Genomic DNA, 56,467 nt, shown 5'->3' with positions numbered 1-56,467 from the left:
TGGCCGTGCCTGTTCAAGCGTACGAACGTGCCGCTGAGGGCCTCGCCCCGCGCCAGGTCGCGCCAGAGCTTGGCGTAGGCGTCGGTATGGGTGTAGGCCTCGTCACAAAAGATCCGATGATGCTGGCCGCGAATTTCCTCGGCGCTGTAGCCCATGGTTTTGCAGAAGTTGTCGTTGGCATCGAGTATCACCCCATCGCGATCAAATTCGATCATGGCCATGGAACGGCTGATAGCGGCGAGTTTGGCGTTGGATTCGGTGAGTGCACAGGAGAAACGCTGGATTTCAAGCAGGTCAGACTTGTGATGGAGGTTGAACATGTCGGACACCCTTAAGTAACCCGCGCCTGGCTAGGCGCATTCCATTCATCAGTTGGATAGTGCTGGCAGACCTTTATGGGATAACCATCCGAAACGCTTTACACGCCGAGCGTCATCAACGGTTCTGGGTGAGCATAGACAGGGCTTGGCGCTATGCAAGGCCACCAGTCAGCCATTAGTTATGGCAAGGCGGGGCAGGAAGGGAGGTTGAGCGCGGGGCAGGGAACGGCCAACAGAGCGGGTTGCGTTGGCCGCTTAAAATCCTTCAGTTGAACGGTGATCAGTGACCGAACAGGCCGCTCTCGGATTTCTTGGTTTTTTTGTCGGCGCGTTTTTCATCGGCGGTCTTTGCCGGTTTCTTCTTCGCTGCTTTCTTTGAATCCATACCTTTGGCCATGATGCGTGCTCCACTGAAAGGGGATGTAACACTGGGTATAACACCGATCACCCGCCAGAAGGGGTTTATAATCCGCGCCCCTTTATAAAGCCTGTCTGAACACCATGACTGAGTTGTCCATTGATCTGCTGGCAGAGCCTCTGTGGCCGCTGCTGAACAAGTTCTACCGCAGCCACGACTCGTCGATGAAGGCTCTTAAAGGTGGGCGTTTATGGGTGGCGCGCGATGGTGAAATTGTCGCCGGGCTGTGCCTGTCGCCGGTGGTAGGCGGGCAATGGCTGACCGGAGTGTTTGTGGCTCCGGCGTATCGCCGCCAAGGGTTGGCGGCGCGCTTGATTCTTCAGGCAATAGCTGATGTGCAAGGCACGGTATGGCTGCTGTGCCATCCAGACCTGGAAAGCCTGTATCAGCGCATTGGATTCACCCAGGATACGATCCTGCCCCAATCCCTCAGCGAACGGCTGGTGCGTTACAAGCGCAACAAACCGATGATCGCCATGGGCTTAGAACCGTTGGTGAGGTCGACCTCAGATAATGTGTGATCGGCCGGTAAAGCGCCCATGCTAGCCTCGGCAGCACAGTGGCCTTTACCAGGATGATCATGAAACCGACGCTTGCAGCCCTCGCCCTCACCGCCCTCCTCGCCCCGGCCTTGAGCCAGGCAGCCGACGCCCCCATCAGTGCCCAGCAATACGCCAGCGTGCTCGCCGGCAGTTGGCGCGACCCAGCAAACAGCGCCCGCGATGGGTATCGGCATCCACAGCAGACCTTGGAATTCTTTGGCCTGGGCGCCAAACAGAGCGTGATCGAAATCACCCCCGGCGGCGGCTGGTACAGCGAGGTACTGGCGCCGTTGCTCAAGGACCAAGGGCACTACATCGCTGCGGTGCAGGCCGCGAGCAGCAGCGCTTACGCGCGTACGTCCGAAGAAAACCTCAAGAAAAAATTTGCCGCCGACCCTACGCGTTATGCCAAGGCTGAGGTGATCGAGTTCGACCCCAAGGCACCGGTATTCGGCAAACCGGCCTCGGTCGATACGGTGCTGACATTCCGCAATGTGCACAACTGGGTGCTGGCTGATACCGACAGGGCCACTTTCAACGCGTTCTACAAGGTGCTTAAACCCGGTGGCGTGCTAGGTGTTGTGGATCACCGCGCCAAAGACGGAGCGTCGCTGGAAGACATCAAGCACAGCGGCTATCTGACCACAGCGTATGTGGTGAAACTGGGCACCGACGCGGGCTTCAAACTGGAGGGGCAAAGCGAGGTGAATGCCAACCCTAAAGACACCAAAGACTACCCGGAGGGCGTGTGGACATTGCCGCCGGCATTGAAGCTGGGAGAGCAGGACAAGGCCAAGTATGTGGCGATTGGCGAATCGGATCGGATGACGTTGAAGTTCGTGAAGCCGACCCGATAACCCGATGTGAAGCGCGATTCAAATATGGGAGGCGCTTCGCCTCCCACATTTTTTCAGTGTGTCTGGGGGTTACTCGTCAGCCGTTGGGTCCATGTCGGGGAACATCACTTCGATAAACCCGAACTTGCTGAAGTCGGTGATTCGCGACGGATACAACCGGCCAATCAGGTGATCGCACTCGTGCTGCACCACCCGCGCATGAAAGCCGTCGGCAGTGCGGACGATCGGCTCACCCTTGGGGTCGAAACCTTCGTAGCGGATCTGCTGGTAACGGTCCACTGCGCCGCGCAGACCGGGTACCGACAGGCAACCTTCGTAGCCCTCTTCCAGCACTGGGCTGAGCGGCGTGATCAACGGATTGATCAGGATAGTCTGCGGCACCGGCGGCGCGTCCGGGTAGCGCTCGCTGGCTTCAAATCCAAAGATCACCAGTTGCAGGTCGACTCCAATCTGCGGCGCCGCCAGACCTACACCGCCGACGTGCTCCATGGTCTGGAACATGTCGTCGATCAATTGCCACAGCTCGGGGCTGTCGAACATCTCCGGCGGAACCGGTGGCGCGATACGCAGCAGGCGCTCATCGCCCATTTTCAGGATTTCACGAATCATTGATCAGGCTCAACGGGGGTGGGCTTGGAGTGGTCACGGCCTAGGCCTGAGACGTGCTGTTTTTCATCGGTGTGGCCGGGTTCATCGAACTCTTTTTCACCGGGATCTTTACCCTCGGCCGACATGTGTTCGATCACGGCATTCATCTCCGCGCCGAGCAGCAGCACGGCAGCGGAAATATAGAAGTACAAAAGCAGGACGATGATCGCACCGATACTGCCATACATGGCGTTGTAATCGGCGAAGGTTTTGACGTAGTAGCCAAACCCCAGGGAGGCCACGATCCACACCACCACTGCGAGCACCGAGCCTGGGGTGATAAAGCGGAATTTCTGCTCGACGTCAGGCATCACGTAGTACATCAACGCCACGGCAAACATCAGCAAAATCACGATCAGCGGCCAACGCAGGATGGTCCACAAGGTGACCACGAACTCCTGCATGCCGATCTGCCCCGCCACCCATTCCATCACTTGGGGGCCGAGCACCATCAACGCCGCAGCGGCCAGCAGCATGCCGGCGATACCAATGGTGTAGAAAATCGACAGCGGAAAACGCTTCCAAATCGGCCGCCCTTCCACCACGTCGTAGGCTGCGTTCATGGCGCTCATCATCAACCGTACACCAGCCGACGCGGTCCACAGCGCAATCACGATACCCACCGACAGCAGGCCACCCTTGGACTGCTGCAACTGGTCGATCACCGGGTTGACCTGCTCCAAAGCCTGGGGCGGCAACACCAGTTCCGACTGCAGGCGCAGCCAGGTAAAGAAGTCTGGCAGGTGCAGGAAACCGATCAGGGCAATCAGGAACAGCAGGAAGGGAAACAGCGAGAACAGCATCTGGTAGGCCAGTGCAGACGCGTAGGTGGACATCTCGTCGTCGACGAATTCCTTGACGGTGCGTACCAGCACCTTGTGCAGCTTGAGACCATCGAGAACCGGAAAGATCATAGCGTCTCCTTTCGCCGCAAAGAGGGTGAGATCGTGGGCGACTCAGGGGCCGTTTTCTACATCAAAGTAGCCCATATGGCGACTTTGAAACAATTTCGAAAGTTTAGTTGCAATAAGGGATACAAAAACGGCCATCCGTGGATGGCCGCCGGGCTGTACGAATACAGCCAGTGATACAGACTTACTTGGTCGCTTTTTTGACCGCATCTTTGGTATCGCCGACTGCTTTCTGCACTTCGCCTTTCTTTTCCTGAATCACACCTTCAGCTTGAAGCTTGTCGTTGCCGGTCACTTTGCCGACGCCTTGCTTGATGTTGCCGATCGCTTCGTTTGCCAAGCCTTTTGCCTTGTCCGATGTGCTGCTCATGGTATTTCTCCGAAAGAACAATCAAGGGTTTTGGTGATTACACAAAGATTGACCAGAGGCCGTTCGGCAGAGTTTCAATTATTTTCAGCGGGCATTTCGTCCAAAACGGCAGGTTTGGCTTTATGTTTGGCGGCCAACCCACGAGAATGCGCGGCACATTCAGGCTATAACGCTGAATAACAGATCCCGTAGGAAGGTTATGAAACTCAATAAAGCACAGGCCATCGCCCGTAGAAACCAGGAACTGGGCGGTGCCGTACTCGGCGTCAACAACTGCCATTTCACCGACCTGGACCGCAAGCGCAATATCTGGTGGTTCGACCTGCCGCTGGGCCGTATTGCGGTGGGCCATTACGAGTGGATTCACTTGTTGATGCACAACGCCGAGACGGACCAGTTGCTGCACCTGAAGGTGCCAACGGCGTTCCTGCGCGAGCATATCGAAGGTCTGGTGGTGCGCAATTCGGGCAAGCGCAAGCCCGAGATTACGTTGGAATTGAGCGCGGACAAGGATTCGTTCCTTAAAGACGTACGCCCAGCCGGCGCTAACGTGAGCTTCGCGCATTTCGCCCTGTAAGCACCGGATTTAAAGGTGGAAGGCGCGGTGCGACGATATGACTTGCTCTCGATAGCAGAGTGTCAGTCACTGACTCTGGTGACTGATCCCTCCCTATCGGAGGCAAGTCGAATCGTGGTACCGCCCATCCCACATTGGATTGCATTCCAATCCAGTCATAAAAAAACCCGCATCGGCGGGTTTTTTATCGGCTTACTTTTTCAGGCCCAGCTTCTTCAACTCTTCATCACGCAATTCACGACGCAGGATCTTACCCACGTTGGTGGTCGGCAATGCGTCGCGGAACTCGACAGCCTTGGGCACCTTGTAGGCGGTGACGTTGGCGCGCATATGCTCCATCACCTGATCCTTGGTGAGGGTGGCGCCCGGCTTGACCACGATGAAAAGCTTGATGATCTCCCCCGATTTCTCATCCGGCACGCCGATGGCCGCGCATTGCAGCACGCCCGGCAGCCCTGCCAGTACGTCTTCCAGCTCATTGGGGTACACGTTGAAACCTGAGACCAGGATCATGTCCTTCTTGCGGTCGACAATACGCATGTAGCCGTCCGGCTGGATGATCGCGATGTCGCCGGTCTTCAGCCAGCCTTCGCTGTCGAGCATCTCGTCGGTGGCGTCCTGGCGCTGCCAATAGCCCTTCATCACCTGCGGGCCCTTGACGCACAGCTCGCCAGTTTCGCCCAGCGCCAGCTCGGTGCCGTCATCGGCAATGACTTTGCACACCGTGGACGGCACCGGAATGCCGATGGTGCCGATCTGGATGTGCTGGATCGGGTTCACAGTGGCTACCGGGCTGGTTTCCGTCATGCCGTAACCTTCGCAGATGCCACACCCGGTCACGGCCTTCCAACGCTCGGCGGCCGCCAGTTGCAGGGCCATGCCGCCCGACAGGGTGACCTTGAGTGCAGAGAAGTCCAGCTTGCGGAAGCCTTCGTTATTGCACAGCGCCACGAACAAGGTGTTGAGACCGACAAAGCCGCTGAACTTCCACTTCGACAGTTCCTTGACCATTGCCGGCAAGTCACGCGGATTGCTGATCAGGATGTTGTGGTTGCCGATCAGCATCATCGCCATGCAATGAAAGGTGAACGCATAGATGTGGTACAGCGGCAGCGGCGTGATCAGGATCTCGCAGCCTTCATTGAGGTTGGAGCCCATCAGCGCCTTGCACTGCAACATATTGGCAACGAGGTTGCGATGGGTGAGCATCGCGCCCTTCGCTACGCCGGTGGTGCCGCCGGTGTATTGCAACACGGCCACGTCACTGCTCGCCGGGTTGACGTCGTTGACTGGTTGGCCGTTGCCCTTGGCGAGTACGTCGTTGAACTTGATCGCCTGTGGCAAGTGGTAGGCCGGGACCATTTTCTTAACGTACTTGATGACGCTGTTGATCAGCAGGCGCTTGAGCGGCGGCAACAGGTCGGCGACTTCGGTGACGATCACATGCTTGACGGCGGTCTTGGGCACGACCTTTTCCGCCAAGTGGGCCATGTTGGCCAGGCAGACCAGGGCCTTGGCACCGGAGTCGTTGAATTGGTGTTCCATTTCCCGCGCGGTGTACAGCGGGTTGGTGTTGACCACGATCAGGCCGGCACGGATGGCGCCGAATACCGCGACCGGGTATTGCAGGACGTTGGGCAGTTGCACGGCGATGCGATCGCCGGGTTTCAAGTCGGTATGTTGTTGCAGGTACGCGGCGAAGGCGCCGGACAATTCGTACAGTTCACCGTAGGTGATTGTCTTGCCCAGGTTGCTGAAAGCCGGTTTGTTAGCGAAGCGCTGGCAGGACTGTTTCAGTACCGCCTGAATATTTGGATACTCGTCTGGATTGATTTCTGCAGCAATCCCGGCGGGGTACTTATCCTTCCAAAAGTCTTCGTTCATGGAAGCCCACTCCTCAGCGACGCGAATTCATCATCGCATTTGATGCGATTATTATTGGTGTATGTTTTTTTAGGTGAATCTGGCGCTTTCAAGCAGGCCTAGACGTCACAAAGCGCGCCGAGAGTAGCAGCTTTGCCAAGGGCCGACTAGAGCCAAAAGCGGGCCTTACAGTCATAAACTCGACTGTAGGACAATATTTAGTCACAATTATTTTGGCGCTCGAATTACCCACTGAAAGGCTCTGGAATGGGGCCTTCAGAACAATCAAAACCAAATGAGGGAGGGGGCTTGCTTCCGATTGCCGTGGTTCAGTCAATACATTCAGTGACTGATACACCGCTATCGGGAGCAAGCCCCCTCCCTCATTTGATTGCATTTCAATTCATGGTCAGGCGATGTCGCGTAGCTCCCTGCGCAGAATCTTGCCCACTGGCGTCATCGGCAACGAGTCTCGTAACACAATCTGCTTGGGCACCTTGTACCCCGTGAAGTTGGCCTTGCAGTAGGTCTTCAACTCCTCAAGGCTCACGCCTTCGGCACGCGCCACCACAAACAACTTAACCGCCTCCCCCGTGCGCTCGTCCGGCACGCCGATCACCGCGCAGTTGGCCACGGCCGGGTGCGCCATCACCACGTCTTCGATCTCGTTGGGGTACACGTTGAAACCCGAGACGATGATCAGGTCTTTCTTGCGATCGACAATGCGTACAAAGCCATCCTCATCGATCACCGCGATGTCGCCGGTCTTGAGCCAACCCTCAGCGTCCAGGCTCTCGGCCGTGGCGGCCGGTTGCTGCCAGTAGCCCTTCATCACCTGCGGGCCCTTGATGCACAGCTCGCCGCGTTCGCCCAGAGGCAACTCCACGCCTTCGTCATCAATCACCTTCATCGCGGTAGCCGGCACGGGAATGCCCACGGTACCGAGGCGCGATTTGTTGCCGTAGGGGTTGGTGCACGCCACCGGTGAGGTTTCTGTCAGGCCGTAGCCCTCGCCAATCGTACAGCCGGTGACTTGCTGCCAGCGTTCGGCCGTGGCCTTGATCAGTGCCGTACCACCGGAGTTGGTGAGTTTGAGGTGGGAGAAATCCAGGGTCTTGAATTCCGGATGGTCCATCAACGCCACAAACAGCGTGTTAAGCCCCAGCAGCCCGGTAAAGCGCCACTTTTTCAGCTCCTTGATAAACCCGCCGATGTCCCGCGGGTTGGTGATCAGTACGTTGTGGTTACCCGTGACCATCATGCACATGCAGTTCGCGGTGAAGGCATAGATGTGGTAAAGCGGCAGCGGCGCGATCATCACCTCCTGCCCTTCCTTGATCAAAGGATGGCCGTCGTCGCCGACCTGAGACATGCACGCACGCGCCTGCTGCATGTTTGCCACCAGGTTGCCATGGGTGAGCATCGCGCCCTTGGCCAGGCCGGTCGTGCCGCCGGTGTATTGCAGCACGGCGATGTCATCCAGGGTCACGGGGTGACGGGTCACCGCCAGGCCCGAGCCCATGCGCAGGGCACGCTTGAATGACACCGCGCGCGGCAGGCTATAGGCCGGGACCATCTTCTTGACCTTGTCGACCACGGTATTGACCAGCCAGCCTTTGGCGGCGGGCAGGAAGTCGCCCATCTTGGCTTCGATCAGGTAGTCGATCTCGGTGTCGTTGCACACTTCCTGTACCCGCGAACCAAACAGGTTCAGGTAGACCAGCGCACGCACGCCGGCGTCCTTGAACTGGTGGCGCATCTCGCGCGGGGTGTACAGCGGGTTGGTGTTGACCACGATCAGCCCCGCGCGCAAGGCGCCGAACACGGCAATCGGATAATGCAGCACGTTGGGCATCTGCACTGCGATGCGCTCGCCGGGCTTGAGGTCGGTGTGCTGTTGCAGGTAACCGGCGAACGCCGCACTCTGGCGCTCAAGCTCGGCGTAGGTCAGGGTGATGCCCATGTTGCTGAATGCCGGACGGTCGGCAAAGGCCTTGCACGAGCGCTCGAAGACTTCGATCACCGACTTGTAGGCCGTGAGGTCGATATCGTTGGGAACGCCCGCCGCGCGTTTGTCATTCCAGAAACCAGGTTGCATTATTCTTGTCCCCTTACCTGAGTATGTCCGGCCGCTTATAACAAGCGGAGCTTTGGGGACGTTAGCAGCTATGACCAAACAGGCAAATACGCTAAATCGTGTCATTGATTGTATGAATCTTGCCGCTGATGCGTAGGCAGATACCCCGCCCCTCGGCAGATCAGCTATACACTGCAACGACCCATAGCAAAGGAAGCGCCATGAACCACAGCACCTTCTGGCTGACCGCGAATGACCGCAGCCGCCTGTACGTCAATCAATGGATGCCCGACGGCCCGGTTCACGCCGTAGTCATGCTGTCCCACGGCATGGCCGAGCACAGCGGGCGTTATGGACGCTTGGCCGAAGCGTTATGCAGCGCAGGCTATGGCGTGTATGCACCGGACCAGCGTGGCCATGGACGTACCGCCGACGAAGGTACGCTGGGGTTGTACGCCGAGAAGGATGGCTGGAACAAAGTGGTAGGCGACCTGGCAAGCCTCAATCAACACATCGGCCAGCAGCAACCAGGGCTGCCGATCATCCTGCTGGGCCACAGCATGGGCAGCTACATCGCCCAAGCCTACCTGCTGCACCACAGCGCCAGCCTGCACGGGGCAATTCTCAGTGGCTCGAATTTCCAACCGGTAGCGCTGTACCGCGCAGCGCGGGTGATCGCTCGGGCCGAACGTCTGCGCCAGGGTGTACGGGGGCGAAGTGCGCTGATCGAGTTCCTGTCGTTCGGCTCGTTCAACAAGGCCTTCAAGCCCAACCGCACGGCGTTCGACTGGCTCAGCCGTGACCCGGATGAAGTGGACAAATACATCAGCGATCCACTCTGCGGCTTCCGGTGTACCAACCAGCTGTGGATCGACCTGCTTGGCGGCTTGCAGCAAATCAGCAAAGCGTCCAATCTCGCCCAGATTGATCCGGGCCTGCCGATCCTCGTGATGGGCGGCGAATGTGATCCGGTGAGTGAGGGCAAGCGTCTCAAAAACCTGGCCCACGCCCTGCGTGAGGCCGGCTGCCAGCATCTGCAATTGAATGTGTACCCGCAGGCGCGTCACGAAGTGTTCAACGAAACCAACCGCGACGCCGTCACCGCGGATGTGCTGACGTGGCTCGACCAGGCCCTGACCTTGCGCAGGCCAGCCCGCTGCGAATAACTTTTCTTTTAAAATCAGCCGTTTAAAATCGGCCGATACTTACCGTTTAGCCACAGGATGCACCTTTAGATGACTCAGGTAACCAACACCCCGTACGAAGCCCTTGAAGTCGGCCAGACCGCCAGCTACAGCAAGACCGTCGAAGAGCGCGACATCCAGTTGTTCGCCGCCATGTCCGGCGACCACAACCCGGTGCACCTGGATGCCGAATACGCCAAGGCGACCATGTTCAAGGAGCGTATCGCCCACGGTATGTTCAGCGGCGCCTTGATCAGCGCGGCCGTTGCCTGCGAGCTGCCTGGGCCGGGCACTATCTATATCGGCCAGCAGATGACCTTCCAGAAGCCGGTCAAAATCGGCGATACCCTGACCGTGCGTCTGGAAATCCTCGAGAAGCTGCCGAAGTTTCGCGTACGTATCGCCACTCGCGTGTTCAATCAGCGTGACGAGTTGGTAGTGGATGGCGAGGCGGAAATCCTCGCGCCACGCAAACAGCAGGTCGTGACCTTGACCGAGCTTCCGCCGATCAGCATCGGCTGAGTCTGGTTTCAAGGCCAACGCCATACAAATGTGGGAGGGGGCTTGCTCCCGATTGCGGTGTGTCAGTCATTGAAATATCGACTGATCCACCGCTATCGGGGGCAAGCCCCCTCCCACAGTTGTTACACAGCAGGGCTTACGACTGAGCGCGAGCCTGGTTACGCAGGGCTTTCACCTGGTCGTGGTTGCGCTGTACGCCGTGATACTGACGCTCAACCAAGTCACGAATGCCCAGCAGGTTGTGCTTGTTGATCTTCTCGATCGCTTCTTTATAAGCCTTGAGTGCGTGGTCTTCGCCGCGCTCGGCTTCGTTCAGCACAGCCTCTTCATCTTTACCGGTAACCATCGACTTTACGTCGACCCAGCCACGGTGCAGGGCGCCGGCCACACTACCCGAATCTTCCGGATCACCACCCAGGGCACGCACGGCGGTTTTCAGCTCGGCGGCGGCGGTTGCACAGTCAGCGGAACGCTTGGCAAACAGCGCCTTGAGTTCTGGGTGTTTGATGTCTTCGGCGCATTCTTTGAAACCTTTCTGGCCGTCGATGCTGGTCTCGATCAGGTCATTGAGTACGGAGATCGATTCTTTATTGATGTCAGTCATTTTTCAATTCCTTAGGCAGGTTACGAAGGGTTGTCTTAATGATTGCAGCGCTCGTGCCAGGTTTTGAAAAACAACTTTTATGTTTAATTTCAACAACTTAAAAATATTTGAACGATCTGTATGTACGTTATTTGCATGATCTGTCATTTGGCCTTCATGCAGAATGCCTGTATTTTCGAACGTCTCGACTCACGCCATTGAATCCCCCATGAACCCCGAAAAACTCGAACTGCTGATCACCCGCGAAATGCCCTTCGGCAAATACAAGGGCCGGATCATCGCCGACCTGCCGGGTCCTTACCTGAACTGGTTTGCCCGCGAAGGCTTTCCCCACGGCGAGCTGGGCGGTTTGCTGGCCTTGATGCAGGAAATCGACCACAACGGCTTGTCGGAACTGCTCGAACCCTTGCGCACTAAACACGGCAAGCCCGCCCCGCGCCATTAATCAGGAACTGCGCCATGCAAGGGAATGCAAACAACGAACGTCACTGGCACGCCATCGCTCAGCGGTATGACCTGGAACCGGGTCCGATCAATCTTGAAAACGGCTACTTCGGGCGCATGAGCCGCGCAGTACAGGCGCAGTATCTGGACCATGTGGCGTTTATCAACCGCAGCAATTCGCTGCACGTGCGCCAGCGCTTTGAACAGGGCGAGAACGTCGAGATCCGCCGCCAATTGGCCGAATTAATCGATGTAGATCCTGAGTCGGTGGCCTTTACCCGCAATGCCACCGAAGCGTTGCAGTCGCTGATCCGCAACTACAACCGTCTGCAACCGGGCGACCAGGTGTTGATCAGTGATTTGGAGTACGACACCGTCAAGGGCGCCATGCGTTGGCTGGCCGGGGTTCGCGGTGTAGAGGTGATCGAGCTTTCCCACACGCACCCGGCCAGTTTCGACAGTCTGTTGCAGACCTATCGCAGTGCCTTCGCTGAGTACCCGCGTTTAAAGCTGATGGCGCTGACTCACGTCACCCACCGCACCGGCCTGGTGATGCCCGTCGCAGCCATCGCCAAGGCGGCGCGTGAACATGACGTCGACGTGATCCTCGATGGCGCCCATGCCCTGGGCCAGATCGACTTCAACCTCGCCGAGCTGGGTATCCAGTTCGCCGGCTTCAACCTGCATAAATGGATCGGTGCACCGCTGACCCTGGGCTTTCTGTATATCGCTCCGGAACGCCTGGCAGACATCGATCCGGACATGGGCGAATTCCACTACCCCATCACGGATGTTCGCGCACGCACGTCTTACAGCACGCCGAACTTTCCGGCGCTGATGACACTGCCATTGGTATTTGAAGAACATCGGGCATTGGGTGGCGCAGCAGCCAAAGGTGCTCGGGTGAATTACCTGCGCAATTTATGGGTAAGTCAGGTGCGACCACTGAAAGGCATTGAGGTCCTGACCTCGGATGATCCACGGCTGTATTGCGGGATTACCGCGTTCAAATTCGTCGGCCGCGATCAGCAGGGCATGGTCGATCGGTTACTCAAAGAGTACGACCTGTTTGCCACCACGCGAACCGGAGCAGCGTTTGGCACGTGTATTCGAGTGACGCCAGGGTTGGTGACCTCCGCGCAGGACATTCATGCGCTGATCAACGCTATTACCGAGTTGAGCGCCGAATAAGCGCTTTTCTACAGGCAAAAAAAAGCGGTACACCGACCAAGTGCACCGCAAAAATGCCGTTAAGCACAGCAACAACGATTCGGTAAATCAGATCAATCCAGCAGCGCCAGCGCCTCGGCGGTGACTTCCTGGATACGGGCCCAGTCGCCGTTCTTGATCCACTCAGGGTCAAGCATCCAGCTACCGCCTACGCACATCACGTTTTTCAACGCCATGTAGCTCTTGATGTTGGCCGGGCCAACGCCGCCGGTCGGGCAGAATTTCACTTCGCCGAACGGGCCGCCCAGAGCCTTGATCGCCGCCACGCCGCCGCTGACTTCGGCCGGGAACAGCTTGAAGCGGCGGTAGCCCAGGCCATAGCCTTCCATGATGCCGGAGGCGTTGCTGATGCCTGGCAGCAAAGGAATCGGGCTGTGCACCGAGGCTTCCAGCAGGTCGCGGGTAATCCCGGGGGTGACGATAAATTGCGAGCCAGCCACTTCGGCCGCTTCGAGCATGTGACGGTCGAGCACGGTGCCGGCACCAGTGCACAGTTCCGGACGCTGCTCGCGCAGTACCTGAATGGCCTTGAGGCCGAACTCGGAACGCAGGGTCACTTCCAATGCGGTCAAACCACCGGCTGCCAGGGCATCGGCCAGCGGCAGGATGTCCTGTTCGCGGGCGATGGTAATCACCGGCAGGATCCGCGCCTTGGCGCAGAGGCTGTCGATCAAGGCAACTTTATCCGCCATGGACACGGTCGGTTGGGGGCTTTTCATAGCGGCTGATCCTTGGCTCATGGGCACCAGTAAATCTCTAAAGTAGGTTGCAAAAACGCGCGAATCGGCATGGCAGCAACGTCGTCACTGGCCAGGGCGGCGCTCAAGGTGGTCAATTTCGAACTGCCGGAAATCGACAGCACGGTGTAGTTGGCCGTGGCCAGCAACGCGCGACTCATGGTCAGGCGCTGGTGCGGCACGGTCGGCGCCAGCATCGGCCAGCAACGGCGGGTACCGTCGGCCTGCAACGCTTCGGCGAGGTTCGGACTGTTGGGAAACAGCGATGCGGTGTGACCGTCATCGCCCATGCCCAGTACCAGCACATCAATGGCTGGCAACTCGGCCAGCAGGCGATCGGCCTGCTCGGCAGCGTCTTCTAGATTGGCGGCGGCGCTGTACAGACTCAAAAACTTGGCCTTGGCGGCCGGGCCTTGCAACAGATGCTGTTTCAACAAGCCAGCATTGCTGTCGGCATGTTCCACCGGCACCCAGCGCTCGTCGGCCAGGGTAATCGTGACCTTGGACCAGTCCAGGCCTTGCTTGGCCAAGTTCTGGAAAAACGCCACAGGGCTGCGGCCACCGGACACAACCAGGGTCGCTTCGCCACGGGCACTGATGGCCGTGCGCAGTTGCTCTGCCACGTCATTGGCCAGGCCGTCCGCCAGTTGCACTGGCGTGCGGTACTCATGGGCAGTTACGCCACGAGGCAGTTTCAATTCAGATATCGCCATACCAAGACCTCCCATCCCGCGTGATCAGTGCAATGGAGCTCATCGGCCCCCAGGACCCCGCCGCATACGGCTTGGGCGCATCACCGGATTTTTTCCACCCGGCGATCAACTGGTCACACCACTTCCACGCGGCTTCGATTTCATCTTTACGGACAAACAGGTTCTGATTGCCGCGCATCACTTCCAACAGCAAACGCTCGTAGGCATCGGGGATGCGCGCGCTGCGATAGGTGTCGGAAAAATTCAGTTGCAGAGGCCCGCTACGCAGTTGCATGCCCTTGTCCAGGCCCTGCTCCTTGGTCATCACACGCAGGGAAATCCCTTCGTCCGGCTGCAAGCGGATGATCAGTTTGTTGCTGATCTGCAAGCGCTGCTCGGGGGCGAAGATGTAGTGAGACGGTTCCTTGAAATGGATGACGATCTGCGACAGCTTCTGCGGCATGCGCTTGCCGGTGCGCAGATAGAACGGCACCCCGGCCCAACGCCAGTTACGAATATCGGCCCGCAGTGCGACGAACGTTTCGGTGTCGCTCTGGGTGTTGGAATTCTCTTCTTCCAGGTAACCCGGCACCGCTTTACCGGCGCTGTAGCCGGCGATGTACTGGCCACGTACAACCTGAGTGGTCAGGCCATCCGGACTGATCGGCGCCAGGGCCTTGAGCACCTTGACCTTCTCGTCACGGATGCTGTCGGCCGACAAATCGGCCGGCGGGTCCATGGCGATCAGACAAAGCAGTTGCAACAGGTGGTTCTGAATCATGTCCCGCAACTGGCCTGCCTTATCGAAGTAGCCCCAACGGCCTTCGATACCGACTTGCTCGGCCACGGTGATTTCCACGTGGGAGATGTAGTTCTGGTTCCACTGGGTTTCGAACAGGCTGTTGGCGAAACGCAGGGCGATCAGGTTCTGGACGGTCTCTTTGCCCAGGTAGTGGTCGATACGGTAGGTGCGGTTTTCCGGGAAAAACTGCGCCACGGCATCGTTGACCTTGCGCGAGGACTCCAGGTCCGAACCGATGGGTTTTTCCAACACCACGCGGGTGTTTTCCGCCAGGCCGACCTTGGATAGGTTCTCGCAGATCGCGCCGTACACCGCGGCCGGGGTGGCGAAATAAGCGATCAGGCGTTGCTCGGTACCCGCCAGTTCAGCCAGGGCCACGTAGTCGTCGGCCTTCATGAAGTCGACGTGGACATAAGTCAGGCGCGCCAGGAAACGCTGGGCGATGCTTTCGTCCAGTTCGTTGCCGACATATTTACGCAGTTCTTTTTCGATATGAGCCAGGTGCTGCTGCTCGGAACCGGCTTCACGGGCCAGGGCCAGGATGCGCGTGTCGTCGTGCAGCAGCCCAGCGCCATCAAGTTGATAGAGGGCAGGAAATAACTTGCGCAGCGCCAGATCACCCAAGGCGCCAAACAGGGCAAAGGTGCAGGGTTCTACGGTTATCGAAGGCATGATGTTTGTTCTTTTATCAAGTTAAGCTACAAATACCTTTTTTCAAGGCATCACTCAAGGAAAAATGTAGTAATAACCACAACATTTTCCCGAAATACGCATTCCGAGTGGTGGTGTTCAGCTACCCTCAGTAGGATAGGCCACCGCGAAAAGCCACTCGTCGATTGGCTGCCGCCCTTTATTTGCATCGTCGCCCGAAGGAAAGACTGAATGGACCGCGTGCGAAATCTTCTGGAACAGATCCGGAACCGCCTCGAAGAATTGAACAAGGCTGAGAAAAAAGTCGCCGAGGTCATCCTGCTCAACCCGCAGCAGGCGACCCGCTTCTCTATTGCCGCCCTTGCCCAGGCCGCTTCGGTCAGTGAACCGACGGTCAACCGTTTCTGCCGTTCGTTCGGCGTCAGCGGTTACCCTGAACTCAAATTGCAGTTGGCGCAAAGCCTGGCCAGTGGCGCAGCTTATGTCAGCCGTGCCGTGGAGGCCGATGATAACCCCGAGGCCTACACCCAGAAGATCTTTGGCAGCGCCATTGCGTCCCTGGACAGCGCCTGCCAGGCCTTGGACCCGAACCTGATCAGCAAGGCCGTGGACTTGTTGATCCAGGCGCGGCAGATCCACTTCTTCGGCCTGGGCGCGTCTGCGCCGGTGGCCATGGATGCGCTGCACAAGTTCTTCCGCTTCAACCTGTCGGTGACCGCCCACGCCGACGTGCTGATGCAACGCATGATCGCCTCAGTGGCGCACACCGGCGAGCTGTTCGTGATTATTTCCTACACCGGGCGTACCCGCGAGTTGGTGGAAGTAGCGCGTATCGCACGGGAAAACGGCGCATCGGTGCTGGGCGTGACTGCCGAGAATTCACCGCTGGCAAAGGCCAGTACCGTGAGCCTGAACATTCCGCTGCCGGAAGACACCGACATCTATATGCCGATGACCTCGCGGATCATTCAGCTGACGGTGCTGGATGTGCTGGCCACCGGCATGACGTTGCGCCGTGGCGTGGATTTCCAGCCGCATCTGCGCAAGATCAAAGAGAGTTTGAATGACAGCCGGTATCCGGTTGGGGATGAGTTCAACTAAGCCAGTCTGTGTGTTGGCTTCACTGGCCTCATCGGGGGCAAGCCCCCTCCCACATTTGAAATGTATTCACAAATCAAACTGTGGGAGGGGGCTTTCCCCCGATAGGGCCATCAGCCACACCGCTAAACCCCAGCCCGCGCCTGCAAGCTGAGATGCGCCCGCTCCCCCGGCGCCAGACTTGCGCCAGCCATCGCCGACTCCACGCACACAAACCCCGACGCCTCGTTAAAACTGACCCCCAGCAACGGCCGGCTGCCTGGATGCCACACCACGGTGTCCGCACTGTCGCCAGTGTCGATACACAGTTCACGCTGCCAGGCGTGATCCTTGAGCTGCAGTTCACCCTCGTGCTGGAACACCCGCTGGCACCCACCGTCCACCCGCAATTCGCCTTCCTGCTGACAAGCCTGACGATTGAGCTGGTCATAACCTTGGGCGCCGTCGAGCCCAGACAGCGCTATCTCGTCGACGTGACCAATACGCCAGTAAGCGTGCAAAGCATGGCTCAACTGGCATGGGAGTTCGTCTTGATGCTCGGTGCTCAGGCGCAGTTCCAGGGTTTCGCCCAGGTGCGCGTGCAGGTCGACCTGCCAGTCGCACAACTGCAATTGCCAGTGCAGGCGTACACCGTCGTCGTCGGTGCTGCTGTCGAGCAGTTTCCAGTCGATCAATCGCGCCCAGCCATGGGATGGCCACGCGTTCTCGCTCGGGTGACGGCCGTACCACGGCCAGCACACCGGCACGCCACCACGGATAGCGCCGACTTGCGGCCACTTGGCCGCGCACCACAGCCAGGGTTTCTGGCCACGGGGTTGGAAATGCAACAGTTGCGCGCCCTGCCGGCTGAACACCGCCTGACACAGCGGATGGTCAATCACCAACACATCGCGCATCTGAAAGCGCTCCCAGGCGAACACTGGACGCTCGCGCAAGGATTTGAAAAAGCGTTGCAGCGGATGCTCATGCATGTGCCACGGTCCCGAATATCACAGTGCCACCCAAAAAAAAGCGGATAGCCATGGCTACCCGCAAATGCGCACAGAGAGAAGGAGCTTATCGCAACAACGTTAGAACGTAGACTGAATTTTCAGGCCAGCCACCAACGCGTTGTCGACTTTATCCACGCCGCCCGGTTGGACAACGTATTGCAGGTTGGGACGCACGGTCAGCCAGTTGGTGACGTGGAAGCCGTAGTTGATTTCGAAGTTGTACTCGGTTTCGCGAATCGGCGTGTACAGCGCACTGTCATAGTCACTTACGCCATTATCGGCGTTCAGCAGCTCAGCGTTCTTCTTCACATCATTGTTGACGTGCAGACGAGCAGCACCAATGCCGACGTCATCTTTTGGACGCGCGTCGAATGGACCTTTGTACACCAGCATCAAGGACTGGTAGTTGTCGACCAGGTTGGTTTCCTTGTCGTGGAAAGTGGCGTTCGCTGCGATGTTCAGGCCGCGCGAAGCATCGCCGTTGTGCGTGGTGAGCTGCTGTTGTGCAACGAACCAGTAGCCTTTCTTGCTGCTGCGGGTACGGAAGTCTGCGCCAGTGAGGACCGCATTGCCGCCGTTGACGTCTTCACGCACGTCCGGTGCATCAGCCGCGCTCTTGTAGTAACCCACACGGTATTCGCCCGGCAGGTTGTTAACTTTCGGCGACCAGACCAATTCCACCGGAATCACGGTGCCCTTGGTGCCACTGCCGCTGAGCTTGAAGCCATTGCCGTGCTCAAGCTGCGATGGGTTCTGGTTGTAGGCACCGATCTGCGCGTACAACTCAGGCGTGATGTTGTACTTAACGCGAATGGCCGCCTGGCTGACAGGCCAGTTGTACCAAGTGTTCACGTAGTTACCGACTTGCGAGCCGCAGAACGACAGGTTCTGGAAGTCGCATGGGAAGGTGTTGAAGTCTTCGCCTTCACCGAAGTAGCCGAGCTTCACATCCAGCTTGTTGTCGAACATCTGGTGTTGAATCCAGAACTGGGTCAGACGCACCATGTGGCCACGACCGTAGACTTCCATCGACGAGCTCAGCGTGCCGGCACGCGGATCGCCAATGCGGTCGTTGGAGATGTTCTGGCCATTACGGTTGGTCAACTGGATCTTAGCCTGAGTGTTATCCCAGCCCCACAGCTTTTGCAGATCCAGTGCTACGCCCAAACCAAACTGGTCGGAGTAACGACCAGTCTTGTCGTCGTTGTAGCCACCATGCAGGTTGGCGCCCATCTCCCCAACGTAGTCGGCCTTGATATCGATACCTTGCTCGATCAGCTTGGTACGCTCGCCGCCCCAATCGCCGGTCATCCACTTGGAATCGGCGCTGAATGCATCGGCCGCCATCGCATTGGCGGACAATACCAGGGCTGCTGCTGCTGACAGTTGGCAGATCAGCCGAGTGTTGTTGTGTTGCTTTTTCATCCCTACATCCTCGTCTTTATTGTTATTAAACTGTTTTTATCTAACGCGGGTTACATTTTTTAACTAAAACAACGACTTATATCGTTCAGCGGCCCTTGAACTGAGCCACGTTATCGGCATGTCCCTGTGTCGGCACTGAGGCAGCAGTGCCCAGACGCTCCCCCGTCTTGGCGTCGAACAGCAACACCTTGGCCGGATCGAATTGCAGGGTCAGGGTCTCGCCCACCTGGGGTGCCACATCGGGCGCCAGGCGGCAGCAGACCTTGGTGTCATTGAGTTGCACGAACACCAGGGTGTCCGGTCCGGTTGGCTCGGTGACCTGAACTTCGGCACGAATGCTCGATGCGCTGTCGCCCTCGCCTGTCGCCAACATGATCTGCTCCGGGCGCAGGCCCAGGATCACGTCGCGGTCTTCAAGACCCGCATCCGTCACGTTCAGCGCCAGCTCACAACGGGCCTGGCCACTGTCGAGCAGTGCCACCAGGCGACCGTCCTTGCGTTGCAGCCGCAGAGGTACGAAGTTCATCGGCGGCGAACCGATGAAGCTCGCCACGAACTGGTTGGCCGGGTTGTTGTAGATCTCTTTCGGCGTGCCGAACTGCTGGATGATGCCGTCCTTCATCACCGCCACTTTGTCGCCCAGGGTCATGGCTTCGATCTGGTCGTGGGTCACGTAGACGGTGGTGGTTTTCAGACGCTGGTGCATCAATTTCATTTCGGTGCGCATCTCGACGCGCAGCTTGGCGTCGAGGTTGGACAGCGGTTCGTCGAACAGGTAAATCTTCGGCCGACGCGCCAGGGCACGGCCCATGGCCACGCGCTGTTGCTGGCCGCCGGAGAGTTGGCCCGGCTTGCGGTTAAGCAGGTGTTCGATTTGCAGCAGCTTGGCCACGCGCGCCACTTCGGCGTCGATGTCGGCTTGCGGCATCTTGCGGATCTTCAGGCCAAACTCGATGTTCTCGCGCACGCTCATGGTCGGGTACAGCGCGTAGGACTGGAACACCATGGCGATGTCGCGATCCTTGGGGCTCATGCCGCTCACATCCTGGTCACCGATCATGATCGCGCCGCCGGTGATGGTCTCAAGACCGGCGATGCAGTTCATCAGCGTGGATTTACCGCAACCCGAAGGGCCGACCAGGATCAGGAATTCACCTTCCTTGATCGACAGTTCGATGTTCTTCAAGGTGTCGGGCAGGCCGGCGCCATAGGTCTTGTTTACATTGCGAAGTTCAAGCGTAGCCATGATTACCCCTTGACCGCGCCGGCCGTCAGGCCGCGCACGAAATACTTGCCTGCGATCACATAGACCAGCAGGGTCGGCAGCCCGGCGATCATCGCCGCCGCCATATCCACGTTATATTCCTTGGCCCCGGTGCTCGTGTTGACCAGGTTGTTCAGCGCCACCGTGATGGGCTGGGAGTCGCCACTGGAGAACACCACGCCGAACAGGAAGTCGTTCCAGATCTGAGTGAACTGCCAGATCAGGCAGACCATGATGATCGGCGTCGACATCGGCAGAATGATCTGACGGAAGATGGTGAAGAATCCTGCACCGTCCAGGCGCGCAGCCTTGATCAGCGCATCCGGAATGCTCACGTAGTAGTTACGGAAGAACAGCGTGGTGAACGCCAGGCCGTAGACCACATGGATGAACACCAAGCCTGTGGTGGTGCTGGCCAGGCCCATCTTGCCGAGGGTGAACGACGCGGGCAGCAGCACGGTCTGGAACGGCAGGAAGCAGCCGAACAACAGCAGACCGAAGAACAGCTGCGAGCCACGGAAGCGCCAGAACGACAGCACATAACCGTTCAATGCGCCGATGGCGGTGGAAATGAGTACAGCCGGAACGGTGATCTTGATCGAGTTCCAGAAGTAACCATCGACGGTGTCCCAGGCCTTGACCCAGCCGATGCCGGTGACCACGGTGGGCCAGCTCAGCAGGTTGCCGTTGGTGATGTCTTCCGGGGTCTTGAAGCTGGTGAGCAGCATCACCACCAGCGGCACCAAGTACAGCAGCACGGCGAGGATCAGCACTGCGTAAATCGCGATGCGGCTCAGGCTGATGGACGGTTTAGAGGCGAGACTAGTCATTACGTTTGGTCCTCAGCTCGGAGTAGAGGTAAGGCACGATGATCGCGAGGATCGCACCGAGCATCAGGATTGCACTCGCCGACCCCATGCCCATCTGGCCACGGCTGAAGGTGAACGAATACATGAACATCGCCGGCAGGTCGGACGAGTAGCCCGGACCTCCCGCGGTCATCGCCGCCACCAGGTCGAAGCTCTTGATGGCAATGTGCGCCAGGATCATCACCGCACTGAAGAACACCGGACGCAGGCTCGGCAGCACCACGCTCCAGTAGATGCGCGGCAGGCTCGCGCCGTCGATCTGCGCGGCGCGGATGATCGATTGATCAACGCCACGCAAACCGGCGAGGAACATCGCCATGATGAATCCGGAGGCTTGCCACACAGCAGCGATTACCAGGCAATAGACCACACGATCCGGGTCGATCAGCCAATCGAGACGGAAGCCTTCCCAGCCCCAGTCACGCAGGAGTTTGTCCAGGCCCATGCCCGGGTTGAGCAGCCATTTCCAGGCGGTACCGGTGACGATCATCGAGAGCGCCATCGGGTACAGGTAAATGGTGCGAATGAAGCCTTCGCGGCGGATTTTCTGGTCAAGGAAAATCGCCAGCGTCACGCCGATCACCAAGGTGATGCCGATAAACATGCCGCCAAACAGCGCCAGGTTCTTGCTCGCCACCCACCAGCGATCGTTGTCGAATAAACGCTCGTACTGCGCCAGACCCGCCCATTTGTAGCTTGGCAGGAACGTGGATGTGGTGAACGACAGCACAAACGTCCACAGGATGTAGCCGTAGAAGCCCACCAAGACGATGAACATGCTGGGCGCCAGCACCAGTTTGGGTAGCCAGCGCTGCAGTGCATCGAACGGCGAGGCTTTGCTGAACACAGCAACAGAACTCATGGGGAAATCCAATACAGGGAAAAAGGACTACAGGAACAGGCCTTGTGAGGGGTTAGGGGTCCCCCTCACAAGGTCAGCTTTTACTTGGCTGACTTGATCGCAGCGCCGAGTTTCTTGGCGGTGTCGGCCGGGTCTGCTTTCGGGTCGTTGATGAAGTTGGTCACGACATCAAAGAACGCGCCTTGCACGGCCAGTGTGGTGGCCATGTTGTGCGCCATGCTTGGCTGCAGGCCGCCAGACTTGGCGTCTGCCAGGAAGTCCTTGGCAGCGGTCTGGGCGCAGGAGTCGAAGCCGAGTTTGTCCATTTCATTGAGCATGTCAGTACGAACAGGGATCGAACCCTTGTTGATGCTGAACACTTTCTGGAAGTTTTCACCCAGCACGACTTTGGCGATGTCCTGCTGACCGGCAGCGGTGCCTTTGTCTTTCTGCTTGAACACCGCCAGGGAGTCGATGTTGTAGGTGAAGGCTTTGTCGGTACCCGGGAAGGCTACGCACTCGTAGTCTTTACCGGCGACTTTCTTGGCGGCAGTCCATTCGGACTTGGCCCAGTCACCCATGATCTGCATACCGGCCTTGCCGTTGATGACTTTGCCGGCTTCGAGGTTCCAGTCCTGGCCTTTGCCATCGACGTCCATGTAGGTCGCGACTTTCTTAAGCTCGGTGAGGGACTTGACCATTTCCGGGCCGGTCAGCGCGGCGTTATCCAGGTCAACCAGGGCTTTCTTGTAGCCATCGGCACCCATCACCGAGAGCACGACCGCTTCGAACACGGTGCTGTCCTGCCAAGGCTGGCCACCGTGGGCGAGCGGAATAAAGCCCGCAGCCTTGAGCTTGTCGCCGGCTGCGTAGAATTCTTCGAGGGTGGTTGGGTTCTTGGTGATACCGGCTTTCTTGAAGACTTCCGGGTTGATCCACAGCCAGTTCACACGGTGAATGTTGACCGGCACGGCGACGTAGTCACCGTCGTACTTCACAGTGTCGGAGACTTTCTTGTCGAGCAGGGAGTCCCATTTTTCTTCTTTGGCGACGTCTTTGAGCACGTCAGTGTCGAGCAGGCCAGTGGACGCCCATTCCTGGATATCGGGGCCTTTGATCTGGGCAACGCCGGGAGGGTTACCGGCGACCGCGCGGCTTTTGAGCACGGTCATGGCAGTGGCGCCACCGCCGCCTGCAACGGCACCGTCTTTCCAGGTGAAGCCGTCTTTCTCGACTTGGGCCTTCAGGACATCTACAGCCGCTTTTTCGCCACCCGAGGTCCACCAATGCACAACTTCAACCGTACCTTTGGAGTCGGCGGCAAATGCACTGAGGGGAAACAACGAGGCAACGGAAATAGCTACGGCGAGGCGATTAATCGCGTTCATCTGAATACCTTTTCTTGTTGTTATGCATGCAAGTCTAGAGCTTGCGCTGCACGGAGTTTAAACATGGTTTTTTCGAGCGCGGGTAACAAAGGGACGCACAAATGTCACCAGTTGGTGACATAGCGCCCAGCGCTTAATGCGCTGGTCATGCTCGGTGCCAAGGGCAGTGCAGGCAGCACCACCGCTTGCCAGGCATGGTACAGGTCCGGCTTGCCACCCCAGATAGTGCTGCTGGGCTGGTTATGCGGGTTGAGTTCGTGGTGCCAACTGCCGTGAATGCGGTCGATAAAGTGGGTTTCGCAGAACTCCCAGAAGCGCCGATACCAGGTTTCGTAATGCAGTTCGCCAGTGCGTTTAAGCAAGGCTTGGGCTGCGGCGCAGGCTTCGGCGTGGGTCCAATGCAAGCGTTCGCGCACCACCGGCTGGTGATTCCAGTCCAGGGTGTAAACGATGCCGGGGGCGCCATCCACGGCCCAGGCGTATTCGCAGGCGCTGGCGAACAAGCCTTTGGCGTCGCTCACCAACCAATCTGGCGTGGCCAGCCCCGCTTGCAGGCGGGCGGCCTCCAGGTGCAGCACCAGCCGCGCCCATTCAAAACCGTGGCCTGGGGTGATGCCGTAGGGGCGGAAACCGTCGGCGCGGTTATCTTCGTTGTAGTTCAGCAACGGGCGCCAGTGCGGGTCGAAATGCTCGATGACCATAAACTGGTTACCGGCGGCGTGGGTGTGGATCACGCGCTCGACTATACGCAGTGCACGGTCCAGCCAGCGGGTATCGCCCGTCACATCGGCCAAGGCAAGGAAGGCTTCGGTCGCGTGCATATTGCTGTTGGCGCCGCGATAGGCTTCGACGCCACTCCAATCCTGAGCAAAGGATTCGAGCATAACGCCCTCCTCTTCGCTCCAGAAAAACTGGTCGATGATGTGGGTCGCATCATTGAGCAGGTTTTGCGCACCAGGCGCGCCCGCCACCACGGCAGAACTGGCTGCCAGGGCGACGAAAGCATGCAGGTAGGCGGCCTTGCCGGTATTGCCATCGAAGGCCTGAGGCGTGGCGAACCAACCGCCGTGTTTGCTATCACGCAAAGGGCCACTGAGGGCCGCAACACCGTGCTCAACCAATTCGGCATAGCCCGGCAAGCCCATGGCATGGGCCATGGCGAAGCTGTGGGTCATGCGTGCGGTGTTCATGGTTTCGGCGTGGGCATTGGCTGGCAGTTGGCCTTTTTCGTCGAGGTTGCCAAAACCTTCAGGCAGACGCGAGGCCTTGGCGAATGCCAGCAAGCGCTGCCCTTCGGCGGCGAGCCAAGCGTAATGGGCAGGTGCATTCAGCCAACTGCTGGCAGGCAGTCGTTGCGTAGTCATGGGTGGCCCTTATTATTTTTTGTGGGGTGACCGGAGTCTAAACAAGGGCGAGATGAGGGCAAGTAACGAAGGGGAAGGTAAATGTCACCAAGCAGTGACAATGTTAAAGGTGAGCATTATTCCACCCTCAGCATCCAATCCAAATGTAAGAGGGGGCTTGCTCCCGATAGCAGAGTGTCAGTCGTTACATCTATTGACTGATCCACCGCCATCGGGACCAAACCCCCTCCCACATTAAGGCTGGTTTTGGTCATTGACCCAGAGGGGTGATCTTCGCCGGGGCGTTGAGCTGTTGTTGCAGGTTCTGCACCTGGCTTTGCAGGGTAGTGATATTGCGGGTGGTCTGGATGCGGAACACATCGAACTCTTTATTGGTCGGCGCATCGTTATTGGCCGGCTGGTTGTCCTGCGCACTTTTGAGCACAACCAAATCCTGCTCAAGACGGGCGATGGCGGCGCTTGGGTTGCCTTGTTTTTTCAGCGCGGCAACGTCGGCGACCAACTCTTTTATCTCACCGTCGCGCTTGCCTGCATCACCTTGCGCAGCCTTGAGGCTGGCTACGGCGTCGGTCAGGGCCTGCACCTGACCTTGCAGCTTGGCATTGGCGCTCGACAGCTCGTTGGTGCTGGACGTCATTTGTGCGAGACGCTTGTCCAGTTCGGTGGCCTGGCCGGCTACGCCGAGTTGCTGCTTGCCCTGCTCCAGCAGTTGGCTTTCCAACTGCTTGATCTGCAGTTTCAATGCTTCGCTGCCGTTGTTCACGCTGGCTTCGCTGGCTACCACTTTGCCGGAGATATCCTGCAGGCGCCCCGCCGCTTCTTCGCTGATCCGCGCAAAACTTTCCTGGGTGGCAACCAACTGCTGGCCCATCAGGGATATCTGCTGGAAGCTCCACCAGGCCAGGCCGGCAAAGGCGATCAGCAGAGCGCCGATCAATGCCCACAGCGGGCCGGTGCTGGCGCCCTTGACCTTGACGACCGGCACGTTGCGCGAACGCACCGAGGTGGCCGGGGAAGGTTCGAAATCATCGTCATCCCCATGATCGGCCCGCAGGCTGGGAACGTTGTCGAAATCGTCTTTAGCATCGTTACGCATGAATCAACCCTGAATCGGTGAGTTAGCTGGCTGGTGGCCGAGCGACGGGAGTATAAACCCCAGCCCCGTCGCACTGATCGACCCGGAACCCTGAATTCGGTTCCCGATGTGTTGCCTGGTGTGACCTTATTTGAGCCCCGGATCCTGCGCCTTCCACCAACTGCAGAACTCGTCTAGGGCGGTCCACAGGCTGACCTTCGGCTCGTAATCCAAATAATGCCTGGCGCGGCTGATGTCGAGGGTGAAATCTTTGTTCATCACCTGCATGCCCAGACGCGTCAACGCCGGCTCCGGGCGCCCGGGCCACAGTGCGCAGACTGCCTCGTTCAGCGCCGCCACGCTGTAGGACAAGCCGTAGGACCGATACCGGGTGACCTGGGGCAGTTCCATTTGGCGCATCACGTAGTTCACCACATCCCACACCGGCACTGGCGCGCCGTTGCTGATGTTGTAGGCCCGCCCCAACGCCGAACCGGGAGCCAGCAAACTGCTGAGCAGGGCTTCGTTGAGGTTATGGATACTTGTGAAGTCGACCTTGTTCAGGCCGTCGCCGACGATCGCCAGGCGCTTCTTGCGCTGCATTTTCAGCAAGCGCGGGAAAATGCTCATGTCCCCGGCACCAGTAACGAAACGCGGGCGCAGGGCGAGCACTTCAAGGCCGAACTCCTGGGCACCGAAAACCTTTTGTTCCGCCAGGTATTTAGTCGCAGCGTAGGGATGTTTGAAGCGTTTTGGCACTTGTTCTTCAGTCAGGCCCAGATGATCGCGGCCATCAAAATAAATCGAAGGCGACGACAGGTGCACCAGGCGCCCAACCCGCTGTTTAAGGCAGGCTTCAACGACGTTTTCGGTGACCAGCACGTTGCCCTGGTGAAAGTCCTGGTAACGCCCCCACAGTCCCACCGCACCCGCGCAGTGCACCACGGCTTCGACATCGCGGCACAGGTCGCGCACCAGGTCGGCGTCGTTCAGATCACCCTGGATAAACTCGGCGCCGCGCCGTACCAGGTGTTCCACACCCTCGGCGCGCCGCCCGTTGACCCGCACGTCCAGGCCCTGCTCCAGGGCGAAACGCGCAAAGCGCCCGCCGATGAAGCCGCTTGCGCCGGTGACCAGAATCTTCATGTATTACCCCGTGTTCTTTCGTTTTTCATCGCTGTTGCCTTGACGACCGCTCTCAGTCCAACGGCACCAACCATTGGCCACATGCGTGGGCCAAGTGATCGGTCAGCAGGCCCAACAACTGCCCGCCACTGCGCCAATGATGCCAGTACAACGGCACATCGATGGGCTTATCTGGCAATAACTCCACCAGCACACCCTTTTCCAGCTGGTCGCGCACCTGCAGTTCAGGCACCAATCCCCAGCCAAGCCCGGATTCCGCCAGGCGGATAAAGCCTTCGGACGATGGGCATAAATGGTGTTCGAAACCACCGTCCACGCCGAGGGATGCCAGGTAGCGGTGCTGTAGGAAGTCGTCCGGACCAAACACCAGCGCTGGTGTGCGGGCCAGTTGATCGGCGCGCACTCCCTGTGGAAAGTGACGGGCAATAAAGGCCGGGCTGGCGAGGGCCCGATAGCGCATGGCGCCCAACAACAGACTGCGGGCGCCGGCCACCGGACGTTCGCTGGCGCAGATACACGCAGCCACTTCACCGGCGCGCATGCGTTTGAGACCAACGGTCTGGTCTTCCACAATCAGATCCAGCAGCAAATGCTGTTCGGCGCAGAAGTCACTGACGGCCTCAGCCCACCACGTGGCAAGGCTGTCGGCATTGAGGGCGATGCGCAGGCGTTCGGGCATGCCCTCTTCGTCCAGCGCGGGCACCTGGCTTTGCAGATCGCGCTCCAGCAAGCGCACCTGCTGCACATGGTTAAGCAGACGTCGGCCAATATCGGTCGGCGTCGGCGGTGAGGCGCGCACCAGCACCGGCTGGCCGATGCGCGCTTCCAATAATTTGATGCGCTGGGAAATCGCCGATTGCGACAGCCCCAGCACTTGGGCGCCTCGTTCAAAGCCAGCCTGTTCCACCACCGCCGCCAGGGCGGAAAGCAATTTATAGTCGAACATCAGTTTCTCTAATGAGCGATCAGCAGTATTGGTTTTTCTTATACAGGTAAGCCCGTGAGAATGACCAGCATTGCTTACCTCTATTAAGGAATCTCACATGGCTGGCGAAACCGCCCTGGCAACCCTGTTGCGCAGTATGAGCCCTCACCTCAATGACGGTGATTACGTGTTCTGCACCCTGCCCGATCACAACATCCCGGCAGGATGCGAAGTGATCGGCAGCTTCCGTGAACAGGAAGGCCTGACGCTGATCCTGGAACGCCAGCAAGCCGAACACGCTGGGTTGGCCTTCGATTACGTAGCCGCCTGGATCACCCTGAATGTGCATTCAGCCCTGGAAGCCGTTGGCCTGACGGCCGCCTTCGCCAGTGCGCTGGGCAAGGCTGGGATCAGTTGTAACGTGATTGCCGGCTACTACCACGACCATCTATTTGTCGGCCGGGCCGATGCAGAACGCGCGATGCATGTGTTGCGGCAACTGGCTACGGACTCGGAGTAAACCCTATGTGGCAAAGCTATCTGAATGGGCTGTTGGTGGCGCTGGGCCTGATCATGGCCATCGGTACGCAGAACGCTTTTGTATTGGCGCAAAGCCTGCGCCGTGAACATCACCTGCCGGTGGCGGCGTTGTGCGTGGTGTGTGATGCGCTACTGGTGGCGGCAGGGGTGTTCGGCCTGGCCACGGTCCTTGCGCAGAACCCGCTGCTGTTGGCAGTTGCCCGCTGGGGCGGCGCGGCCTTCCTGTTGTGGTACGGCACCCTGGCACTGCGTCGGGCGTTCTCGACACAGAGCCTGGAACAAGGCGGCAACCTCAAAGTGCGCTCGTTGCGCGCGGTGATGCTCAGTGCCTTGGCGGTGACACTGCTCAACCCTCACGTTTACTTGGACACGGTGCTGCTGATTGGCTCACTCGGCGCGCAACAGACCGAACCTGGCGCCTACGTAGCAGGGGCCGCAAGTGCATCATTCCTGTGGTTTGCCACCCTGGCACTCGGCGCCGCGTGGCTGGCCCCCTGGCTCGCACGCCCGGCCACATGGCGGCTGCTGGACTTGGTGGTGGCAGTGATGATGTTCAGCGTGGCTTACCAATTAATAAGCGCGCCATGAACTTATTCCAAAAGGCTCTGGAACCTCTATCCCACACAGTTGTTGCGTGGTTTTGCCGCACCCCCGGTGCTATGATCCTGCCCCTGCGCCGCAAAGAGTACAAACTCCCCGGCGCTTGTTTGGCCGCCCGTGATCGGCCTTGCGCTCACCGCAACTGACCTGATTAGGAGAATCATCATGGCTTTCGAATTGCCGCCGCTGCCCTACGCACACGATGCCCTGCAGCCGCACATCTCCAAGGAAACCTTGGAGTTCCACCACGACAAGCACCACAACACTTACGTCGTGAACCTGAACAACCTGGTGCCTGGCACCGAGTTCGAAGGCAAGACTCTGGAAGAGATCGTCAAATCTTCTTCGGGCGGCATCTTCAACAACGCCGCTCAGGTCTGGAACCACACTTTCTACTGGAACTGCCTGGCGCCAAACGCCGGCGGCCAACCAACCGGCGCGCTGGCTGAAGCCATCAACACTGCGTTCGGTTCGTTCGACAAGTTCAAGGAAGAGTTCACCAAGACGTCCGTCGGCACCTTCGGTTCCGGTTGGGGCTGGCTGGTGAAAAAGGCTGACGGTTCCCTGGCCCTGGCCAGCACCATCGGCGCCGGCAACCCGCTGACCAGCGGCGACACCCCGCTGCTGACCTGCGACGTTTGGGAACACGCCTACTACATCGACTACCGCAACGTACGTCCAAAGTATGTGGAAGCGTTCTGGAACCTGGTCAACTGGAAGTTCGTGGCTGAGCAGTTCGAAGGCAAGACCTTCACTGCCTAAGCAACCCTTGCAGTAGAAAGAGCCCGGCGATTGCCGGGCTTTTTTGTGGGCGTCGACTCTGGACCGACCGGGAAGTGCGGAACTCAATAAGAGGAATGCGCCACCCAACCGGTGAGAGGAATACACCTCTCATTCAATGTCGGAGAATCAATGATGAATCCAATGTCGATGATCGGCGGCGCAGCCTCCGCGCTCTTGCCTGTCCTGGGTAAAGCGGCGGAAATAGGGATGGATGTGGTTAAGGACATATTGGGCGCCAAGGCCCCTCAGTTAGGGGCGGATCAACAGCCACCAGCCCCGCCAAAGATTGAGTTTTAATCCGCCACCCGCTTGACGCCCCTTCGCACTCGCACGCGTAACAAATAACGGCGGATCAAATCCGCCGTTTTCCTGCCCCCTGCCCGAACAAAACATCCATCCCCTTCTCACTGCAATGTTCCTTTGACTGCCATCACCAGATTGCCAATACTCATGGCATATTGAAGGCCACCCGCATGAGACAAGGAATGCCCCTTTGAAGCTGGAACTCAAAAACAGCTTGTCGGTGAAGTTGCTACGGGTTGTGCTGCTGTCGGCATTGATCGTGGGCGTTGCGCTGAGCGTGGCGCAGATCGTTTTCGATGCCTACAAGACGCGCCAGGCCGTGGCCGAAGATGCCCAGCGCATCCTCGACATGTTCCGCGACCCCTCGACCCAGGCTGTCTACAGCCTGGACCGCGAGATGGGTATGCAGGTGATTGAAGGCCTGTTTCAGGACGATGCCGTGCGCATGGCCTCCATCGGCCATCCCAATGAAACCATGCTCGCGGAAAAAAGCCGCGCTTTGCAGCATTCCTCCAGCCGCTGGTTGACCGACCTGATTCTGGGACAGGAGCGCACGTTCACCACCGCATTGGTCGGCAAAGGCCCCTACAGCGAGTACTACGGCGACCTGAGCATCACCCTCGACACCGCCACCTATGGCAAAGGCTTTATTGTCAGCTCAGTGATCATCTTTATTTCCGGGGTATTACGCGCATTGGCCATGGGCCTGGTGTTGTACTTGGTGTATCACTGGCTGCTGACCAAGCCGCTGTCGCGGATTATCGGGCACCTGACGTCGATCAACCCGGACCGCCCCAGCGAACACAAGATCCCGCAGCTCAAGGGCCATGAACGCAACGAATTAGGGTTGTGGATCAATACCGCCAATCAGTTACTCGAATCTATCGAACGTAATACCCATCTGCGCCACGAAGCAGAAAGCAGCCTGCTGCGCATGGCCCAGTATGATTTCCTGACCGGCCTGCCGAATCGCCAGAAACTGCAGGAGCAACTGGACAAGATCCTGATCGACGCCGGCCGCCGTCAGCGCCGCGTAGCGGTGTTGTGCGTGGGGCTGGATGATTTTAAAAGCGTAAACGAGCAGTTCACCTACCAGGCCGGCGATAAATTGCTACTCGCCCTGGCCGACCGTCTGCGGGCCCACAGCGGCCGCCTCGGCGCGCTCGCCCGCTTGGGGGGTGACCAGTTCGCCCTGGTACAGGCCGATATCGAACAGCCTTATGAAGCCGCCGAACTGGCGCAAAGTATCCTCGACGATCTGGAAGGGGAATTCGCCCTCGACCACGAACAGATTCGCCTGCGGGCCACCATCGGCATCACCCTGTTCCCGGAAGACGGCGACAGCACCGAGAAGCTGCTGCAAAAAGCCGAACAGACCATGACCCTGGCCAAGAGCCGTTCGCGCAACCGCTATCAGTTTTATATCGCCAGCGTCGACAGCGAGATGCGCCGTCGCCGTGAGTTGGAGAAAGACCTGCGGGAAGCCCTGGGACGTGACCAGTTTCACCTGGTGTACCAACCGCAGATCAGCTATCGCGACCAGCATGTGGTCGGTGTGGAAGCGCTCATCCGCTGGCAACATCCAGAACACGGCTTGGTGCCGCCGGACCTGTTTATCCCGCTGGCCGAACAGAACGGCACCATTATTGCGATCGGCGAATGGGTGTTGGACCAGGCTTGCCGGCAATTGCGCGAATGGCATGACCAGGGCTTCATCGACCTGCGCATGGCGGTCAACCTGTCCACCGTGCAGTTACACCACGCCGAATTGCCGCGGGTGGTCAATAACCTGATGCAGATTTACCGTTTACCGCCGCGCAGCCTGGAGTTGGAAGTTACCGAAACCGGGCTGATGGAAGACATCAGCACCGCCGCCCAACACCTGCTGAGCCTGCGCCGCTCCGGGGCGTTGATCGCCATCGATGACTTTGGCACCGGCTATTCATCGCTCAGCTATCTCAAGAGCCTGCCGCTGGACAAGATCAAGATCGACAAAAGCTTCGTCCAAGACCTGCTGGACGACGACGACGATGCCACCATCGTGCGGGCGATTATCCAACTGGGCAAAAGCCTGGGCATGCAGGTCATCGCTGAAGGCGTGGAAACTGCCGAGCAAGAGGCCTACATCATCTCTGAGGGCTGTCATGAAGGTCAGGGCTACTACTACAGCAAACCCTTGCAGGCCCGGGAGCTGGCAGTTTTTCTGAAGCAGGCTGAGCGTAATAACGCAGCCATTCTCTGACGTGGCAAAACGATACTGAATATTTCCCGCGTTTAACCCTTTACACAAAATGCAAATCTTTCGCATTATGTTGCAGTTTTGCGCGCCCCCGCGTGCCCTATTAACAACCGAAGCAGGATGTTCGCCATGATTCGTATGCCCCTGGCCACCGCCAGTCTGCTGGCCATTGCCATTTCTCTCGCCGGTTGCGGCGAAGGTAAAGACAAGGCCGCAGCGCCCCAGGCGCCGACCCCGGCCGCCAGCACCACCGCTCCAGCGGCTGCCACTCCTGCCGGTCAGGTCGACGAAGCGGCTGCCAAGGCCGTTGTCGCGCATTACGCCGATATGGTCTTCGCGGTGTACAGCGATGCCGAATCCACCGCAAAAACCCTGCAAACCGCGATCGACGCCTTCCTCGCCAAGCCCAACGACGAAACCCTGAAAGCCGCCCGTGCCGCTTGGGTTGCAGCGCGCGTGCCGTACCTGCAGAGCGAAGTGTTTCGCTTCGGCAACACCATCATTGATGATTGGGAAGGTCAGGTTAACGCCTGGCCCCTGGACGAAGGCCTGATCGACTACGTCGACAAATCCTACGAGCACGCCCTGGGTAACCCTGGCGCCACTGCCAACATCATCGCCAACACCGAGATCCAGGTCGGCGAAGACAAGATCGACGTGAAGGACATCACCCCGGAAAAACTCGCCAGTCTCAACGAGCTGGGTGGTTCCGAAGCCAACGTCGCCACCGGCTACCACGCCATCGAATTCCTGCTCTGGGGCCAAGACCTGAACGGCACCGGCCCTGGCGCCGGCAACCGTCCTGCCTCGGACTACCTGACCGGTGATGGCGCCACTGGCGGCCACAACGAGCGTCGTCGTGCCTACCTCAGCGCCGTGACCCAATTGCTGGTCAGCGACCTGCAGGAAATGGTCGGCAACTGGAAACCCAACGTCGAAGACAACTACCGCGCCACCCTGGAGGCAGAACCTGCCACCGACGGCCTGCGCAAAATGCTGTTCGGCATGGGCAGCCTGTCCCTGGGCGAGCTGGCCGGTGAGCGCATGAAGGTTTCCCTCGAAGCCAACTCGCCGGAAGACGAACACGACTGCTTCAGCGATAACACCCACAACTCGCAGTTCTACGACGCCAAGGGCATCCGCAACGTCTACTTGGGCGAATACACCCGCGTCGACGGCACCAAGATGACCGGCGCGAGCCTGTCGTCCCTGGTAGCCAAGGCCGATCCGGCTGCCGACACCGCTCTGAAGGCCGACCTGGCTGCGACCGAAGCCAAGATGCAGGTCATCGTTGATCATGCCAACAAAGGTGAGCACTACGACCAGTTGATCGCGGCCGGCAACGACGCAGGCAACCAAATCGTGCGCGACGCGATTGCTTCGCTGGTCAAGCAGACCGGTTCGATCGAAGCCGCAGCGGGCAAGCTGGGCATCAGCGACCTGAACCCGGATAACGCTGATCACGAGTTCTGATCAGTGCCGTGTTGAATGAGGCGACCTTCGGGTCGCCTTTTTTTTACCTGCCTTTCACAGCAGTACCAACACTCAGGAACCAATGCGGGAGGGGGCTTGCCCCCGATAGCGCTGGTTCAGCAGATATTTTCTTCGCTGACACACCGCCATCGGGGGCAAGCCCCCTCCCTCATTTGATTTGCGTCGCTTTCAAGGCCCGGTTTACATGCCCTGCACCCTAGGTAGAATGACGCCTCTGCCCTATTTCGAGCTCATTTCATGGCGTTGCCGACCCTACGCATCATCGGTTTCATCATCGGCATCTTCCTGATCACCCTCGCGATCGCCATGGTCGTGCCCATGGCCACCCTGGTGATCTTCGAACGCACCAGCGACCTGCCCTCGTTCCTGTGGGCCAGCCTCATCACCTTTATCGCCGGCCTTGCCCTTGTAATCCCCGGTCGCCCCGAGCACGTGCACCTGCGCCCGCGGGACATGTACCTGCTGACGGTCACCAGTTGGGTGGTGGTGTGTGTGTTCGCCGCGCTGCCGTTTTTGCTGACCCAGCACATCAGCTACACCGACTCGTTTTTCGAAAGCATGTCCGGCATTACTGCCACCGGTTCTACGGTGCTCAGCGGGCTGGACAGCATGTCGCCGGGCATCCTGATGTGGCGTTCGCTGCTGCACTGGCTAGGCGGTATCGGGTTTATCGGCATGGCGGTAGCGATCCTGCCGCTGCTGCGCATTGGCGGCATGCGCCTGTTCCAGACCGAGTCCTCGGATCGTTCGGAAAAGGTTATGCCCCGCTCTCACATGGTGGCGCGGCTGATTGTGGCGGCGTATGTAGGCATCACCATCCTCGGCAGCCTGGCGTTCTGGTGGGCCGGCATGGGCCTGTTTGACGCGATCAACCATGCGATGTCGGCGATTTCCACCGGTGGGTTCTCTACCTCCGACGAATCCCTGGCCCACTGGAAACAACCGGCGGTGCATTGGGTCGCGGTGGTGGTGATGATCCTCGGCAGCCTGCCATTCACCCTGTACGTCGCCACTTTACGCGGCAACCGCCGGGCGCTGCTCAGGGACCAGCAGGTACAGGGCTTGCTCGGTTTGCTGGTAGTGACCTGGCTGGTGCTCGGCACCTGGTACTGGTGGACCACCAACCTGCACTGGCTGGATGCACTGCGCCACGTGGCGTTGAACGTCACCTCAGTCGTCACGACCACCGGCTTTGCGCTGGGGGACTACAGTCTGTGGGGCAACTTCTCACTGATGTTGTTCTTCTACCTGGGCTTTATCGGTGGCTGTTCAGGTTCCACCGCCGGTGGGATCAAGATCTTCCGCTTCCAGGTCGCCTATATCCTGCTCAAGGCCAACTTGAACCAGCTGATTCACCCGCGCGCGGTGATCAAGCAGAAGTACAACGGCCACCGTCTCGACGAAGAGATCGTGCGCTCGATCCTGACCTTCTCGTTTTTCTTTGCCATCACCATCTGCGCTATCGCGTTAGCCCTGTCGCTCCTGGGCCTGGACTGGATGACCGCACTCACCGGCGCCGCCAGTACCGTCTCCGGCGTCGGCCCCGGCCTTGGGGAAACGATCGGCCCGGCGGGCAACTTCTCCAGCCTGCCGGATGCGGCCAAGTGGATCCTGTCCCTGGGCATGCTGCTGGGCCGGCTGGAGATCATCACAGTCTTTGTTCTGTGCATCCCGGCGTTCTGGCGTCACTGACGGTCGACGTGTCTTGCAACCGCGCCCGGTATTCGCCGGGCGTGGTATCGAACCAGCGGCGAAACGCGCGAAAGAAGTTGCTCGGATCGGCAAAGCCCAGCAGGTAGGCAATCTCCAGCAGCGTCATGCTCGGCTGTGCCAGGTATTGCTCGGCGAGTTCGCGGCGGGTGTCGTCGAGCAGGGTCTGGAAACTCGTGCCCTCCTCCTGCAGACGCCGCTGCAAGGTGCGCTGGGACAGGTGCAACGTCTGGGCCACCACTTCACGCTTGGGTTCGCCTTGGGGCAGCAGACGACACAGCACTTGCCTCGCCTTGTGGGTCACGCGGCTCTCGGAAAAACGCGCCAGGTATTCACCGGCAAAACGGTCGTGCAACAACGCCATCGCCTCGTTGGCCGTCGGCAGCGGTGCGTCCATGTCGGCGCGTTCGAAAATCAACGCGTCATAGGGCGCGTTGAACTCCAATGGTGCGTGGAAAGCTTGCTTATAAGGCTCCAGGTCCGCCGGTTGTTCACCTTGCAACATGACTTTTCGCGGCTGCAAGGTACGGCCGGTCAGCCAGCCGCATAGTGCCAATGCACAGGCCAGAGAGGCTTCGGCACTTTGCCTTGTGGGCGGCAGATGATCGCCATGCACCGTCAGAATCAGCGCATAGCCTTCGGGTAGCAGTCGGAAACTCAAGTCGGCGCTTTCGGCAATGATCCGCTGGTAACGCACCAGCCGCATGAAGCCCTCGGCTAGGGTGTTACTGGACATCAGCGCATAACCCGCCACATGAAACGACGCCGGGCGCACTACCTTGCCCATGTTCAGGCCAATCGCGGGGTTGCCCGACAGCTCGACTGCCCGTTGCCACAGGCGCGTCATGGAGTCTTGCGGGAACCGAGCATCGGGGTCATTGAGGGCGGCGTAGTCAAGGCCCAGTTGCTTGAACAGGGCGCGGCAATCCAGACCATCCATTTCCAGTGCCTTGACTATCCCCATCGCCCAGCTTGCAGAAGTTGTTCGTTCGCTCATGGCGTCTTCTTAATAAAGCAGGCTCATAACGGCAGCCAGGAATCCAAGGATACTAAAGTGGCATCTAATGTCACTGGCTGTTACCACTGATCACTCTAGACTCAAATAAGCTCCCCGCCGAACATCTGTTGGGCGGCACAACAATCAAAAGGGCCGGTCACCGTGGAAAACGTCAAGCGATTCAATAGCTTCGCCGAGTTTTACCCTTACTATTTGGCCGAACATGCCAACAGCACCTGCCGTCGCCTGCACTTTATCGGCACCACCCTCGTGATCGGTATTTTGGCCTATGCCATTGGCAGGGGGTCGTTAGGCCTATTGCTGGCCGTGCCGATTGCCGGCTACAGCTTTGCCTGGATCGGACACTTCTTCTTCGAAAAGAACCGCCCGGCAACCTTTCAGCACCCGTTCTACAGCCTGCTGGGAGATTTTGTGATGTACCGCGACATGATCCTGGGCAAGGTGCCGTTCTGAACGGTGTGACCTCTTGTCACTTGCGTGAAGCCATAAAGGTTCGTGCATCCGCCGATATAAAAGTCTTTTTGTCATTTACAGTGCTGTATCCTGCCAAAGCTTTTTGAGAGCGCGGAATCACCTGCGATTGAAAAAACAGACCTTGCGAGGAGCGACGACGATGCACGAGATACCTAATCTCCCCTTCCCAAGCCTGCACGAAACTGAGCAGCCAACACCGCAGCAGGCCAGCGCGAAGCAGCCTGAGGCCAAAGAAGCAAAACCAGTCGACAGCAAAAGCCAGGACTGACGCCGTACCAGACCGTGTGGAAAGCGCAGCTTTGAGCGCTTTCCACACTGCCTGAATCCTCCGAGATCCCCGCCATGACCGATACCCTCCCCAATACCCCGGACACCGCCGTACTCGACGCCGCCTTGCAGATGGTCGAGGTGTGGAACCGCCTCAGCGCGGACAAGCAAGCCGTACTGCTCAAGCGCTTCGGTACCCAGGAAAACGCCTTGGCTGCTCTGGTCACCACCCAATTACTGGCTCCGACCAAAACCTGACGTCTTTTTGATCCGACGTTTTTGCGTTTTACCGCACTGCACACGTCAAAGCACCGGTATCATTAGCAGCCTATCTTTACCTGCTGCGACAGTGGACCTCTCCCCATGCCAGATACCCAGCGCCCCATGGCGGTCACGCTGCAAGTTGTTTCCATCGTGTTGTTCACCTTTATCGGCTACCTGAATATCGGTATCCCCCTGGCCGTGTTGCCGGGCTATGTCCACAGTGAGTTGGGCTATGGCGCGGTGATCGCAGGGCTGGTGATCAGCGTGCAATACCTGGCCACCCTGCTGAGCCGTCCTTACGCGGGCAAAATCATCGATAACCTGGGTAGCAAGCGCGCGGTGCTGATCGGCCTGGCGGGCTGCGGCCTGAGTGGCGTGTTCATGTTGCTCGCTGCGTGGTTTTCAAACCTGCCGGCTGTCAGCCTGGGCAGCCTGCTCGTCGGTCGATTGGTACTGGGCAGCGCAGAAAGCCTGGTGGGGTCTGGCGCCATCGGCTGGGGCATCGGCCGAGTTGGCGCGGCGAATACGGCCAAGGTCATCTCCTGGAACGGCATTGCCAGCTATGGCGCGCTGGCCGTCGGCGCGCCGTTGGGCGTAGTGCTGGTGAAAAATTTCGGGCTGTGGAGCATGGGCGTCAGCATTATCCTGCTGGCCGTCGTCGGCCTTTTGCTGGCCTGGAACAAGGTTGCCGCGCCGATCGTGGCCGGTGTGCGCTTACCGTTCATGAACGTGCTGGGCCGTGTATTGCCCCACGGCTGCGCGCTGGCCTTGGGTTCCATCGGCTTTGGCACCATCGCCACCTTTATCACTTTGTATTACACCACTCAGCACTGGGATAACGCGGTGTGGGCCCTGAGCCTGTTTGGCGCCAGTTTTATCGGCGCACGGCTACTGTTCGGGAATTTGATCAACCGCATCGGCGGCTTTCGCGTGGCGATTGCGTGCCTGTCAGTAGAGATCCTCGGCCTGCTGTTGCTGTGGCTGGCGCCTGACGCCAACCTGGCCTTGGCCGGCGCGGCATTGAGCGGGTTCGGGTTTTCCCTGGTGTTTCCGGCACTGGGGGTGGAAGCGGTCAACCTGGTGCCCGCGTCCAGCCGCGGTTCGGCGGTGGGCGCCTACTCGCTGTTTATCGACCTGTCCTTGGGCATCACCGGTCCGCTGGCCGGGGCCGTGGCGGCAGGCTTCGGTTTTGCGTCGATCTTCCTGTTCGCCGCCCTCGCCGCCCTCGGTGGCTTGCTGCTGAGCGTGTACCTCTACCGGCAAGCGCCCCTGGCCCGCGAGGCACGCGGCGACTAAAAGTCGACCTTGCCACGCCCCGCCTTGATGCTGCCGCGCTTGGTCTTGGATTCCAGGCGCCGCTTCTTCGAACCCAGGGTAGGCTTGGTCGGCCGGCGCTTTTTCTCCACCTTGGTGGCGCTGAGGATCAACTCCACCAGACGTTCCAACGCATCGGCACGGTTCTGTTCCTGCGTGCGATATTGCTGGGCCTTGAGTATAAGCACCCCTTCGCTGGTGATCCGGCTGTCGCGCAGCGCCAGCAACCGCTCCTTGTAGAACTCCGGCAACGACGACCCCGAAATGTCAAAACGCAGGTGCACCGCGCTCGACACCTTGTTGACGTTCTGCCCACCCGCGCCCTGGGCACGGATGGCGGTCAGCTCGATCTCGGCGTCGGGCAGGTGCACGTTGTTGGAAATAACCAGCATCAATCAAAAACCTTACGAAACGGACAAGCCCTACTCGGACAACAACATCGACGCCTGGGCTTTGGAAATCACGGCGCCTTTGAACAGTTTGGCATCATTGAGACGAAATCCGCTCAAATCACCGCCCCGCCAACAAAAAACCCGGCAAAGCGCCGGGTTTCCTGTTTATGCCAGCGGGCTTACTTCAGCACACTTGCCGCAGTCAGCGCCGCTTCGGCACTGCGCTTGTTCTTGATCCAGTAACACACCGCCATAAACGCCACCCACACCGGGATCGCATACACAGACACCTGGATCCCCGGAATCATCAGCATGATGACCAGGATAAACACCACGAACGCCAGACACACATAGTTGCCATACGGGTACCACAGCGCCTTGAACAGCGGCACTTGGCCGGTGCGGTTCATGTGCTGGCGGAACTTGAAGTGGGAGAAGCTGATCATCGCCCAGTTGATCACCAGCGTTGCCACAACCAGGGACATCAGCAGTTCCAGGGCATGTTGCGGGATGAAGTAATTCATCAGCACGGCCACCAGGGTCACGGCCGCCGAGGCGAGGATGGATCGCACCGGTACACCGCGTTTGTCGATCTTGGCCAGGGCCTTGGGCGCATCGCCCTGCTCGGCCATGCCCAGTAGCATGCGGCTGTTGCAGTAGGTGCCGCTGTTGTACACCGACAACGCTGCGGTCAAGACCACGAAGTTGAGGATGTGCGCGGCGGTGTTGCTGCCCAACATCGAGAACACCTGCACGAACGGGCTGCCGCTGTAGGCATCGCCGGACGCATTAAGGGTCGCCAGCAGGCTGTCCCATGGCGTCAGCGACAACAGCACCACCAAGGCGCCGATGTAGAAAATCAGGATGCGGTAGATCACCTGATTGATCGCCTTGGGGATCACAGTGCGTGGCTGATCGGCTTCGGCGGCGGTGAAGCCGAGCATTTCCAGGCCGCCAAAGGAGAACATGATGATCGCCATGGCCATCACCAAGCCACCCACGCCATGGGGGAAGAACCCGCCGTGTTCCCACAGGTTGCTCACCGAGGCTTGCGGGCCGCCGCTGCCGCTGACCAGCAGATAGCTGCCCAAGGCGATCATGCCGACGATCGCCACTACCTTGATGATGGCGAACCAGAACTCGGCTTCACCGAAGACTTTGACGTTGGCCAGGTTGATCAGGTTGATCAACACGAAGAACGCCGCTGCCGAGACCCACGTCGGGATCTCCGGCCACCAGTAGTGCACGTATTTTCCGACGGCGGTCAGCTCGGACATGCCCACCAGGATGTACAAAATCCAGCAGTTCCAACCCGACAGGAAGCCGGCAAAACCGCCCCAGTACTTGTGGGCAAAGTGGCTGAAGGAACCGGCGACCGGCTCTTCGACGATCATTTCGCCGAGTTGGCGCATGATCATGAAGGCGATGAAGCCGCAAATGGCATAGCCCAGGATCATCGACGGGCCGGCGGACTTGAGCACCCCGGCCGAGCCGAGGAACAAGCCGGTGCCGATGGCGCCACCGAGGGCGATCAACTGGATGTGCCGATTTTTCAGGCCGCGTTTCAGCTCGCCTGAAGAGGAATTGGGTCCACTCATGAAAAGGGTCTCACGCAAGGTTTGATGATGTGAATGCACGTGGCTGACTTGAATTCCGCCTCAAGCAGCGCCGCTCAAACCCCAGCGAAGGCACAAGGAGTACAGCGTCTTTCTAACGGTCATGCGTCACCTGTTTGTTTTTATCTGTGACGAAATCGAACCCGCCAGGCTCGTGGCCAGGCGGAATGATCAGGGTCGGCAAACCCCGAGGTCTTGGCCTTTTGCGGGTTACGCAAAGGGGGTCACAGTAAAACGCGGCGCATTGTACACCGCTCGACAGCTTACGCCCGCCCCCGAACGGTGCGTGCGACGATCTGTCAGGGATTCCTTACAGCCTTGAGTTGACCAACAACGCCGAGACTTACTCGTAAACTAATCGTTACATAGCGGAAACACTGCGTTACAGCTGTCATCTTTGGAAAAATTGGCGGTAAGAAATTTCCGCGCAAAAGGCGCTGGCAGCTCACTGTATTTCCTCAGAAAAAACGCCCGCTAAAAAAACAGAAGAAAAAATCCAAATGAAACCGTGTCAATAAATATTTTGCATTAAACAACAGGGTCTCCTAGGTTCATTCCACTTGCCAGCGACGCCCGTTGGCAGGCCGTTCTCAAACACCGTCCTCTAGGAGATACACCATGCAAGCACTGGAAAACGACCTGGAAACCGAACTGCAACTCGACGACTGGTTTGAAGCGCCGACCCATGAGGCCGCCGTAGAAATGATGCAAGCTGATGCCGTAGTGCCATTTGGCACCGCGATGTGGCCTTTCTAACCGGCAGGCATCCGGCAGGTGCTGTGCACGGCGCCTGCCCCCTTACCCAAGGCACACAAGGACAGACGTCATGGACAAGGCCCGCGCCGTTGAACACTTTCTCTACTACCTCGCCCACCACCCGGCCCTCAGCGGCCTGAACTGCCCAAACGTACTGCTGGGCCATACTGAGCGCTACGATGCCATCGCCCAAGCCATCAACCACAGCAACGCCGCACGCTTCAACTTCCAGGTGCAGCGCCTGGACCTGACCGCCAGCGACACCCTGGCCGAGGCTATTGAAGGCTGTGACCTGTATCTGTTTCTCTACGATTCCTCGACCCTGCCCAACCCTCGCGCCGAAGGCCCTGACTTTATCCGTGCCCTGCAGGGTGTGATGGCTGAACACTGGAAGAAGTCCTTACTGTTCAAGGATTACGGTGACTACTTCTACGACACCTTCAGCGTCGAACCGCAACGCATTGCCGACCTCAACGCCACGCTGATCCGGCGCATGGGCCAGGCCACTGTGCTGAGCTTTACCGATAAGCACGGCTCACGCCTTGAGGCGCCGCTGAGAAGCATCAAGAAGTGGACCAATATAAACGGCGTGGGCAACCACGACCTTGCCCCCGGTGAGATCGCCACCCACAGCGAGGCCATCAACGGGCAGGTACGGTTTGTCGGCACCTTTCTCAGCACCATCCCGTTCGCGCGCAAATACGGCGTGCTGCAATCACCGCTGGAGCTGTGGATTGAGAACTCGACCGTCTGCAGCGTGGCCAGCGAAGTGCCTGGGCTGGTGGATGACTTCAACAAATACTTGAACGCCAACCCGTCCAATCGTCGGGTGGAGGAATTGGGAATTGGCACCAATGAAGGGGTGAAAGACTTGTATGCGCGCAATGCCGGGTTCGAGGAGCGCCACTGTGGACTGCACTTGGGTCTGGGTGGAGGGCAGAAAGGCAGCCATCACTTGGACCTGATCTTCGCCAGTGGGGTGCTGGCACTGGATGACAAGCCCGTGTTCGATGGCACCTTTGCGTTCTAACGATATTGCCAGTATGGGTTTGCTCGCGAGGCCGTATGACAACGCCTGTGTGAAGCGCCTGACACACCGTCTGCGCGAGCAAGCCTCCTGCTGTTTTCTTGATCGATCAGGTGTGTCAGAGGAGAGTCACACGTTCTGCGAGCCCATCTCGCATGTCGTCAGCGTCGGCGAGCCGAGGGATGCAGGTACTGAGGTGAACAGACCGTAGGTGTAATCCAGGCTCTCAGTCGTGATCACGCTGTCAACAGTCCAGGTCTCCGGCCAAGGAGCGGGATTGTTCGGAGCATGGAAGACCAGTGTGGCCTGACGATCCAGCCCAGGCATATCCGATACCGGATAATAGGGCAAAGAGGTGGGATGCTGACGCTTCCAGCGCTCCCACAACAGGTCAAGGTAACAGTGGTGCAGGAAAAACACCGGATCGTTGGGTGAGGACGGCATCGACATGTTACCGCCCACCCAGCGATGCACAGGGTCATGCAGCACGCCTTCACAGAAATTGCCCCAACTGTCCGGCCCCGGGGCATACGGCGTCTTGGCCAGCGCATCCAGCACTTGTTCGGAGTTCGGCAGATGCGCGCCGGGCCCTGCGCCCAGTTCGCGGCGCAAGCCCTTATCCCCCTCCGGAACCCCCTGGCGAATTTCAAAGCGCCCGTCCTGATAAGCGAATGGGCCCGACGTTACACGCTGGGCTTGAGCACTGTCGCCATCGCCGCCCAAAAAGCCAGGCGTGAATGGATTGCTTGAGCCCTCCATCGACCAGTCCCAGAATGGCAGGGTGACGCTGGTATCGTTAACCGCGCTTTGCAGATCCCGCTCGAATTGACGCAGGAATACGCGGTGCCAAGGGAAAAACAGCGGCGAGCGGTGCGGCATCGGCGTGAAAGCCTCCGGGCCGTCGAAGGCGTTGCTGTGAACCTGTACGTAATCGTCATAGCGCATTTGCTGTCCGGGACGCAGGACACTTTGGACGTCGTTTTTCAGCAGCAGGATGGCCTGGATAAAAAGGGCTTTCTGTTCACGGGTCATGTAGCGGTGATTGATGCGGATATCCATGGTCGTCGCCTCGTGGCATAAGTGAGTGCAGGGCTCAATCTAGTGCCGCGGTGGTGAACGCCGGTGGTAACTGTTTAGCCCACACCGCACACCATCACTCGACGAATAACGATCCGGTGAAACGCTCCAGGCGCAAATCCCGCCGCAAAAAAAACGCCAACTTCAACAGTTGGCGTTTTTTTTATGCAGCACTTATTGCATCACTGCGGCTTCTTGCGACCAAACCCCGGACGCTGACCCGAACCCGCTGGAGCGCCACGGCGCTTGCCCGACGGCTCGTCCGCGACCAGTTTCGGGCCGGGACGCTTGTTCGCCGCCGGCTTGGCTGGGCGCTTGGTGCTGGCGTTGTCGGCCGGGCGATCCGTTTCGCCACGGTTGCTGCGACCACCGGCCGGCGCAGGACGCGGTGCACGCGGTGCGCGCTCGCCTTCCTGACGCGATGGGGCCGTTGGACGACGCTCACCTTCAATATGCGGCTGACGGGAGATACGCCCGCCGGTCGCCGGAGCATCCAGCGCCGGGCGAACAGTGCGCGCCACGCGCTCGGCACGTGCCACAGGACGCGACGATTTACGCTGCATGCGCTCGAGCTTGTCTTTGCTCTTGGCGTTCATCTGCGGCATGGCAACTGGCGTCAGGCCCACTTCGGCGCTGAGGATGTCGACTTCGTACTGGCTCATTTCGCGCCAGCGGCCCATCGGCAGGTCGGAGTTCAGGAACACCGGGCCGAAACGCACGCGCTTCAGGCGGCTGACCACCAGGCCCTGGGATTCCCACAGGCGACGTACTTCACGGTTACGGCCTTCCATCACCACGCAGTGGTACCAGTGGTTGAAACCTTCACCACCTGGAGCCTGCTTGATGTCGGTGAACTTGGCCGGGCCGTCTTCGAGGACGACGCCAGCTTTCAAGCGCTCGATCATCTCGTCATCGACTTCGCCACGTACACGTACCGCGTATTCACGGTCCATCTCGTAGGACGGGTGCATCAGGCGGTTGGCCAGTTCACCGTCGGTGGTAAACATCAGCAAGCCAGTGGTGTTGATGTCCAGACGACCGATGTTGATCCAGCGGCCTTCTTTAGGCTTAGGCATTTTGTCGAACACGGTCGGACGGCCTTCCGGGTCGTCACGGGTGCAGATCTCGCCGTCGGGCTTGTTGTACATGATCACGCGGCGCACCGATTCGGCGGCCTCTTCACGCTTGATGACTTTGCCATCAATGGTGATTGCATCGTGCAGATCGACGCGCTGACCGAGGGTGGCCTCGACGCCGTTGACCTTGATGCGCTTCTGAGTGATCCAGGCTTCGACGTCGCGGCGCGAGCCCACGCCGATACGCGCCAGCACCTTTTGCAGCTTTTCGCCTGCAGGGCCGATTTCCTGGCTGTCGTTCTGGTCTTTATCGTTCATCTTAAGCACCTCCCGGTGGGTCGATTCAGGCGTGGCCTGAAGAGTGTTGAAAGCGGGGCTTTGGCCGAATAGGTCGGCAAAGGGTCGCGAATCATACGCGTAAGGCGCGCATTGCGCATCACAGACTAGTCGATATGCGCCAAGTCATTTGTTTTTCCGCCGACCGGTGGCGCCCAAGGCCAACAAACGCAGTTCGGCTTCGGCCAGGACAGTGCGCTTGTCGGTCTTGTCGAGTTTCTTCCAGGCACGGATTTCGCGTTTGCTGCGACCGCACCCGACGCAGATCTCATCGCTGAATTTGCAGACGCTGATGCAAGGGTCTTTGGGTGAACTCATGTCTTCTCACATCCCGCATTGACCGCATCAGTCTTCAAATTCGCGGCGTTCCGCCTCAATAGCTTCGGCCAATGCACGGGCTTCGTCTTCTTCATCGCTCAACGGCGGCGGTTCGAGAGCGGCAACGGCAGCCAGGAGTTTCTCGCGGGCTTCAGCCACGCCGAGGATATCTTCCTCAGGTTCAGCTTCGACTTCAGGCTCAACTTCAACGTTCACTTCGGCTTCAGGCTCAGCCGCACCATCACGCAGCAAATCATCGAAGTCGGTCTTGATCCCCTGCTCCATGTCGTCCAGTTCCAGCAAAAGGGTGTGGAAACTGGTTTCGTCTTTCGGTTCTTCAGGCTCGGCCGTGGCATCGGCAAGTTCCTGCAAACCTGGCGGCACTGGGGCGTCGTCGAAGTCCAGCACCGGCTCGGCTTCCATCTCACGCAATTCGGCCAGCGGCGGCAGGTCGTCGAGGTTTTTCAGGTTGAAGTGGTCGAGGAACACCTTAGTAGTGGCGAACATCGCCGGTTTGCCCGGCACGTCGCGGTAGCCGACGATGCGGATCCACTCGCGCTCCAGCAACGTCTTGACGATATGGCTGTTGACCGCCACGCCCCGCACATCTTCGATTTCACCCCGAGTAATCGGCTGGCGATAGGCGATCAGCGCCATGGTCTCCAACATCGCCCGCGAATAACGCTGCGGGCGTTCTTCCCATAGGCGGCCAACCCACGGGGAGAATTTCTCACGAATTTGCAGGCGATAACCCGACGCCACTTCGCGCAGTTCAAACGCGCGGCCTTCACAGGACTTGCGCAAGATTTCCAGCGCTTTCTTGAACACCGGCGGCTCAGGGCGCTCAGCCTCTTCAAACAGTTCGAACAAGCGCTCCAGGGATTGCGGTTTACCCGAGGCCAGGAGAAAGGCTTCCAGCAACGGCGCCAGTTCGCGGGGTTCAGTCAGATTCATCGATTCAGCTCTTTATTCGGCTCGCGCCCGCACGTGGATAGCCGCAAAAGGCTCATTCTGGACCAGCTCGACCAAGGATTCCTTGACCAATTCGAGGATCGCCATAAAGGTCACCACCACCCCCAGTCGCCCTTCTTCTTTGGTGAACAGCTCGACAAACGGCACAAAGCCGCCGCCCTTGAGGCGCTCCAGCACATCGCTCATGCGTTCACGAGTAGACAGGGCCTCGCGGCTGACCTGGTGGTGTTCAAACATATCGCCCCGGCGCAGTACCTCGGCCATGGACATCAGCAACTCTTCCAGGCTTACATCCGGCAGCAGCTTGCGTGCGCGAGCTTCGGGAGCATCCAGCTTGGGCACCACCACGTCGCGGCCCACGCGGCTCAGACCGTCGATGCCTTCGGCGGCCGCCTTGAAGCGTTCGTACTCTTGCAGGCGACGGATCAGTTCGGCGCGCGGGTCGTCCTCTTCGGCTTCCACCGTCTCCGAACGCGGCAACAGCATGCGCGATTTGATCTCGGCCAGCATGGCGGCCATCACCAGATACTCGGCTGCCAGCTCCAGGCGCACCGACTGCATCAATTCGACATAACCCATGTACTGCCGGGTGATTTCCGCCACCGGGATGTCGAGGATGTTGATGTTCTGCTTGCGGATCAGGTACAGCAACAAATCCAGCGGGCCTTCGAAGGCGTCAAGGAAGACTTCCAGGGCGTCCGGCGGAATGTACAGATCCAGGGGCATTTCCAGCACGGCCTGGCCGTACACCATCGCAAATGGCAGCTCCTGCTGCGCACCTGCCTGGGGGTCGACGGTTTCCACTGACGACATTCAGGCCTCGACCATAAAGGGCGCCGGATCGCCACAACCCACACGGATCACTTCAGGTTCGCCGTCGGCCAGGTTGATCACGGTGGAGGCTTTGCCGCCGCCGAAGCCGCCATCGATGATCAGGTCTACCTGCTTTTCCAGCAATTGGCGCATTTCGTACGGGTCTTCCAGCGGCTCGGTGTCGCCGGGCATGATCAACGAAACGCTCATCAGCGGTTCACCCAGCTCCGCCAGCAACGCCAGGGCAATCGGGTGCTCCGGCACACGCAGGCCGATGGTGCGTTTTTTGGGATGCAGCAGAAGGCGCGGCACTTCGCGTGTGGCGTTGAGAATGAAGGTGTAAGGCCCCGGCGTGTGGGCCTTGAGCAGGCGGAAAGTACCGGTATCGACCTTGGCGAACAGCCCCAGTTGGGATAGATCGCTGCAGATCAGTGCAAAGTTATGCTTGTCGTCCAGCTGACGCAGGCGCCGCACACGTTCGACCGCGCCCTTGTCACCTATCTGACAACCGATGGCGTAGGACGAATCTGTTGGGTAGATCACCACGCCGCCGGCGCGAATAATCTCCACGGCCTGTTTAATCAGGCGCGCCTGGGGATTTTCCGGATGAATCTGGAAGAATTGACTCACGAGCTCTACCTGTTCAGACGGTGGCAACAATGGGGTCATGCTTGAATCGCCCCCACAAAAGCGGCAAATCTTCCGGGATCGCGCGGTACTCGCCGATCTCGGACCAGCCGCCTGGGCCATGAAAGTCACTGCCGGCACTGACCAGCAGACCAAATTCGCGGGCAAGAATCGCCAGGCTGCCGACCTGTTCGGCGGGTTGATGCCCGTTGACCACTTCGATTGCGTGGCCACCCGCTCCAATATAGTCGCTGATCAGCTTGCGGCGCTTGCTGCGAGTGAAATCGTAATGCCAGGGATGCGCCAGGCTGACCCAAGCCCCGGAGGCCCGCAGGGTCTCGACGGTGTCTTCAAGGGTCGGCCAATGTTGCTTCACATCGCCCAACTTGCCGGCGCCCAACCATTTGCGAAAAGCCTCGGCGCGGTCTTTAACAAAACCTTCACGCACCATCCAATCGGCAAAGTGCGGACGGGCCGGCGCATTGCCGCTGTCGCCCAGCTCCTGCTGGATCGCGCGGGCGCCGTCGAGGGCATTAGGCATGCCTTTGAGGGCCAGCTTGCGGCTTATTTCTTCGGACCGCAGCCAGCGGCCATCGTGCAATTGCGCGATAGCCTCCATCAACGGCGCGGCGTTTTGATCGAAACCATAACCGAGCACGTGAATGGTGGCCCCGCCCCAGGTGCAGGACAATTCGACACCGTTGACCAGTTGCATGCCCAACGAATGGGCGGTTGCGCGCGCTTCGTCAAGACCTTCAAGGGTGTCGTGGTCGGTCAACGCCAGGACTCGCACGCCTTTTTCAAACGCACGCGCAACCAGTACCGCAGGCGCCAGGGCGCCGTCGGAGGCCGTGCTGTGGCAGTGCAAATCAACATTCACGGGAGTGTGTAACCTCAAGTCAGCTGGCGCTTTCGCAACCAAGGATGTTTGTTATTATGCCGCCACATCCAGCTTCTGGCTCTTACTGTGAAACAATTCATCGACTTCATCCCGCTGTTGCTGTTCTTCATCGTTTACAAACTCGACCCTCGGGTCATCGATCTGGCCGGCCACGAGCTCACCTTCGGCGGCATCTACAGCGCCACCGCTGTGCTGATCATCAGCTCTGTCGTGGTCTACGGCGCTATCTTCATCTCCCAGCGCAAACTGGAAAAAAGCCAATGGCTGACCCTGGTCGCGTGCCTGGTCTTCGGCAGCCTGACCCTGGCCTTCCACAGCGAAACCTTTCTTAAATGGAAAGCCCCGGTGGTGAACTGGCTGTTTGCCCTGGCGTTTATCGGCAGCCACTTCATCGGCGACCGCCTGCTCATCAAGCGAATCATGGGCCACGCGCTCACCCTGCCAGAACCGGTCTGGACGCGCCTGAACATTGCCTGGATCGTGTTTTTCATCTTCTGCGGCGCCGCCAACCTGTTCGTGGCCTTTACCTTCCAGGATTACTGGGTCGACTTCAAAGTGTTCGGCAGCCTGGGCATGACCGTGTTGTTCCTGGTCGCCCAGGGCATTTACCTGTCGCGCCACCTGCATGATGCCGAGACCACTACGCCGAAAACCGAGGACTGACATGCTCTACGCAATCATTGCTACTGACGTTGCCAACTCGCTGGAAAAACGCCTTTCCGTTCGCCCGGCACACGTCGAGCGCCTCAAAGTGCTGCAAGCCGAAGGCCGCATCGTACTGGCCGGCCCGCACCCGGCCGTAGACAGCAACGACCCAGGCGACGCTGGCTTCACCGGTAGCCTGATCGTCGCCGAGTTCGCCTCCCTGGCCGATGCCCAGGCCTGGGCGAAGGCTGATCCTTATGTCGCGGCGGGCGTTTACGCCGATGTCGTGATCAAGCCGTTCAAACAAGTCCTGCCTTAACCCAAGCTGCGCCGAACCGATTGCGTTCGGCGCGCTGCTTATTACTCATTATTCTCGGTAACCTGCCGACAACGTTCTGAATATTCGTGTGGAATCAGGAGTTCCGATGCGCTTACGTCAGTTTTGTCTGTTGGCAGTGTTAACAATCGGGGCTACGGCCCACGCTGAAGAAACCTCGAACACCGGCAGTTCCACGCCCTTGTCCTTGAGTGCCGGCAGCCAGATCAGCGAGCTGCAGCAACGTTTGAAAGAAAGCGAACGGCAGCGTGAAGCACTGACCAAACAACTGCAAAGCGCGGATGCTACGCGCGAAAGCGCCCAATTGAGTCGCCTTCGCCAAGAGAACCAAAAGCTGGCCCAGCAACTCAAAGATTCACAGGGCGGTACCTTGAGCCGATGGCTGACCGAGCAACAGCAGTGGTTTGTCACCGGCGGGGCCGTCGCACTGATCGCCTTGCTGTGCGGGATCTTCGCCAGCGGGGGGCACCGTCGCCGTCGACAATGGCTAAATTGAGTGAGTCATGAGCGAGCTGTTACTGATAGATGATGACCAGGAGCTCTGCGAGCTGCTGACCAGTTGGTTGAGCCAGGAAGGCTTTCAGGTGCATGCCTGCCACGATGGCTTGAGCGCGCGCAAGGCCTTGGCCGACAGTGCTCCGGCAGCGGTCGTGCTCGACGTAATGCTGCCAGACGGCAGCGGTCTGGAGCTGCTCAAGCAATTGCGCAACGATCACCCGGAGCTGCCGGTGCTGATGCTATCGGCCCGGGGCGAACCGTTGGACCGCATCCTCGGTCTGGAACTGGGTGCCGACGATTACCTCGCCAAGCCCTGCGACCCCCGTGAACTGACCGCCCGCCTGCGCGCGGTATTACGCCGCAGCCACCCGGCCGCCGTGTCCAGCCAGCTTGAGCTGGGCGACCTGTGTTTCAGCCCGGTACGGGGTGTGGTCAGCATTGATGAACAGGAATTTACCCTCACCGTCTCCGAAAGCCGCCTGCTGGAAGCCTTGCTGCGCCAGCCCGGCGAGCCCTTGGACAAGCAGGAACTGGCGCAGATCGCCCTTGGCCGCAAGTTGACCCTGTACGACCGCAGCCTGGACATGCACGTGAGCAACCTGCGCAAAAAGATCGGCCCGCACCCGGACGGACGTCCACGGATCGTGGCGTTGCGCAGCCGAGGCTATTACTACGCCCCGTGAAAGTTTTGTCAGTTAGCACAAAATCGTCTTTACCCAAGCTTTACGCTCCCCTGACTGCCGCTGACCTTGATCTGGGTAACCTACTCACATCCGGACTCACCGGAATAGAGACAGGAGAATCACCATGCGCAAGACCCTTATCGCTTTGATGTTCGCCGCTGCCCTGCCAACCGTTGCCATGGCCGCGATGCCCGAAGGCCCAGGCCCGATGGGCGGTCCTGAAGGCCACATGATGGGCGGCCCGGGCCACGGCGGTGAACACGGTCCGCGTGGCAAAGGCGGCCCTTTCAGCCAACTGGACCTGAGCAAGGAACAGCGCCAGCAGATCGGCAAGCTGATGGGCGACCAATGGCACGCTCGCAAAGACCTGACCAAAAAGTACCTGGACAAACTCCCGGCCGCTGACCAGAAAGCCATGCAGGATGAAATCGCCGCCGGCAAGCAGAAAACGCAGGCCGATATCCGTGCCGTGCTCAAGCCTGACCAGCAGAAGAAGTTTGACGAGATCGTCAAGAAGCAGGAACAGCGTCGAGCCGAATGGAAGGAATTCCAGGCCTGGAAAGCGCAACAGCCGCAAAAAGCGCAATAATGCTCCCGCGTTAAAGCTACCAGCCCAGTGGCTCCCGCCACTGGGCTTTTCCTGTTTGAGGGTTTCCTGTGCGTTCATTGTTCTGGCGCATCCTGGCCAGTTTCTGGCTGGCCATCGCCTTGGTTGCCGGGTTGTCGATCTTGCTTGGGCATATGCTCAATCAAGACGCCTGGATTCTCAGCCGGCACCCTGGCCTCAAAAACCTGGCCGAAGAGTGGACCCAACTCTACGAAACCCAGGGCGAAGATGCTGCCCAGGAATTGCTGCAACAGCGCAAGCGCCAGTATCACCTCGACGTGCAAGTGCTGAACGAAAGCGGCGAGCCAGTGGTGCGTGGCACCTTCCCGCGCCGCGCCGCCGCCTTTGAAGCCCGACAGAACGACAGCAAGGAAGGCCACCTTCCCTGGCGCCGTCTGACCGCCGAGTACACCAGCGAGAAAACCGGCGACACGTACCTGCTGATCTACCGCATCGCCCATCCGGAGCTCGACGAATGGCACCGCAGCAGCCTGACGTGGCCATTGAGCGCCTTGGCCATTGCCTTGGTGGTGCTGACCCTGTTCAGCCTGTTTGTCACCTTATCCATCACCCGCCCGCTGAGCCGCCTGCGCGGTGCGGTGCATGACCTTGGCCAGGCCACCTACCAGCAAAACAGCCTGGCGCGCCTGGCCAATCGGCGTGATGAGTTCGGTGTACTCGCCACTGACTTCAATCGCATGGGCGCGCGCTTGCAAAGCCTGATCGGCAGCCAGCGCCAGTTGCTGCGCGATGTGTCCCACGAACTGCGCTCGCCCCTGGCCCGCCTGCGGATCGCGCTGGCCCTGGCCGAACGCGCCGGGCCCGAAGAACGAGAAAAACTCTGGCCGCGCCTGACTCGCGAATGCGACCGCCTGGAAGCTCTGATCAGCGAGATCCTGGTACTGGCACGCGTCGATGCCGACAACGCCAGCGCTGAGGATGTCGACCTCACCCCCCTGCTCAAGACCCTGCAAAAAGACGCCCAGCTCGGCGCGCCAGACCAAGTGGTCCAACTGGCCAGCGAACATGACCTGCAGCTCAAGGGCTGGCCGACCATGATCGAACGCGCCGTCGACAACCTGCTGCGCAATGCCCAACGGTTCAACCCGCCAGGCCAGGCGATCGAGTTGCGGGCGCAGCGCCACGGCGAGCGCATCCTGATCAGCGTGCGCGACCATGGCCCCGGTGTTGACGCCGAACACCTGAGCCAACTGGGCGAGCCGTTCTACCGCGCGCCCGGCCAGACTGCCCAAGGCCACGGCCTGGGCCTGGCGATTGCGCGGCGTGCAGCCGAACGCCATGGCGGCAGCCTGATCCTGGCCAATCATCCTGACGGCGGCTTTATCGCCAGCATCGACCTGCCGTTGGAACCTGGGGTTGCAACGCCGGTGTGATGATCTTCTATAGTGGCCCTTCTCTTACGGAGGGCCTTCGATGACTGACCTGCTGACTCCCATCCAAGCCGCACTCGATCTACCCCACACCCCGCTGACCTTCACCGAGGCTGGCGCCCTGCCCTCGACCTACGCCGTCACCGAACTGGCCAGTGCCAGCATCGGCGCCGCCGGGCAGGCCGTCGCACAACTGATCCAGCAACAGACCGGGCGCTTACCCAGTGTGAGTGTGGACCGGCGCCTCGCCTCTTTCTGGTTTTCTTCCTCGATCCGCCCGGTAGGCTGGCAAGTGCCGCCACTGTGGGACCCGGTAGCCGGCGACTACGCCAGCGCCGATGGCTGGATTCGCCTGCACACCAACGCGCCCCATCACCGCGCCGCCGCCGAACGTGTGCTGGGGACGGTCGCCGACCGCGCCGAGATGGCCGGCAAGGTCGCTGCGTGGAACGCCGCCGAACTGGAACAGGCGATTGTCGACCAAGGTGGCTGCGCGGCGCAGATGCGTGCTTGGCGCGCCTGGCAGCAACATCCGCAAGGGTTGGCGGTGAACGCCGAGGCGTTGGTTCAACGTCGGACTTTCGAAACCACAACCGACAAACCCTGGCTCGGCTCGGCGGCACGCCCGCTGGCCGGCCTCAAGGTGCTGGACCTGACCCGCGTATTGGCCGGCCCCGTGGCCAGTCGTTTTCTTGCTGGCCTCGGCGCGGATGTACTGCGCATCGACTCCCCCACCTGGAACGAACCCGGCGTGGTCCCGGAAATGACCTTGGGCAAACGCTGCGCGCGCCTGGACCTGAAAACGCCCGAAGGCCGGATGATGTTCGAGCGTTTGCTCAAGGACGCCGACATCCTGCTCCACGGTTACCGCGCTGACGCCCTGGAGCACCTGGGCTACACCGCCCCAGAACTGCAACACATCGCCCCCGGCCTGATCGACGTCAGCCTCAACGCCTATGGCTGGAGCGGCCCGTGGCGAAATCGTCGGGGCTTCGACAGCCTGGTGCAGATGAGCAGCGGGATCGCCGAGGCGGGCATGCTCTGGAAACACGCGGATAAACCGGTGCCGCTGCCGTTGCAGGCGCTGGATCACGCGACCGGGTACCTCATGGCGGCCAGTGCGATTCAGGCGCTGGGCGAACGATTGCAGTCCGGGCGCGGTGGTTCGGCGCGGTTGTCGTTGGCGCGCACCGCGACGTTACTGGTGGAAGCAGGCCAGGCTCCGGAGCAACCGGCGTTGCGAGAGGAAGAACCTGGAGATCAAGGCCTGGTCGTGGAACAAACCGCCTGGGGCCAGGCCCACCGGCTGCTGCCCCCGCTGACCATCGGCGGTACGCCATTGCAATGGGATTTGCCGGCTGGAGAATTGGGCTCACACAGGCCGCAATGGTGACTTGACCTCCGCCATGGGGAGCAAGCCCTGAGTCTTGCATAAACCATTTCAGACGAGCGCATTCCTGTGGCGAGCGGGCTTGTCCTAATGCCAGTCAGTTAAGGAGGAACACTGTAACTGTGGCGAGCGGGCTTGCCCCGCGTTGGGCTGCGAAGCAGCCCCAAAACCAGGCACAGAAGAGTGCCTGATACACCGCATTCGTCTTAATCAGGGGCGCTTCCCCCCAACGCGGCGCAAGCCAACTCGCCCGTTTGCTACGCGACAGCGCTACGTCGAAAAGGTAGTGGGACCTCCCACATTTTGAAGATGTTTACCCATCAAAATGTGGGAGGGGGCTTGCTCCCGATGAGGCCAGTACCGTCCCCCCACTACAACGACAATACCCCGCTGTACAACCCATACGCCGCCAGCCCTGCACCGGCGATCACGCAGCTGAAAATGCCCTTCTCAACATGGGTAAACAACGGCTGGCCCTGTTCGCGCTTGGCCAGGGCGAACAGGATCACGCCCGGCGCATACAGCAGCGCCGACAGCAGCAGGTATTTCAGCCCCCCCGCGTAGAGCAGCCACAGGGCGTAGCCCAGGGCGATCAACCCCACCAGCAGGTCCTTGATGCGATGGCGGTGGGCACCTTCATAGGTTTCTCCCCGCCCGCTCAACAGCACGGCATACGCCGCCGACCACAGGTACGGCACCAGAATCATCGACGACGCCAGGTAAATCAGCGTGGTGTAAGTGCTGTGGGAAAACAGCGTGATCACCAGAAAAATCTGGATCATCACATTGGTCAGCCACAAGGCATTGACCGGCACCTGGTTGGCGTTTTCCTTCTTCAAGAACGCCGGCATGGTCTTGTCGTGAGCCGTGGCATAGAGGATTTCCGCGCAGAGTAACGCCCAGGACAGCAATGCGCCCAACAGCGACACCGCGAGGCCCAGGCTGATCAGCAGGGCGCCCCAAGGGCCGACAATATGCTCCAGCACGCCCGCCAGGGAGGGGTTTTGCAGGCTGGCCAGCTCTGGCTGGCTCATGATCCCAAGGGACAGCACATTCACCAGCGCCAACAGCGCCAGCACGCCAAGAAAGCCAATCACCGTGGCGCGCCCGACATCCGAGCGCTTCTCGGCCCGCGCCGAATAGACGCTGGCGCCTTCGATGCCGATAAACACGAACACCGTCACCAGCATCATGTTGCGCACCTGATCCACCACGCTGCCGAGCTGCGGGTTGCCCAGGCCCCAGATGTCACGGGTGAAAATATCGGCTTTAAAGGCCACGGCCGCGATCACGATAAACATCAGCAGCGGCACGATCTTCGCCACGGTAGTGATCTGGTTGATGAATGCCGCCTCCTTGATCCCACGCATGACCAGGAAATGCACCGCCCACAGCAACAACGATGCACAGCCGATGGCAACCGGCGTATTGCCCTGGCCGAATACCGGAAAAAAGTAGCCAAGGGTACTGAACAGCAACACGAAGTAACCGACGTTGCCCATCCAGGCACTGATCCAATAGCCCCAAGCCGACGAAAACCCCATGTAATCGCCAAACCCGGCCTTGGCGTAGGCATACACCCCTGAGTCCAACTCGGGTTTGCGATTGGCCAGGGTCTGGAACACAAACGCGAGGGTCAACATGCCGACGGCGGTGATCGCCCAGCCGATCAATACCGCGCCCACCTCGGCACGGGCGGCCATGTTTTGCGGCAGGGAAAAGATCCCGCCGCCGATCATCGACCCCACCACCAAGGCGATCAGGGCGCTGAGTCGAAGTTTCTGGGCCGGTTGAGACATGAACACTCCTGACTGAAAAACCGTGTTGAGCTGACAACTGAGCACTCAACTAATTAAATCAGCGAGTGTAGCGTTTATTAGGGATGGCGATTAAATCAATCCGTTCATAACCAAATGGCATTTAAATTAACAACATTTAGGCTTATTTAGATTTTAAATAGTGCATCAACTCTTAATATTTATAGCGAATAAGTGAAACACCGCTCAAATAGTTTGCACATCCGGCAAAAAGGTTTAGCTTCAAACGTCCATCTCACCGGCCAAATAATTAAATTTAATGGGGTTAACCGCTCTGCGCAGCGCGTTTCCAAGGATTTTTATCGCCCACGAGTTTCCAGCCTAAGTCATTTATTCACAATGGGAT

The 56,467-nt window shown here is 59.3% G+C and carries 56 protein-coding genes and 1 pseudogene (1 of these 57 running past the window's edge); 26 read left to right on the top strand and 31 right to left on the bottom strand.

The window, feature by feature from the left end:
• Positions 1–320: pseudogene (locus BW43_RS29680) on the bottom strand (PAS domain-containing protein); its annotated part reaches 457 nt to the left of the window's first position; the annotation flags it as partial.
• A gap of 501 nt (positions 321–821) precedes the next feature.
• Between BW43_RS29680 and BW43_RS02950 the strand changes: the two are divergent.
• Together BW43_RS02950 and BW43_RS02955 are read left to right on the top strand one after the other, a co-directional pair.
• A complete protein-coding gene (locus BW43_RS02950) occupies positions 822–1,259 on the top strand; it encodes a GNAT family N-acetyltransferase (RefSeq protein ID WP_032891021.1) in 438 nt (145 codons plus the stop codon).
• Positions 1,260–1,318: 59 nt separating this feature from the next.
• Positions 1,319–2,137, top strand: coding sequence for a class I SAM-dependent methyltransferase (locus tag BW43_RS02955; RefSeq protein ID WP_032891020.1), 819 nt, complete (start codon positions 1,319–1,321; stop codon positions 2,135–2,137).
• A 69-nt stretch (positions 2,138–2,206) separates the two neighbouring features.
• Here the strand turns inward: BW43_RS02955 and def are convergent, their stop codons facing one another.
• The 3 genes from def to BW43_RS02970 form a co-directional block, all read right to left on the bottom strand.
• A complete protein-coding gene (def, locus tag BW43_RS02960; RefSeq protein ID WP_032891019.1) occupies positions 2,207–2,746 on the bottom strand; it encodes a peptide deformylase in 540 nt (179 codons plus the stop codon).
• Complete coding sequence (locus tag BW43_RS02965) at positions 2,743–3,699, bottom strand: YihY/virulence factor BrkB family protein (protein WP_032891018.1); 957 nt, start codon at positions 3,697–3,699, stop codon at positions 2,743–2,745. The genes def and BW43_RS02965 overlap by 4 nt, the downstream gene beginning before the upstream one ends.
• A 181-nt stretch (positions 3,700–3,880) precedes the next feature.
• On the bottom strand, positions 3,881–4,066 hold the full coding sequence (locus BW43_RS02970; RefSeq protein WP_032891017.1) for a CsbD family protein: 186 nt from the start codon (positions 4,064–4,066) through the stop codon (positions 3,881–3,883).
• A gap of 199 nt (positions 4,067–4,265) precedes the next feature.
• Here BW43_RS02970 and BW43_RS02975 point away from each other — a divergent pair, with 199 nt between their 5' ends.
• Positions 4,266–4,643, top strand: coding sequence for a hypothetical protein (locus tag BW43_RS02975; RefSeq protein ID WP_032891015.1), 378 nt, complete (start codon positions 4,266–4,268; stop codon positions 4,641–4,643).
• A 192-nt stretch (positions 4,644–4,835) separates the two neighbouring features.
• Here the strand turns inward: BW43_RS02975 and fadD1 are convergent, their stop codons facing one another.
• Together fadD1 and fadD2 are read right to left on the bottom strand one after the other, a co-directional pair.
• Positions 4,836–6,527: a long-chain-fatty-acid--CoA ligase FadD1 gene (fadD1, locus tag BW43_RS02980; RefSeq protein ID WP_032891014.1), complete on the bottom strand. Its 1,692-nt coding sequence runs from the start codon at positions 6,525–6,527 to the stop codon at positions 4,836–4,838.
• A 388-nt stretch (positions 6,528–6,915) separates the two neighbouring features.
• Positions 6,916–8,604 (bottom strand): long-chain-fatty-acid--CoA ligase FadD2, encoded by a 1,689-nt coding sequence (gene fadD2, locus BW43_RS02985; RefSeq protein ID WP_032891013.1) that lies wholly within the window; start codon positions 8,602–8,604, stop codon positions 6,916–6,918.
• Positions 8,605–8,804: 200 nt separating this feature from the next.
• Here fadD2 and BW43_RS02990 point away from each other — a divergent pair, with 200 nt between their 5' ends.
• Together BW43_RS02990 and BW43_RS02995 are read left to right on the top strand one after the other, a co-directional pair.
• Complete coding sequence (locus BW43_RS02990) at positions 8,805–9,749, top strand: alpha/beta hydrolase (protein ID WP_032891012.1); 945 nt, start codon at positions 8,805–8,807, stop codon at positions 9,747–9,749.
• A 69-nt stretch (positions 9,750–9,818) separates the two neighbouring features.
• Positions 9,819–10,289 (top strand): MaoC family dehydratase, encoded by a 471-nt coding sequence (locus BW43_RS02995; protein ID WP_024077080.1) that lies wholly within the window; start codon positions 9,819–9,821, stop codon positions 10,287–10,289.
• Between the two features lie 136 nt (positions 10,290–10,425).
• On the opposite strand, the gene BW43_RS03000 is transcribed toward BW43_RS02995, so the two are convergent.
• Complete coding sequence (locus BW43_RS03000; protein ID WP_032891010.1) at positions 10,426–10,893, bottom strand: PA2169 family four-helix-bundle protein; 468 nt, start codon at positions 10,891–10,893, stop codon at positions 10,426–10,428.
• A 208-nt stretch (positions 10,894–11,101) separates the two neighbouring features.
• Between BW43_RS03000 and BW43_RS03005 the strand changes: the two genes are divergently transcribed.
• Positions 11,102–11,338 (top strand): DUF3820 family protein, encoded by a 237-nt coding sequence (locus BW43_RS03005; RefSeq protein ID WP_032891009.1) that lies wholly within the window; start codon positions 11,102–11,104, stop codon positions 11,336–11,338.
• Positions 11,339–11,352: 14 nt separating this feature from the next.
• Positions 11,353–12,528: an aminotransferase class V-fold PLP-dependent enzyme gene (locus BW43_RS03010; protein ID WP_032891008.1), complete on the top strand. Its 1,176-nt coding sequence runs from the start codon at positions 11,353–11,355 to the stop codon at positions 12,526–12,528.
• Between the two features lie 92 nt (positions 12,529–12,620).
• On the opposite strand, the gene BW43_RS03015 is transcribed toward BW43_RS03010, so the two are convergent.
• From BW43_RS03015 to zwf, 3 genes are read right to left on the bottom strand one after another with little or no spacing between them, the layout of a single operon-like run.
• Positions 12,621–13,286: a bifunctional 4-hydroxy-2-oxoglutarate aldolase/2-dehydro-3-deoxy-phosphogluconate aldolase gene (locus BW43_RS03015; protein WP_017735662.1), complete on the bottom strand. Its 666-nt coding sequence runs from the start codon at positions 13,284–13,286 to the stop codon at positions 12,621–12,623.
• 17 nt (positions 13,287–13,303) lie between these two features.
• Positions 13,304–14,017: a 6-phosphogluconolactonase gene (pgl, locus tag BW43_RS03020; RefSeq protein WP_032891007.1), complete on the bottom strand. Its 714-nt coding sequence runs from the start codon at positions 14,015–14,017 to the stop codon at positions 13,304–13,306.
• Positions 14,004–15,470, bottom strand: a complete 1,467-nt coding sequence (gene zwf, locus BW43_RS03025) for a glucose-6-phosphate dehydrogenase (protein ID WP_032891006.1) — start codon at positions 15,468–15,470, stop codon at positions 14,004–14,006. Before zwf ends, pgl begins: the two co-directional genes overlap by 14 nt.
• Before the next feature lie 219 nt (positions 15,471–15,689).
• Between zwf and BW43_RS03030 the strand changes: the two genes are divergently transcribed.
• On the top strand, positions 15,690–16,550 hold the full coding sequence (locus BW43_RS03030; protein ID WP_169851198.1) for a MurR/RpiR family transcriptional regulator: 861 nt from the start codon (positions 15,690–15,692) through the stop codon (positions 16,548–16,550).
• Positions 16,551–16,672: 122 nt separating this feature from the next.
• Here the strand turns inward: BW43_RS03030 and BW43_RS03035 are convergent, their stop codons facing one another.
• The 10 genes from BW43_RS03035 to BW43_RS03080 form a co-directional block, all read right to left on the bottom strand.
• Positions 16,673–17,518 (bottom strand): D-hexose-6-phosphate mutarotase, encoded by an 846-nt coding sequence (locus BW43_RS03035; RefSeq protein WP_032891005.1) that lies wholly within the window; start codon positions 17,516–17,518, stop codon positions 16,673–16,675.
• A gap of 99 nt (positions 17,519–17,617) precedes the next feature.
• Positions 17,618–18,964, bottom strand: coding sequence for a carbohydrate porin (locus tag BW43_RS03040; RefSeq protein ID WP_032891004.1), 1,347 nt, complete (start codon positions 18,962–18,964; stop codon positions 17,618–17,620).
• Between the two features lie 85 nt (positions 18,965–19,049).
• Positions 19,050–20,210, bottom strand: a complete 1,161-nt coding sequence (locus tag BW43_RS03045; RefSeq protein ID WP_032891003.1) for an ABC transporter ATP-binding protein — start codon at positions 20,208–20,210, stop codon at positions 19,050–19,052.
• A 2-nt stretch (positions 20,211–20,212) separates the two neighbouring features.
• Positions 20,213–21,058, bottom strand: coding sequence for a carbohydrate ABC transporter permease (locus BW43_RS03050; protein ID WP_032891002.1), 846 nt, complete (start codon positions 21,056–21,058; stop codon positions 20,213–20,215).
• Entirely contained in the window at positions 21,051–21,959 is a 909-nt protein-coding gene (locus BW43_RS03055; RefSeq protein WP_003175732.1) for a carbohydrate ABC transporter permease, read from the bottom strand. The genes BW43_RS03050 and BW43_RS03055 overlap by 8 nt, the downstream gene beginning before the upstream one ends.
• 80 nt (positions 21,960–22,039) lie before the next feature.
• Positions 22,040–23,326: an ABC transporter substrate-binding protein gene (locus BW43_RS03060; RefSeq protein WP_032891000.1), complete on the bottom strand. Its 1,287-nt coding sequence runs from the start codon at positions 23,324–23,326 to the stop codon at positions 22,040–22,042.
• Positions 23,327–23,430: 104 nt separating this feature from the next.
• Entirely contained in the window at positions 23,431–24,690 is a 1,260-nt protein-coding gene (locus BW43_RS03065; RefSeq protein ID WP_032890999.1) for an AGE family epimerase/isomerase, read from the bottom strand.
• Between the two features lie 250 nt (positions 24,691–24,940).
• On the bottom strand, positions 24,941–25,786 hold the full coding sequence (locus BW43_RS03070) for an ATPase (RefSeq protein WP_032890998.1): 846 nt from the start codon (positions 25,784–25,786) through the stop codon (positions 24,941–24,943).
• A 126-nt stretch (positions 25,787–25,912) separates the two neighbouring features.
• Positions 25,913–26,911 carry an NAD(P)-dependent oxidoreductase gene (locus BW43_RS03075; protein WP_032890997.1) on the bottom strand — a complete coding sequence of 333 codons (999 nt, stop codon included), beginning with the start codon at positions 26,909–26,911 and terminating at the stop codon, positions 25,913–25,915.
• Between the two features lie 52 nt (positions 26,912–26,963).
• Positions 26,964–27,857, bottom strand: coding sequence for a LysR family transcriptional regulator ArgP (locus tag BW43_RS03080; protein WP_032890995.1), 894 nt, complete (start codon positions 27,855–27,857; stop codon positions 26,964–26,966).
• 97 nt (positions 27,858–27,954) lie between these two features.
• Between BW43_RS03080 and BW43_RS03085 the strand changes: the two genes are divergently transcribed.
• The 6 genes from BW43_RS03085 to BW43_RS03110 all read left to right on the top strand — a co-directional run bounded on the left by BW43_RS03085 (position 27,955) and on the right by BW43_RS03110 (position 35,487).
• On the top strand, positions 27,955–28,356 hold the full coding sequence (locus BW43_RS03085; RefSeq protein ID WP_032890994.1) for an ACT domain-containing protein: 402 nt from the start codon (positions 27,955–27,957) through the stop codon (positions 28,354–28,356).
• Between the two features lie 5 nt (positions 28,357–28,361).
• Positions 28,362–28,964, top strand: a complete 603-nt coding sequence (locus BW43_RS03090; RefSeq protein WP_032890993.1) for a LysE/ArgO family amino acid transporter — start codon at positions 28,362–28,364, stop codon at positions 28,962–28,964.
• Between the two features lie 177 nt (positions 28,965–29,141).
• Positions 29,142–29,738 carry a superoxide dismutase gene (locus tag BW43_RS03095; protein WP_032862548.1) on the top strand — a complete coding sequence of 199 codons (597 nt, stop codon included), beginning with the start codon at positions 29,142–29,144 and terminating at the stop codon, positions 29,736–29,738.
• A gap of 514 nt (positions 29,739–30,252) precedes the next feature.
• A complete protein-coding gene (locus BW43_RS03100) occupies positions 30,253–32,304 on the top strand; it encodes a bifunctional diguanylate cyclase/phosphodiesterase (protein WP_032890992.1) in 2,052 nt (683 codons plus the stop codon).
• 126 nt (positions 32,305–32,430) lie between these two features.
• Positions 32,431–33,774, top strand: coding sequence for an imelysin family protein (locus BW43_RS03105; RefSeq protein ID WP_032890991.1), 1,344 nt, complete (start codon positions 32,431–32,433; stop codon positions 33,772–33,774).
• A gap of 258 nt (positions 33,775–34,032) precedes the next feature.
• Entirely contained in the window at positions 34,033–35,487 is a 1,455-nt protein-coding gene (locus BW43_RS03110) for a TrkH family potassium uptake protein (RefSeq protein WP_032890990.1), read from the top strand.
• Here BW43_RS03110 and BW43_RS03115 read toward each other — a convergent pair.
• Positions 35,444–36,502, bottom strand: a complete 1,059-nt coding sequence (locus BW43_RS03115) for an AraC family transcriptional regulator (protein ID WP_032890989.1) — start codon at positions 36,500–36,502, stop codon at positions 35,444–35,446. The genes BW43_RS03110 and BW43_RS03115 overlap by 44 nt on opposite strands.
• A 162-nt stretch (positions 36,503–36,664) precedes the next feature.
• On the opposite strand from BW43_RS03115, the gene BW43_RS03120 reads away from it, so the two are divergent.
• From BW43_RS03120 to BW43_RS03130, 3 genes are all read left to right on the top strand, one after another.
• Positions 36,665–36,976: a DUF962 domain-containing protein gene (locus BW43_RS03120; protein WP_032890988.1), complete on the top strand. Its 312-nt coding sequence runs from the start codon at positions 36,665–36,667 to the stop codon at positions 36,974–36,976.
• A gap of 363 nt (positions 36,977–37,339) precedes the next feature.
• Positions 37,340–37,522, top strand: a complete 183-nt coding sequence (locus BW43_RS03125; protein WP_032890986.1) for a hypothetical protein — start codon at positions 37,340–37,342, stop codon at positions 37,520–37,522.
• Positions 37,523–37,627: 105 nt separating this feature from the next.
• Positions 37,628–38,824: an MFS transporter gene (locus BW43_RS03130; protein ID WP_032890985.1), complete on the top strand. Its 1,197-nt coding sequence runs from the start codon at positions 37,628–37,630 to the stop codon at positions 38,822–38,824.
• Here BW43_RS03130 and arfB read toward each other — a convergent pair.
• A complete protein-coding gene (gene arfB, locus BW43_RS03135; RefSeq protein WP_032890984.1) occupies positions 38,821–39,234 on the bottom strand; it encodes an alternative ribosome rescue aminoacyl-tRNA hydrolase ArfB in 414 nt (137 codons plus the stop codon). The two genes, BW43_RS03130 and arfB, sit on opposite strands and share 4 nt — an antisense overlap.
• Before the next feature lie 179 nt (positions 39,235–39,413).
• Entirely contained in the window at positions 39,414–40,832 is a 1,419-nt protein-coding gene (locus BW43_RS03140) for an amino acid permease (RefSeq protein ID WP_032890982.1), read from the bottom strand.
• A gap of 636 nt (positions 40,833–41,468) precedes the next feature.
• Between BW43_RS03140 and BW43_RS29075 the strand changes: the two genes are divergently transcribed.
• Both BW43_RS29075 and BW43_RS03150 read left to right on the top strand, forming a co-directional pair.
• On the top strand, positions 41,469–41,606 hold the full coding sequence (locus BW43_RS29075) for a hypothetical protein (protein WP_003175756.1): 138 nt from the start codon (positions 41,469–41,471) through the stop codon (positions 41,604–41,606).
• A gap of 70 nt (positions 41,607–41,676) precedes the next feature.
• Positions 41,677–42,636 (top strand): hypothetical protein, encoded by a 960-nt coding sequence (locus BW43_RS03150; RefSeq protein ID WP_032890981.1) that lies wholly within the window; start codon positions 41,677–41,679, stop codon positions 42,634–42,636.
• 126 nt (positions 42,637–42,762) lie between these two features.
• Here the strand turns inward: BW43_RS03150 and BW43_RS03155 are convergent, their stop codons facing one another.
• The 7 genes from BW43_RS03155 to BW43_RS03185 form a co-directional block, all read right to left on the bottom strand.
• Positions 42,763–43,692: a tyrosinase family protein gene (locus tag BW43_RS03155; protein ID WP_081797857.1), complete on the bottom strand. Its 930-nt coding sequence runs from the start codon at positions 43,690–43,692 to the stop codon at positions 42,763–42,765.
• A 200-nt stretch (positions 43,693–43,892) separates the two neighbouring features.
• Positions 43,893–45,104: a 23S rRNA pseudouridine(2605) synthase RluB gene (gene rluB, locus BW43_RS03160; RefSeq protein ID WP_032890980.1), complete on the bottom strand. Its 1,212-nt coding sequence runs from the start codon at positions 45,102–45,104 to the stop codon at positions 43,893–43,895.
• A 144-nt stretch (positions 45,105–45,248) separates the two neighbouring features.
• Complete coding sequence (locus BW43_RS03165; protein WP_032890979.1) at positions 45,249–45,440, bottom strand: DUF1289 domain-containing protein; 192 nt, start codon at positions 45,438–45,440, stop codon at positions 45,249–45,251.
• A gap of 27 nt (positions 45,441–45,467) precedes the next feature.
• Positions 45,468–46,394, bottom strand: coding sequence for an SMC-Scp complex subunit ScpB (gene scpB / locus BW43_RS03170; protein WP_032890978.1), 927 nt, complete (start codon positions 46,392–46,394; stop codon positions 45,468–45,470).
• Between the two features lie 12 nt (positions 46,395–46,406).
• The gene (locus tag BW43_RS03175; RefSeq protein WP_177326464.1) at positions 46,407–47,105 is read right to left on the bottom strand and encodes a ScpA family protein; all 699 of its coding nucleotides are present in this window, start codon (positions 47,103–47,105) and stop codon (positions 46,407–46,409) included.
• Between the two features lie 120 nt (positions 47,106–47,225).
• The gene (locus tag BW43_RS03180; protein WP_015885581.1) at positions 47,226–47,855 is read right to left on the bottom strand and encodes an L-threonylcarbamoyladenylate synthase; all 630 of its coding nucleotides are present in this window, start codon (positions 47,853–47,855) and stop codon (positions 47,226–47,228) included.
• 13 nt (positions 47,856–47,868) lie between these two features.
• On the bottom strand, positions 47,869–48,732 hold the full coding sequence (locus BW43_RS03185; protein ID WP_032890975.1) for a PHP domain-containing protein: 864 nt from the start codon (positions 48,730–48,732) through the stop codon (positions 47,869–47,871).
• Between the two features lie 87 nt (positions 48,733–48,819).
• Here BW43_RS03185 and BW43_RS03190 point away from each other — a divergent pair, with 87 nt between their 5' ends.
• The 7 genes from BW43_RS03190 to BW43_RS03220 all read left to right on the top strand — a co-directional run bounded on the left by BW43_RS03190 (position 48,820) and on the right by BW43_RS03220 (position 54,307).
• Positions 48,820–49,416, top strand: a complete 597-nt coding sequence (locus tag BW43_RS03190) for a septation protein A (RefSeq protein WP_032890974.1) — start codon at positions 48,820–48,822, stop codon at positions 49,414–49,416.
• A gap of 1 nt (position 49,417) precedes the next feature.
• Positions 49,418–49,717: a YciI family protein gene (locus BW43_RS03195; RefSeq protein ID WP_027605568.1), complete on the top strand. Its 300-nt coding sequence runs from the start codon at positions 49,418–49,420 to the stop codon at positions 49,715–49,717.
• Between the two features lie 106 nt (positions 49,718–49,823).
• Positions 49,824–50,231, top strand: coding sequence for a hypothetical protein (locus BW43_RS03200; protein WP_032890973.1), 408 nt, complete (start codon positions 49,824–49,826; stop codon positions 50,229–50,231).
• Positions 50,232–50,238: 7 nt separating this feature from the next.
• Complete coding sequence (locus BW43_RS03205; RefSeq protein WP_032890972.1) at positions 50,239–50,916, top strand: response regulator transcription factor; 678 nt, start codon at positions 50,239–50,241, stop codon at positions 50,914–50,916.
• A gap of 124 nt (positions 50,917–51,040) precedes the next feature.
• On the top strand, positions 51,041–51,505 hold the full coding sequence (locus BW43_RS03210) for an LTXXQ domain protein (RefSeq protein WP_032890971.1): 465 nt from the start codon (positions 51,041–51,043) through the stop codon (positions 51,503–51,505).
• Between the two features lie 68 nt (positions 51,506–51,573).
• Positions 51,574–52,917, top strand: coding sequence for a HAMP domain-containing sensor histidine kinase (locus BW43_RS03215; protein ID WP_032890970.1), 1,344 nt, complete (start codon positions 51,574–51,576; stop codon positions 52,915–52,917).
• 40 nt (positions 52,918–52,957) lie between these two features.
• Positions 52,958–54,307 (top strand): CoA transferase, encoded by a 1,350-nt coding sequence (locus BW43_RS03220; protein ID WP_032890969.1) that lies wholly within the window; start codon positions 52,958–52,960, stop codon positions 54,305–54,307.
• A gap of 368 nt (positions 54,308–54,675) precedes the next feature.
• Here BW43_RS03220 and arcD read toward each other — a convergent pair whose 3' ends face one another.
• Positions 54,676–56,103, bottom strand: a complete 1,428-nt coding sequence (arcD, locus tag BW43_RS03225; protein WP_032890967.1) for an arginine-ornithine antiporter — start codon at positions 56,101–56,103, stop codon at positions 54,676–54,678.
• Positions 56,104–56,467: the final 364 nt, after the last annotated feature.

This window comes from Pseudomonas sp. RIT357, assembly GCF_000632245.1.
GTDB lineage: Bacteria > Pseudomonadota > Gammaproteobacteria > Pseudomonadales > Pseudomonadaceae > Aquipseudomonas > Aquipseudomonas sivasensis.
The sequence above is the reverse complement of the archived record's forward strand: the minus strand, read 5'-3'. Positions and strand labels throughout refer to the sequence as shown.

What these genes read in the sequence shown, in the direction of transcription:
- BW43_RS03050 (WP_032891002.1), bottom strand. Translation starts at nt 21,058, where the DNA reads ATGACTAGTCTCGCCTCTAAACCGTCCATCAGCCTGAGCCGCATCGCG.
- BW43_RS03080 (WP_032890995.1), bottom strand. Translation starts at nt 27,857, where the DNA reads ATGTTCGACTATAAATTGCTTTCCGCCCTGGCGGCGGTGGTGGAACAG.
- BW43_RS03125 (WP_032890986.1), top strand. Translation starts at nt 37,340, where the DNA reads ATGACCGATACCCTCCCCAATACCCCGGACACCGCCGTACTCGACGCC.
- BW43_RS02970 (WP_032891017.1), bottom strand. Translation starts at nt 4,066, where the DNA reads ATGAGCAGCACATCGGACAAGGCAAAAGGCTTGGCAAACGAAGCGATC.
- BW43_RS02950 (WP_032891021.1), top strand. Translation starts at nt 822, where the DNA reads ATGACTGAGTTGTCCATTGATCTGCTGGCAGAGCCTCTGTGGCCGCTG.
- BW43_RS03060 (WP_032891000.1), bottom strand. Translation starts at nt 23,326, where the DNA reads ATGAACGCGATTAATCGCCTCGCCGTAGCTATTTCCGTTGCCTCGTTG.
- BW43_RS03155 (WP_081797857.1), bottom strand. Translation starts at nt 43,692, where the DNA reads ATGGATATCCGCATCAATCACCGCTACATGACCCGTGAACAGAAAGCC.
- rluB (WP_032890980.1), bottom strand. Translation starts at nt 45,104, where the DNA reads ATGAACGATAAAGACCAGAACGACAGCCAGGAAATCGGCCCTGCAGGC.
- BW43_RS03165 (WP_032890979.1), bottom strand. Translation starts at nt 45,440, where the DNA reads ATGAGTTCACCCAAAGACCCTTGCATCAGCGTCTGCAAATTCAGCGAT.
- BW43_RS03195 (WP_027605568.1), top strand. Translation starts at nt 49,418, where the DNA reads ATGCTCTACGCAATCATTGCTACTGACGTTGCCAACTCGCTGGAAAAA.
- BW43_RS03150 (WP_032890981.1), top strand. Translation starts at nt 41,677, where the DNA reads ATGGACAAGGCCCGCGCCGTTGAACACTTTCTCTACTACCTCGCCCAC.
- BW43_RS03110 (WP_032890990.1), top strand. Translation starts at nt 34,033, where the DNA reads ATGGCGTTGCCGACCCTACGCATCATCGGTTTCATCATCGGCATCTTC.
- BW43_RS03045 (WP_032891003.1), bottom strand. Translation starts at nt 20,210, where the DNA reads ATGGCTACGCTTGAACTTCGCAATGTAAACAAGACCTATGGCGCCGGC.
- BW43_RS02965 (WP_032891018.1), bottom strand. Translation starts at nt 3,699, where the DNA reads ATGATCTTTCCGGTTCTCGATGGTCTCAAGCTGCACAAGGTGCTGGTA.
- BW43_RS02955 (WP_032891020.1), top strand. Translation starts at nt 1,319, where the DNA reads ATGAAACCGACGCTTGCAGCCCTCGCCCTCACCGCCCTCCTCGCCCCG.
- BW43_RS03200 (WP_032890973.1), top strand. Translation starts at nt 49,824, where the DNA reads ATGCGCTTACGTCAGTTTTGTCTGTTGGCAGTGTTAACAATCGGGGCT.
- BW43_RS03105 (WP_032890991.1), top strand. Translation starts at nt 32,431, where the DNA reads ATGATTCGTATGCCCCTGGCCACCGCCAGTCTGCTGGCCATTGCCATT.
- BW43_RS03095 (WP_032862548.1), top strand. Translation starts at nt 29,142, where the DNA reads ATGGCTTTCGAATTGCCGCCGCTGCCCTACGCACACGATGCCCTGCAG.
- BW43_RS03070 (WP_032890998.1), bottom strand. Translation starts at nt 25,786, where the DNA reads ATGCGTAACGATGCTAAAGACGATTTCGACAACGTTCCCAGCCTGCGG.
- fadD1 (WP_032891014.1), bottom strand. Translation starts at nt 6,527, where the DNA reads ATGAACGAAGACTTTTGGAAGGATAAGTACCCCGCCGGGATTGCTGCA.
- BW43_RS03085 (WP_032890994.1), top strand. Translation starts at nt 27,955, where the DNA reads ATGGCTGGCGAAACCGCCCTGGCAACCCTGTTGCGCAGTATGAGCCCT.
- BW43_RS02975 (WP_032891015.1), top strand. Translation starts at nt 4,266, where the DNA reads ATGAAACTCAATAAAGCACAGGCCATCGCCCGTAGAAACCAGGAACTG.
- def (WP_032891019.1), bottom strand. Translation starts at nt 2,746, where the DNA reads ATGATTCGTGAAATCCTGAAAATGGGCGATGAGCGCCTGCTGCGTATC.
- BW43_RS03130 (WP_032890985.1), top strand. Translation starts at nt 37,628, where the DNA reads ATGCCAGATACCCAGCGCCCCATGGCGGTCACGCTGCAAGTTGTTTCC.
- BW43_RS02990 (WP_032891012.1), top strand. Translation starts at nt 8,805, where the DNA reads ATGAACCACAGCACCTTCTGGCTGACCGCGAATGACCGCAGCCGCCTG.
- BW43_RS03205 (WP_032890972.1), top strand. Translation starts at nt 50,239, where the DNA reads ATGAGCGAGCTGTTACTGATAGATGATGACCAGGAGCTCTGCGAGCTG.
- BW43_RS03090 (WP_032890993.1), top strand. Translation starts at nt 28,362, where the DNA reads ATGTGGCAAAGCTATCTGAATGGGCTGTTGGTGGCGCTGGGCCTGATC.
- BW43_RS03015 (WP_017735662.1), bottom strand. Translation starts at nt 13,286, where the DNA reads ATGAAAAGCCCCCAACCGACCGTGTCCATGGCGGATAAAGTTGCCTTG.
- BW43_RS03040 (WP_032891004.1), bottom strand. Translation starts at nt 18,964, where the DNA reads ATGAAAAAGCAACACAACAACACTCGGCTGATCTGCCAACTGTCAGCA.
- BW43_RS03220 (WP_032890969.1), top strand. Translation starts at nt 52,958, where the DNA reads ATGACTGACCTGCTGACTCCCATCCAAGCCGCACTCGATCTACCCCAC.
- BW43_RS03010 (WP_032891008.1), top strand. Translation starts at nt 11,353, where the DNA reads ATGCAAGGGAATGCAAACAACGAACGTCACTGGCACGCCATCGCTCAG.
- arcD (WP_032890967.1), bottom strand. Translation starts at nt 56,103, where the DNA reads ATGTCTCAACCGGCCCAGAAACTTCGACTCAGCGCCCTGATCGCCTTG.
- BW43_RS29075 (WP_003175756.1), top strand. Translation starts at nt 41,469, where the DNA reads ATGCAAGCACTGGAAAACGACCTGGAAACCGAACTGCAACTCGACGAC.
- BW43_RS03210 (WP_032890971.1), top strand. Translation starts at nt 51,041, where the DNA reads ATGCGCAAGACCCTTATCGCTTTGATGTTCGCCGCTGCCCTGCCAACC.
- BW43_RS03035 (WP_032891005.1), bottom strand. Translation starts at nt 17,518, where the DNA reads ATGCATGAGCATCCGCTGCAACGCTTTTTCAAATCCTTGCGCGAGCGT.
- BW43_RS03065 (WP_032890999.1), bottom strand. Translation starts at nt 24,690, where the DNA reads ATGACTACGCAACGACTGCCTGCCAGCAGTTGGCTGAATGCACCTGCC.
- BW43_RS02995 (WP_024077080.1), top strand. Translation starts at nt 9,819, where the DNA reads ATGACTCAGGTAACCAACACCCCGTACGAAGCCCTTGAAGTCGGCCAG.
- zwf (WP_032891006.1), bottom strand. Translation starts at nt 15,470, where the DNA reads ATGCCTTCGATAACCGTAGAACCCTGCACCTTTGCCCTGTTTGGCGCC.
- BW43_RS03075 (WP_032890997.1), bottom strand. Translation starts at nt 26,911, where the DNA reads ATGAAGATTCTGGTCACCGGCGCAAGCGGCTTCATCGGCGGGCGCTTT.
- fadD2 (WP_032891013.1), bottom strand. Translation starts at nt 8,604, where the DNA reads ATGCAACCTGGTTTCTGGAATGACAAACGCGCGGCGGGCGTTCCCAAC.
- BW43_RS03140 (WP_032890982.1), bottom strand. Translation starts at nt 40,832, where the DNA reads ATGAGTGGACCCAATTCCTCTTCAGGCGAGCTGAAACGCGGCCTGAAA.
- arfB (WP_032890984.1), bottom strand. Translation starts at nt 39,234, where the DNA reads ATGCTGGTTATTTCCAACAACGTGCACCTGCCCGACGCCGAGATCGAG.
- BW43_RS03115 (WP_032890989.1), bottom strand. Translation starts at nt 36,502, where the DNA reads ATGAGCGAACGAACAACTTCTGCAAGCTGGGCGATGGGGATAGTCAAG.
- BW43_RS03005 (WP_032891009.1), top strand. Translation starts at nt 11,102, where the DNA reads ATGAACCCCGAAAAACTCGAACTGCTGATCACCCGCGAAATGCCCTTC.
- scpB (WP_032890978.1), bottom strand. Translation starts at nt 46,394, where the DNA reads ATGAATCTGACTGAACCCCGCGAACTGGCGCCGTTGCTGGAAGCCTTT.
- BW43_RS03055 (WP_003175732.1), bottom strand. Translation starts at nt 21,959, where the DNA reads ATGAGTTCTGTTGCTGTGTTCAGCAAAGCCTCGCCGTTCGATGCACTG.
- BW43_RS03000 (WP_032891010.1), bottom strand. Translation starts at nt 10,893, where the DNA reads ATGACTGACATCAATAAAGAATCGATCTCCGTACTCAATGACCTGATC.
- pgl (WP_032891007.1), bottom strand. Translation starts at nt 14,017, where the DNA reads ATGGCGATATCTGAATTGAAACTGCCTCGTGGCGTAACTGCCCATGAG.